Origin of the sequence: Lacticaseibacillus parahuelsenbergensis (genome assembly GCF_030770265.1) — a bacterium.
Classification (GTDB): Bacteria; Bacillota; Bacilli; order Lactobacillales; family Lactobacillaceae; genus Lacticaseibacillus; species Lacticaseibacillus casei.
In genome coordinates this window covers 864,015-921,685 of the sequence record NZ_CP132482.1, presented here as the reverse complement: position 1 = coordinate 921,685, position 57,671 = coordinate 864,015, and the positions used below count along the sequence as shown (strand labels likewise).

Sequence of the window (57,671 nt, the reverse complement as noted above, 5' to 3'; positions counted from 1 at the left end):
TCGTACCAAGCAACCGTCTTAACTAATTGATAGTCACCGGCAGTTGTAACTTCAGTCTGAGTAGGATCGAAGATTGAACCATAAGTCGTACCGATTACATCGGAAGATACGATTTCGTCTTCGTTCCAGCCGAAGCTAGGGTTGTTTTCGGTGTGCTTCTTGATAGCTTCGTTGACTTGGTCAGCTGTAACGTTCTTGGTCTTCAAGATGGAAACCAATTCGGTCAAGGAACCGTCAACAACAGAAACACGCTGTGCGTGACCCTGCAACTTGCCGTTCAATTCTGGGATAACCAAACCGATAGCCTTAGCAGCACCAGTGCTGTGAGGAATCGTGTTAGCAGCGGCAGAACGTGCAGCACGCAGGTTGCCACCACGAACCGGGCCGTCAAGCAACATCTGAGTTGAGGTGTAAGCATGAACGGTGGTCATGGTACCAACTTCAATGCCGAATTCCTTGTTCAGGAAGTAAGCCATTGGTGCCAAGCAGTTGGTCGTGCAAGAACCAGCAGAAACAATCTTGTCGTCTGCATTCAAAGTGTCATCATTAACGTTGTAAACGATGGTCTTCATCTTGCCAGCTGGGGCAGAAATCAGAACACGCTTTGCACCTGCATCCAAATGAGCTTGTGACTTTTCAGCAGAGGTATAGAAGCCTGTGCATTCAAGAACATAGTCAACGCCATCGTTCTTAACCCAAGGAATGTTCTGGGCTTGCGGTTCTGCGTAGACGCGGTATTCTTTACCGTCAACGACAATACCGTTATCGGTTGCACTAACTTCACCAGGGAAAGTACCGTGAGTTGAATCATACTTAAGCAAGTGAGCCAGCATGGTTGGGCTGGTCAGATCGTTGATCGCAACAACCTGGATGTCATTGCTCTTTGCACCCAATTCGTAAATACGACGGAATGCCAAACGACCGATACGGCCAAAACCATTAATACCAATCTTAACAGTCATGCTAAAATTTCCTCCTTTAGGAAATAAGGTTTTATTCTAACGGGTTGCCCCAGTTAAAATCGAGTTTGTTGCACCGATGTCAGTTAACAGCCACGTTCGACTCGGTGCGTGTTGCATGTACGCCGCAATTGCTTTGGCTTTACTTTTACCCGCCGCAACTGCGAAGACATACGGTATATGATCAAGATCCGCAAGCTGTAATCCGATTTGCGGTATCTTGTAAACGACCTTGCCCTTGGCATCGTAGAAAACACCGAATGCCTCGGCAACGGCATGCTTGGCTTTCAACATGCTGATCGTATCAGGCGACATACCACGGCGCTTAGCCATGACCAGCGCATCGCCCACACTATGAATTACTACCTGAGCTTTGTCGATAAGGTTTAACACATCTCTTACTGACGGCTCTTTGATTAAGGATTCATAGGATTCCGAGCTTAGATTCTCAGGAACATATAAAGCCCGGTACTTGCTATCGGTTGCTTCTGCCATTGCAGCCGCAATCGAGTTGGCCTGAATGGTCACGGCTTCACCGAGACCACCCCGTGCAGGGACAAACGACAGTTCACGGCCCGCAGATAGCTGAAAAGTTAACTGCGTGGCTAAATGTGCCATCGTTGTGCCACCCATAACGGCAACCGTTAAATGGCCGGGTGGTAACAGTAACTGTAAGGTTGAATTCAACGTTTTGCCAAGTTCATCAAGAACCCGACTACTCTGATCCGCATCCCCGGAAACAACCAGACAATGGTCAATGCCAAGATGCGTTGCCAGTCGCTTTTCATCATCTTTGATTCCCAGCAACTGATTCATCAAATGATCGAGGCCGTGAAAAGTTTCTAACCCTTTCGCTGTCAACACCATGCCAGATTTCGAACTTTCTAAAAGTCCTTGTCCGCGCAAAAAATCTGTTTCTGTACGTAACGCGCGTTCTGAAATCTTCATCTGTTCGGCTAACGTTCGTCGACCAACTGGTGCCATCCAGTTAATAAATTGAAGGACCTGATAGCGTTTAGTGACGACGCCCATCAGATCAGGCGCGATCGCTTTGAGCCACGCAAGTTCAGTATGCATAAGGCACGTCCTTCTTTAATGGGTCATTTCACGTCCCTCCGAGTCGTTTGCCGACCCAGCAAGCTGAAAAAAATTAGGAACCCAACGTTTGCTGTTTTCCCTTACCAACAAAACCAATTGTAGCAGGGGTTCCGCTTTATCGCAAGTCTGTTGCCTAAATCGTCTCAAAGTAATCACAAAACCGGCTAAGTTTGAACATCTGCTTCTATAAAGATTCAAATGTTCGGCATTTACCAGTTTCGACAACCTCGCTGCGGCTTTTTGATATCAGGGGTTTCGGCTTACTTCTAATGAAATTTTCATGTGCTGTATTTCGGTCTATTTCAACAGCCTACACACAGCCAGTCATGGGTTCTTTCATCACTGTTTGTTCTGTTTTGAGCATTTTTCAAGCGAAACTGCCATTTGGTGAGGGAGCGATTTCATTTGGCGTTTTCTTAGCTTAAAAAAGGCTATGCTGATCAGCGACATTGGCGTCCTACAAACACATTATGGCAAACAAAAAGCCCGCCATAGCGGACTTTTCTATTTTCGGTATTTTCCATATGACTGGAATTCTGCGCAGCCCGGGAGTCGAACCCGGATTTCGAGAACCGGAATCTCACGTGCGATCCATTACACTAACCGCGCAAGTACCTAATTATATTACTCAATCAGGGGCCAATTTGCAAGTCTTTTCTGTAGAGCGTGAGCAGGAGCGCTTAGAAATCGGAGTGTAAGTGGCCTCAAGCCTAAATGGCTGGTCTTTGGCCATTTAGGCTTGAGGTCCTTACACGTAGATTTCTGCGACTGTGAGCGCGTTTCGGAACCGGATTGCCCCCAAACCTTATTTTTTCACTGCCTATACTGATTCATTCTCGGCGGTTATCCTCAAATTCCTTCTACCCGTCCTTCCACTCCCACGAAAAAAGCACACCACTAACCAAAGCGGTGTGCCAATTCGTTTAAACCTTTATTTTTGATTATTCTTATTAACCAGAATATCATCAATCAAGCCGTAATCCTTGGCTTCCTGAGCGCTCATATAGTGATCACGTTCAGTATCCTTCTTGATTTGCTCAACTGTCTGACCTGTTGCATCGGCCAGGATCTGGTTCATCTTTTTACGTGTCTTCAAAATTTCTTCGGCCGCAATTTCGATTTCGGTTTGCTGACCTTGGGCACCACCTGAAGGCTGATGGATTAAAATGGTCGAATTCGGCAAAGCAAAGCGCTTGCCTTTCGTGCCACCGGCTAACAGGACAGATGCCATGGATGCAGCCATCCCAATGGCAATAGTCTGAACATCGGACTTGATGAAGTTCATGGTATCAAGCATCGCCAAGCCGCTGGTGATCACACCACCGGGACTGTTGATGTAAAGGTAAATATCCTTTTCAGAATCCTGTGCATCAAGAAAAAGTAACTGGGCGATGACAGAGTTTGCCATTTGATCGTTTACTTCACCGGACAACATGATGATCCGGTCTTTTAATAGACGTGAGTAAATGTCGTAAGCACGTTCGCCACGACTGGTTTGTTCAACGACGGTAGGTACTAGCATGTCCTAACCTCCTGAAAATCGTTTTTTAGCACTCTTTAAAGTACAGTGCTAAGTATACTGCTAAAGTCAAATAAGGTCAAAGATTTTAATCACAATCTTTGACCTTATAAAAATCGTTCAGACTTGTGGGTAGGCGTCGTCAGCGATAGCACTCAGATGCTCATCGACACGCGTTACCTCAGTCTTGATACGATCATATTCAGTTTGCGGCAAATTCATCAATTCCATGCAGGAGCCAACATGTTCAAAAATCTCGTCGCGAGCGTCCAAAGCCTTTTGCGTCAAGCTAACATCAACGCGACGTTCATCTTCGGTTGATCGTTTGCGGCTGATCCAGCCGTCTTTTTCCAGACGCTTCATTAACGGTGTCAAGGTACCGCTGTCCAACTCAAGTGTTTGGCCCACCTGCTTAACCGACATCGTGCCGTGTTCATACAGCGACAGCAACGTAATGTACTGCGGATAAGTCAACTTAAATGGCGCTAATGCCTGAGCATAGAAATGATTATATTGTTTCTGTGCCTTGTAAATTGCAAAACAAAGTTGTTCATTTAATGTGATCGGTTTGACCATAGTGCTTCCTCCTAAAACCTAAGCAACAATTGTATCCCGCTGAACGTGACAATTACCACTTCATCTGGTAATAACATCACTGCAAATCCGAATGTAAACTGACTCATGTTTCTTGTCGTGGCACTCGTCAACCAGCGCACTGCCGGACAGTTTTTAGCGTCCTAAAAGTGGCAGCCGGGTCGTTCAAACGCCTACATCAAATAACTTGATGTCGGTTACATTGTACACGATTATCTTGAGGAAACAAAGGCATTATCTTATAAATATGACTTTTTGCTTATCTTGCAATTATCATAGCTGCTAGGCATCTTCCGGTTGCTGGTAACCCTCAGCAATCTGATTGAGTTTGCGCAACCGATGATTGACGCCTGACTTCGAAATTGTCCCACCCGGAACCATGGCACCCAACTCCTGCAACGAGACATCCGGATGGGCTAAGCGCAAAACGGCAATTTCGCGCAGTTTGGTTGGCAGATTATCCAACCCCACATGATCTTTAAGATAGTTGATATTCTCAATTTGTTTCTGGGCCGCATCAATGGTTTTGTTCATATTCGCCGTTTCGCAATTAACGAGGCGGTTCACCGAGTTACGCATATCGCGCACAATCCGGACATCTTCGAACTTAAGCATCGCATTCGTTGCCCCGATCACCTGCAGGAAATCCGCGATTTTTTCGGCTTCTTTTAAATAAACAATATAGCCGCTTCGGCGTTCGACGGTACGCGCATTCAGGTTGAAATGATTCATCATTTTCAAAATGCCGGCATTGTGATCGGCATATAATGAATAAATTTCCAGGTGATAGCGCGATGTTTCCGGATTATTCACCGATCCGCCGGCTAAAAAAGCGCCGCGCAAGTACGAACGCATCCGTTGTGGTTCTTCCAAAACCGTTGCTGGGACCGTCGTCGAAATCGCCATCGTTGTCGGATCCAAAATTGACAAATCCGACAGAATATCATTGACACCTTCCGTCAGGCGGACAATGTACTGATAATTTTTCTTGAGTTTCATTTTGCGATGAACGACCAAGTTGGCTTCATGCCGGTAAACCTGGCGAATCAAACTATAAATTCGCCGGGCAATGGCCGGGTTTTCAGTCTGAATGTTTAACACAAACCGATGGGCCATTAACGTCAGGCTGCCGTTCATCCGGATCAATGCCGACAGCTCTGCCTTCGCATGTTCAGGATGAACCTCGAGTTGGGTCAGTTCTTTTTTCACCATACTGGCAAAGCTTGCCATGCCCTCACCTCCGGATTTTTGCGCTCACTTGAAAAGCCAAATTCAAAATTTCCTTGGCCACCTTGTCGCCATCATGGAAAACGCCGCGATCACGCAACTTCAAAAAATCTTCCGAAATCACACGACAGCCCATATCCCGCAAACCTTGATAATTATGCTTAACCGGCGTCAGAATTTCGTTGTACTTTTGGTGATCGAGATAATTCTCGGGGACCGGTTCGATATTGACGAGAACGGTATCGACAAAATCCTCGCCCATCTGTTCATTCAAAACCCGAACATGGTCGGCATCGGTGAAGTTTTGCGTTTCGCCTTTCTGCGTCATGATGTTGACGATATAGATGACTTCAGCCTGCGTTTTCTTCACAGCGTCACCCAGATTGCCAATCATCAGGTTCGGCAGGATGCTGGTAAACAGACTGCCGGGCCCCAGCACAACCACATCGGCATCCATAATGGCATCAATGACTTCATGGACAGCTTTAGGTTCACCATTAGCCGGATCGGTTTCGGAGACGGAAATATGCTTGATATTCTTACCGGCAGCGGTAATTTCGGATTCACCGGATAGGCTCGTCCCATCTGTGAACTCGGCATTAAGTGTGAGCGGCGTGTTGCTGGCAGGATAAACGTGACCATCCACCTGCATCATTTCGCTCAGTTGCTGAACCGCCGGGAAAATGCCGCCTTTCATCTCTGACAAAGCCGCAATGATTAAGTTGCCAATCGCATGGCCGGCGAAAAACGCATCGGTCGTGTTAAATCTGTACTGGAAAATATCCAGATACAGACTTGGCAACTCCGACAAGGCAACAAGCACATTGCGAATATCACCAGGCGGCACTACGTTAATATAATTGCGGATGGTACCTGACGACCCGCCATCATCGGCAACCGTCACAATTGCCGTTACGTCAGCATCTTGTTCATGCAGACTATGCAAGATAACCGGCAATCCGGTTCCGCCGCCAATCACGACGACTTTAGGACGCCGCCCGCGAATGACGCGGATAAATTTAGTTTCCCGACTCATGAACGATTCACCGTCTCCTTATGTTTCTTAATGTCCCGATGGGTAATATCAACCGCATACGCATCCGAAAATGCCTTACCGATGCGCTCCGCAAACGCAACGCTTCGGTGTTGACCGCCTGTGCAACCGATCGCGATCGTCACACTGGTCTTCCCTTCGGCTTTATACTTGGGCATGATCTCAGCCAGCAAATCGTAAAATTTGTTGTAGAAACTCTCGGCATCTTCATTGTCCATTACATAGTCATAAACTTCCTGATCCAAACCGGTTTTTGGCCGGTAAGCCTTGACGTAAAACGGATTAGGCAGGAACCGGACGTCCATGACAATGTCCGCATCAATCGGCAGCCCATATTTAAACCCAAATGACATGACTTCAATATGAAAGGCTGGCTGACCGCTATTTTCTTTGAAGTTTAAGAAGATCTTTTCGCGTAACTGTCGCGGGCTCAACGTGGTGGTATCGATCACGACTTGCGCCCGATTCCGTAACTCGGTTAGTAGCACACGTTCTTTTTTAATGCCGTCCATCAACCGGCCTTCCATTGCCAAGGGATGTGAGCGGCGGGTTTCCTTGTAACGCGAAACCAGTTCTTCATCCGTCGCGTCTAAGAACAAAATGCGCGAATGAACGTAAGCGTTGTTGTCCAGATTAGCCAACATGTCGATAATCTGGTCATAAAAGGCCCGACTACGCAGATCCACGACTAGCGCAACCTTTGAGATCTTCCCAGATTCCTTAACGAGTTCCCAAAACTTAGGAAGCAGCGCTGGCGGCATGTTATCAACGCAAAAATACCCCAAATCTTCAAACGCCTGCATTGCAACGGTTTTGCCGGCACCCGACATCCCAGTGATAATAACAAGATCCAAACTTTCAGTCATAAAAGGCTCCTTTGTGCTCATATTCAATCCAGTATAACATTCCGGGCGTGTCATTCCTACCATCACAGACTCCCGAAATCAAAAAAGCCGAAGAACCGGCTTAGAAACACCGGTTCTTCGGACTTTTGGTGGACAATTTAAATGTTGCGTCGAGCAAAAGCGATGACAATACACTCGATGCCGAACAGGACGAAGAACATCGCCAACAAGGTCACCAGCGTCACTGCTGCAATCACCGGCTGCATGAACAACATCAGTGAAACAATGACCGCCAGAATATCCAGAATCAGATAAACAACAAACCAACCCGTGCCGGCAACGCGCAGATGGCCGACATTGAACAATGAGCCGACAGAATCGACCAGGAACCAGATAGCAAACATCATGGTGATCGTCGCCACGCCTAAGCCAGAATTCAATAAGAAAATCAGGCCAATGACAAGGTCAAAAATCCCCATAATCAAGGAAATCCATGCCAATCTACCGGTAAACTGGCGCAATGTGGAAAAGCCCGCAAGAACCGCAATCCCTCGAATAATGGCAACGACGGCAAAGATAAAGGTAACCGTCCTTAATGTTGCTAACGGGTACCGTAAGACCACAAAAGCAGCAACCAGAAACAGAATACCGGTGATGAACTGCCCCCAGTCAAAGCCAAAACTCTTTCGATTCAACATATTATTCCCTACTTTCTTGATCATTTATATCATACCATTTCAAAAAGTAATTCAATAAATTGAATTGCCAGAATTTTTAAAGATTTTTAAAGATACGGGCAAATGCCACTAGCCACGCATGATACGTAGCCTTTAAAAAGTGATCAAAAATCGGTCAAACGCTGCTCATTTATGTACATAAATAGTCGCGGTTTTAAACGCGACTATCAAACGCATTATTTCTTGGTGCTGCTTTTGGCCTGACCATCCTTGCCGGCAGCCGCTTCCTTGGTCCGTTTGGTGTCACGGATCAGAACCGGTTTGAGATATTGGCCGGTATAACTGTCAGCCACCTCGGCGACTTGTTCGGGCGTGCCTGTGGCAATGACACGGCCACCGCCATCCCCGCCTTCAGGACCCAGATCAATGACCCAGTCGGCAGATTTAACCACATCCAGATTGTGCTCAATGACCAAAACCGTGTTGCCTTCATCGACTAAGCGTTCCAGCACTTCCAGCAAGCGCTTAATATCATCGGTATGCAAACCGGTCGTCGGTTCATCCAGAATATAAAAGTTCTTACCGGTCGAAAGCTTCTGCAACTCACTAGCCAGCTTCATCCGCTGCGCCTCACCACCGGAAAGGGTTGTAGCACTTTGACCAAGCTTCACATAGCCCAAGCCGACATCCACAATCGTCTGCAACTTGCGGCGAATCTTTGGAATATTTTTGAAAAAGTTGGTGGCTTCTTCAACGGTCATGTCGAGGACTTCCGCAATATTCTTGCCTTTGTACGTCACTTCAAGCGTTTCGGAATTATACCGTTTGCCATGACAAACTTCGCAAGGTACATAAACGTCCGGTAAAAAGTTCATTTCGATCTTGATGATCCCGTCGCCTTTACAGTTTTCACAGCGACCACCTTTGATGTTAAAGCTGAACCGCCCTTTTTTGTAGCCACGCAGTTTAGCTTCATTGGTTTCTGCAAATAATCCGCGAATATCATCAAAAACGCTGGTGTAGGTAGCTGGATTGCTCCGTGGCGTCCGGCCGATGGGGCTCTGATCGATATTGATTAGCTTCTCGATGTTTTTATAACCCAGAATCTTATCATATGGTCCGGGTTTTTCAGAGTTGTGATTCAGCTTTTGGGCCAAGGCTCGCCGCAAAATCGAATTAACGAGCGTTGACTTGCCCGATCCGGAAACCCCGGTAACCACAATAAACTTGCCTAATGGAAAATCAACATTGATGTGCTTGAGATTATGGTCGGCAGCCCCTTCCAAACGGATCACTTTGCCATTGCCTGTCCGACGCTTCAACGGTACCGGAATAAACTTACGGCCAGATAGGTATTGCCCCGTGATCGACTTGCGTACCCGCGCCACTTGCTTAGGCGTTCCGGCCGCCATGATCCGGCCGCCATGGTCACCGGCACCCGGACCGACATCGATCAGGTAATCGGCTGCCCGCATGGTGTCCTCATCATGTTCAACCACAATGAGCGTATTGCCTAAATCACGCATCTTTTTCAAAGACGCGATTAAGCGATCATTGTCACGTTGATGCAGGCCAATTGACGGCTCATCCAGAACATACATGACTCCGCTCAAGTTGGAGCCGATCTGGGTTGCCAACCGAATCCGTTGTGCCTCGCCACCAGACAGCGTTCCGGCACTACGACTCAAGGTCAGATAGCCAAGGCCGACATTGACAAGAAAAGTTAAGCGATCGACAACCTCTTTCACGATTGGCTGAGCGATGACACTTTCAGCTTCGCTCAGCTGAATCTGCTTGAAGAATGGTAAGGCGTCTTTGATGGCCAGATCGGAAACTTCGGCGATATCACGCCCGGAAATTTTCACGGCAAGTGCTTGCCGATTCAGCCGCTTGCCATGGCAAACCGGGCAAGGCAATGCAGTCATGTAACTCCTCATCTGTTGGCGCGTAAAATCGCTGTTGGTCTCGGCATAGCGCCGGGAAATGTTGGTCAGTACCCCTTCAAACGGGACATCGACATCCCGAACGCCGCCAAAATCATTTTCATAATGAAAATGGAACGGCTTACCGTTACTGCCATCAAGGACAACGGTTCGCTCCCGTTTGGTCAACTTCTCAAATGGCACATCCATGCGCACTTTGAAGGCCGTTGCGGCTTGTTCCAACAATTCCGGATAGTACTGGGAACTGATGGGATTCCACGGAGCAATCGCGCCTTGTGCCAAGGTCATGCTTGGATCCGGGACGACCAGATCCATATCGACCGTGAGCTTAACCCCTAAGCCATCACATTCCGGGCAGGCACCAAATGGGGCATTAAACGAAAAGAGCCGTGGCTCCATTTCACCAATGGTAAAGCCACAAATCGGGCAGGCAAAATGTTCGGAAAACCGTAACGTCTCGCCGCCGATCACATCGACATTAGCATAGCCTTCCGACAGGCGTAACGCTGCTTCGAACGAATCAAATAACCGACTGCGCGCTTCAGGCTTCACCACAATTCGGTCAATCACAATATCAATATCATGAGCCTTGTTTTTATCCAGCTCATAGTCGGCCGTCGCGTCCACTACTTCACCGTCAACACGCATGCGCACATAACCTTCACGCATAATCTTGGCGAAGACTTTCTTATGACTGCCTTTTTTCCGCCGCACAATCGGCGACAAAATTTGAATCCGACTCTTCTCCGGTAGTGCTAGGACGCGATCCACCATTTGCTCGACACTCTGACTCGTAATCGGCGTACCATCGTTCGGACAAATCGGATGACCGACCCGCGCCCACAACAACCGCAGATAATCGTTGATTTCCGTGACGGTGCCGACCGTTGAACGGGGATTCTTGGAGGTCGTCTTTTGATCAATCGAAATCGCCGGACTGAGCCCATCAATCGAGTCGACATCTGGTTTCTCCATCTGGCCTAAGAATTGACGCGCATAGGCAGACAGACTTTCAACGTACCGACGCTGGCCTTCTGCATATAACGTATCAAACGCCAGGCTAGACTTGCCAGAGCCTGACAGCCCCGTCATGACCACGAGTTTGTTACGGGGAATGGTCACGTCAATATTTTTTAAGTTATGGGCACGCGCCCCATGGATCACAATTTTATCATTTGCCATTCACAAAAAATCTCCTCATTTAAAACAAGCCGCCCGTGGCCAGAACGTCACCCCATCTGGCACGATAAAGCGGATCAGTTCCTGCGTCTCATACAACGCCAGGATCACGACAACAAAACAGCCACGATCGCCGGATCTAATCAAGGTAATCATGGCTGACTTTGTTTCATCATGCAAGTTCGTTACAAAAATCTCAAGACATATCCGCTTGCAATTCCAGAATGGTATCGCGTAACGATGCCGCCTGTTCGAAATCCAGTTTCTTGGCCGCCGCCTGCATCTGTGAACGCAGGTTGGCCACCAATTCTTTCTTATCGGCTTTGGTCATGTCTTCATAATCAACCTCGGCAAAGGTCTTCTTGGCCTCGGCTTTCTCATCGTCAGATTGCTCGTAAGTCGAAATAGCTGCCCGAATCGGTTTGATAATGGTCTTAGGCTGAATATGATGCTCTTCGTTAAACTTCTCCTGAATCGCCCGCCGCCGCTTGGTTTCATCAATTGCGGCCTTCATCGAATCAGTGACTTTGTCCGCATACATAATCACTTTACCGTGCTCATTACGCGATGCCCGGCCGATCGTCTGGATTAAGGATCGTTCTGCCCGCAAGAAGCCTTCCTTGTCAGCATCAAGAATCGCAATCAGCGAAACTTCCGGCACATCAATGCCTTCACGTAAAAGGTTAATGCCAATGAGCACATCAAATTTACCAAGCCGCAGATCGCGAATAATCTTTGTCCGCTCCAGCGTCTTGATATCACTGTGCAGGTAGCGGACTTTAATTCCCATATCTTTCAAATAATCGGTCAGATCTTCCGCCATTTTTTTAGTCAAAGTGGTAATGAAGACCCGTTCATGAGCATCAATGCGTTTGTTGATTTCACCAACCAGATCATCGATTTGTCCCATCACCGGACGCACTTCAATCTTCGGATCCAGCAAACCGGTTGGCCGAATAATCTGCTCAGCAATATCTTCTTTGGGTACGCGACTCAATTCGTAAGGCCCCGGGGTGGCACTGACATACAAAATGCGCTTGACATGCTTTTCAAACTCGTCGATCTTCAGCGGCCGATTGTCCAACGCGCTTGGCAAACGAAAGCCATAATCGATCAGCATCTGTTTCCGCGCCCGATCACCGTTGTACATCCCTTTAACCTGCGGCATCGTCACATGGCTTTCGTCAACCATGATCGTAAAGTCCTTCGGGAAAAAGTCTAACAGTGTGTACGGCGGCTCGCCCGGTTTGCGGCCATCCATGTGGCGAGAATAATTTTCGATGCCACTGGTGAAGCCCATTTCGCGCATCATTTCAATGTCATAGTTGGTCCGCTGTTCCAGGCGCTGCGCTTCAAGCAACTTGTTCTCGCCGCGCAGCACCTTCAGTCGATCTTCCAATTCCGCCGAAATACTCTTGATCGCACGTTGCATCTGTTCGTCACTGGTCATAAAGTGGGTGGCCGGGAAAATGGCAACATGATCCCGCGTGCCAATGACTTCACCGGTCAATGCGTCCACTTCAGTAATTCGGTCGATCTCGTCACCGAAAAATTCGACCCGAATGGCATGATCGTCACGGCTAGCCGGGAAAATTTCAACAACATCCCCGCGAACCCGAAAACGGCCACGCTGAAAATCAATGTCATTGCGATCAAACTGGATATCGACCAGTTGCCGCAGCAACGTATTCCGATCAATGGTCATGCCGGTTCGTAGTGAAAGCACATGATTTTTATATTCATGCGGATCACCTAATCCAAAGATAGATGATACCGACGCCACCACAATCACGTCGTTTCGTTCAAGTAACGCACTGGTTGCACTATGCCGCAACTTGTCGATTTCGTCATTAATGGCACTGTCTTTTTCAATATACGTGTCCGTGCTAGGCACATATGCTTCAGGCTGGTAATAATCATAGTAAGAGACAAAATATTCAACCGCATTATGCGGGAAGAATTCCTTAAACTCGCCATAGAGCTGTCCCGCTAAGGTTTTATTGTGCGATAAAATCAAAGTCGGCTTATTCAGGTTGGCGATGATATTGCTCATCGTAAACGTCTTGCCGGTTCCGGTTGCGCCTAACAGGATTTGTTCTTTCTTGCCTTCTTCAAATCCCTTTGTCAGCTTGGCAATCGCTTGAGGCTGATCCCCAGCCGGCTGATAAGGTGAAACCAGATCAAATTTACGATCAGCGATTCGTTCGATCATCGACATGCCTCCAATCAACATGTGACGCGCGGCTATTCCCACGCGCATTAACATCCATTCGTATGCGGTGTCCCGCCGTTGTACCAAAATTTTTCATCAAAAAAGTTGGAACCGATTTGAAACGCATTCCAACTTTCATCTCGCATATTATAACATAGCGAACATACTTTCGCTACTTACTTGGCTCGTGTTCGGCCATGGTTGCTTTGGTCAGCTTGGCCAATTGATCACGACTGGCAAACTTTTCTTCCAGCATATCCGGCAAAACCTGATCGAGGAAGTACCGGACACTTGGACGGTTCTTAAATTCCAAAATGGTACTTAGACTTTCCGTGTAAATATCAAGAAAGACCTGTTCCGGATTACCTTTTTCAATTTCGCCAAATCCTTCGTAGAGCAAGTCAATTTTATCGGCCACGCTTAAAATTTGGCCTTCAAGCGTGTCGTCTTTGCCTTCAGACAAACGACGGCGATAACGATCCTGAAAATCGCGCGGAATTTCATTTTTGATGAAGTTCTCCGTCATCGTGGCCTCAACGTCGGCAAGCATCTGCCGCAATGTCGGCGTGGCATATTTGACCGGCGTTTTGATATCGCCGATGAAACGTTCCGTGTAATCATGGTTCAGCGACTTTTCGTAGAGCATCTGCCAATTAACCTTGTTCCCCGCCAATTCCTCGACATCGCCCAGCATCTGCGCGATTTCCGCAACCTTGAAGCTGTGGGCCGCCACCGAGTGCTCCTGATACTTGAAAAAGCCCGGTGCCCGCCGCAGTGTCTCCAGATTACTCAGTCCTTGGATAAATTGGTGCATGCCCATGTCAAAATGACCTCCTGTTGTTTGTTGTGACGATCAAAAAAATTACTTAAATTGCTAAAAGACTACCACCATAGCCAGACCATTGCAAGGCGTTTCACATTTTGGGACCGGGTTTTCCGGAAGTGAATGCAAACAAGAAGTTGGGCCATAATTCCGTAAGAGTGTTAACAGTCTAATGAATTCAGACGAATACAGAAAAGCTTAGGCAATAAATACCAATCCGTGCCAAACTCCGCAATCTCCGGCCAGCTGGGGCTGGAACGGGGTGGGCACGACTTTGAGCCTCAGCAAGCCCGGCTGAGTCTCAAAGCTCGGCCTTGGCCTAAAACGGGAAAACCGCCCGTTTAATGCCAATTTCACCCCTGAGCCCCATCTGGCCTACGATTGCTCCGCCTTGGCACTGACATCTTAATAATCCTACCGAATTACCCTATGGAAAACAAAGGGAGAACACTCTTCTGTTGCCAGAGGTTCTCCTTTTGCTGTAACCGTAAATTACGCTCCATTTTCTTCAACAGAAAATATCTACGCCATGATGACTAGCTTAAGCTTCTTCACGAAAATCATTCAAAGCTTTTTCGAACGCCTCAAGTTTCTCCTGCGCTTTTGCGTCGGTTTCTGCCTTGGTGCCAACATAGAATTTGACTTTTGGCTCCGTGCCGGATGGGCGAATTGCAATCCAAGTGCCGTCTTCCAAAATATATTTCAGTACATTGCTGGATGGCATCGTCAGCTTTTCAACCGTGCCGTCTGCCGACTTCGCTTCCTGACTCAGGAAGTCTTCCACTTTGGCAATCTTGACACCGGCAAAATCATCCGGCTGCTCTTCGCGGAACTTCGTCATGAGATTGGCCATCTGCTTTGGACCGTCAACGCCTTCAAAATCAACGCCAACCGTCTTTTCAGCATAATAACCGTACTTCTTGTACAGTTCCTGAACGCCATCCCAAAGTGTCTTGCCTTGTGACTGATAGTAAGCGGCTACTTCAGCCAGCAAGACCGTGGACTGGATCGCGTCTTTATCCCGAACGAATGGTTTGATCAGGTAGCCGTAGCTTTCTTCAAAGCCAAAGAGAAATTCATGTTCACCAGTGGCCTGGAAGTGCTTGATTTGATCGCCGATAAACTTGAAGCCGGTTAGCACGTTAATCATGTCCACGCCGTAATCTTTCGCAATCGCCGTCGCTAATTCGGTTGAAACGATTGACTTCACAACTGCGCCGTTTTTCGGCAACGTGCCGGCTTGTTTGCGGGCTTCGAGAATATAGTGCAGCAATACCGAAGCAATCTGGTTACCAGTCAATAACTGATAGTGGTCGCCGACTTTAACCGCAGTGCCCAAACGATCGGCATCCGGATCAGTGGCAATCAACACATCCGCACCAATTTTCTTGCCCAATGCGATCGGCAAGTCAAAGACTTGGGCAAATTCAGGGTTCGGGAACGGGGTCGTCGCAAATTCCGGATCGGCAATACTTTGTTCCGGAACCAAGCGGAAGTTTTCAAACCCGGCATTGCGTAAAACCATTTGTGCCGGAATGCGGCCAGTACCATGTAACGGGCTATAAACCAATGACATATTCTTCCCGACGGTGTGGACCAAGTCAGGATTGATTGTCACTGTAGCCACTTCGGCGTAATAGGCTTCATCCACGTCCTCGCCGATCGGCTGCATCAATTTCTTGGCCCGCAATTCGTGAACATTTAACTCTTTAATCGCAAAAAGATCAGATGCCGACCGAGCGTACTTGGTAATTTTGTCGGATTCTTCCGGCGGCATTTGACCGCCATCTGGACCATAAATCTTGTAGCCATTGTATTGCTTCGGGTTATGACTAGCCGTAATCATAATCCCGGCGTAAGTCTTCAAATGACGCACCGCAAAACTCAACTCCGGTGTTGGCCGCAGCTGGTCAAACACATAACTCTTGATGCCGTGAGCGCCAAGCACACCGGCACTTTGATAAGCAAATTCCTGACTCATGTAGCGGGAATCATAGCTAATGGCCACGCCGCGTGCCTTCGTTTCATCCGTTAAGGTGTCCATAAACCGCGCCAGGCCCTCAGTTGCCTGTCGTACCGTATAAATGTTCATCCGGCCAATGCCGGCACCAAGAACGCCGCGCATGCCAGCAGTCCCAAATGCCATGGGGGCAGCAAACGCTTCTTCCTTAGTTGTTTCGTCGTCGGCCATTTTCTTAAGATCAGCTTTTAGCTCCGGATCAAGTGTTGGTTCATCGACCCATTGTTGATACGTATCACGGTAACTCACGTGATCAGCTCCTATCTGTCTAAATTGATAATTTCGGGTACAGCCCTTCCCTTTCCAATCATACTATAAGTAACCAACGCTTGGTTGAAAACGCGCTCAAATAAGAAAATTCTTTTGCGATCCATTGAAAAATTGGGGCAAAACGAAATCGGCTCCGGAAACGTAGTTCGTTTCCAGAGCCGATTTTTTAATATTCACCTGCTGACGCCGTTCGAAGCCTCCAATGATTAAGCTTTAACTTCAATGTTGGTATCGTTCAAACTTTGGATATAGTTGAAAACGCCTTGGCCAGCAGTACCGCCTTCGCCTACCGCTGTGGTGATCTGCCGCAGGTCTTTGGCACGAACATCACCGATGGCAAAGATGCCCGGTACCTTTGTCCGCATGTGATCATCAGTTGGAATCCAACCATGATCGTCCAGAATGCCGAGATCCTGGAATGGTTCGGTCATCGGCATGATGCCGACATAAATGAAGACACCGGCAACTGGCAGAACATGCTCTTCACCGGTTTCCTTGTCACGATACTTGACGCCGGTGACTTTCATGTCATCGCCTTGGATCTCCTGAACCTGGGCATTCCAGACAAAATGCATCTTGTCATTGGCAAATGCGCGTTTCTGGATAATCTGTTGCGCACGCAGTTGATCGCGGCGGTGAATAACCGTTACCTTTTTGGCCATTTGGGTCAGGTAAAGGCCTTCCTCGATCGCTGAATCGCCACCGCCAATAACGGCAAGTTCACGGTCCTTAAAGAAGGCACCGTCGCAGACTGCGCAGTACGAAACACCGCGGCCACTGTAGGCTTCTTCGCCGGGCACACCCAGCTTTTTGTGTTCTGCGCCTGTCGCAATCACAATCGCCTTGGCTTCAAATTCGTCTTCATCAGTCTTGACCAACTTGGTTGCGCCATGATTCTGAACGCTGATCACATTACCATAAGCGTATTCGGCACCAAACTGAGTGGCGCCATCGTACATTTTTTGGCCAAGATCAGGCCCAAGGATTGACTTGTAACCCGGATAGTTTTCCACTTCAGCGGTGTTATTCATTTGGCCGCCGTAGACACCGCGATCAAGCATTAACACTGACAAATTGGCACGCGAAGCATAAAGCGCCGCCGTCATGCCGCCGGGACCGGCACCGATCACGATTACATCATATTTTTTTGCCATGGGCAGTCTCTCCTTTTGCCGTATTGCTTACAAATAGTAAGCTACATAGTTTAATATACAGGGTTTTAGTGCTTTTGTAAACTGGCATTATCAAAATCAAATTCCGGCTTGCCGGATCGCTGCATGAGATCGGTAATCACCGCGCGAATCGGGGCATTTTCATACAGGACCTGGTAAATCGCATCGGTAATCGGCATGTCGACGCCCAGCTCACGCGCCATGTGATGGGCAACCTTGGTCGTTGAAACGCCTTCGACCACCATCCCCATATTCTTCAACACGTCTGGAAGCTTCTCACCTTGACCCAACGCGTTACCAGCGCGCCAATTGCGGCTATGAACGGAAGTGCAAGTCACAATTAAGTCGCCGACACCGGATAGGCCGATAAACGTAAGCGGCTCAGCGCCTAATTTTACGCCCACCCGGCTGATTTCTGCCAGCCCGCGGGTCATCAAGGCGGCTTTGGTGTTATCACCGTAGCCGAGGCCATGTAACGCTCCGGAACCGATGGCAATCACATTTTTTAACGCTGCGCCGATTTCGACGCCGATCACATCGGTATTCGTGTAAAGCCGAAAATAGTCGTTCATGAATAATTGTTGCACTTTTTTCGCCAGCGGTAAATCTTCAGATGCGGCGGTTAAGGTGGTAATGTCATGCGTAGCAACATCTTCGGCATGACTCGGCCCGGAAATCACAACAATACCCTGAATGAGATCCGGTGGCAAGACCTCAGCCAAAACCTGCGAAATTCGCAACTCACTGCCGCGTTCCAAGCCTTTTGCCGCATGGACAATAATCGGCTGTTCGCCGCGGCCACGGTGCGCCTGCAAAATCGGCTTGACTTGTTCGGCCACACTGCGAATGGCATTGGTCGGCACCACAAATAAAATCACGGTCGCCTGGTCCAACGCCTGGCCTAAATCTGCGGTCACGTGAAGCGCATCGTGTAATGTAAATTCAGCACCCAGGTAGTGCTCATTTTTGTGAGTCTGCTTCATGGTCGCAACTTGTTCCGGACTATGACTCCATAAATAAACGTCATGACCATTTTCTGTTAGCAAGTTTGCTAACACCGTTCCCCATGAACCAGCACCTAACACTGCTATTTTTGTCGGCACAAAATCACTCCTATTCAACTGCTTTCAGCGGATTGCCGTCTAAATACCACGCAACGTCTCCCCGGCGCCGCCGATACCAGATTAACGCACCAGCCGCGATGAACAAAATAATCGACAGAATCTGGGAAACCCGCAGACCTGGCACCACATACAGTGAATCGGTTCGCATGCCTTCAACAAAGAAGCGGCCGAAGCTGTACCACATCACATAACTCAAGACGATCTCGCCTTGCTTGAACCAATGCTGGTGATGCCGCACTGTCATGATTAAGGCAAATCCAACCAGATTCCACATACTTTCATACAAAAATGTCGGCTGGCGATATGCGCCACCAATATTCATTTGCTGAATGATAAACTCTGGCAGATGCAAGCCACGTAAGTAAGCCAGACTTGTGATCGCACCATGGGCTTCCTGATTCATGAAATTGCCCCAGCGGCCAATCGCTTGCGCCAGCATAACCGTGGGCGCCGCAATATCAAGTACTAGCCAGGCTGGCAGCCACTCAATTCGGCAATAAATGGCAAAAACAATCACGCTGGCAATCAAAGCCCCATAAATCGCAATGCCGCCATGCCAAATGGCAATAATCTCGCCGGGATGGGCAGCATAATATGGCCATTCAAATGCCACATAATAAAGGCGTGCCCCGATGAGTGCAAATGGCAACGCCCATAAAATCAAATTCAGAATGTGATCTTCTTTAATACCGCGTTTTGGTGCTTCCTTCATCGCCAGATAGACTGCCAGTAAAACAGCACTGGCAATAATAATCCCGTACCAATGAACTTCCAGACCACCCAACTGAAACGCGATTGGATTGAGTACTAATAACAAGTTATTTTTCCTCCGAACTGCTCTGGTCGTTTGCTTCGTTATGTTCGATCAGATGATTAAGATTTTTTTCGAATGTCTTGGTCGCATCATAGCCCATTGACTTGGCGCGGAAATTCATGGCTGCCACTTCAATGATGATCGCCAGGTTACGCCCAACTTTAACCGGTATCGTAATCTTAGGAACCGGTACGTCAAAAATAAGCTGTGTCTGTTCACCGGAACCCAGCCGGTCAAATGTCTTATCCGGCGTCCAGTTTTCCAAATGAACAATAAGCGAAATGGTGGTGTCTTCGCGAACAGCACCGGCACCAAAAAGATTCATGACATCAATAATACCCAAGCCACGAATTTCCAGCAGATGTGAGAGAATCGGCGGCGCAGCACCCACGATGGTTTGTTCATCCTGTTGATAAACATCCACCCGGTCATCTGCGATCAGCCGGTGCCCACGTTGAACCAGTTCTAAAGCCGTTTCTGATTTACCAACGCCAGAATCGCCGGTGATCAGCACGCCCAGACCATAAATATCAACCAAAACGCCATGCATACTGCGGCGTTCTGCCAGCTGTCCGTCTAAGTATTCGGTGATCAAGCTTGACAGCCGCGTTGTCGGTAACCGTGAACCCAATACCGGAATATGCGCCGCGGTGGCCGCCGTAATCATTTCCGCCGGTGGTTGCAATCCGCGCGACACCAGAAAAGCCGGGGTGTCCTCGGTTGCCATCCGTTTCAAAATCAGTAAACGCTCTTCCGAGGACATATTCCGCGCAAATGAAATTTCCGTCCGACCAAAAAGTTGAATCCGTTCATGCGGATAATAATTAAAGTAACCTGTCAACTCAAGCCCGGGACGCGAAATATCGCTCAAAACGACCTGCCGAGAATCAAGATACTCCTCACCACTATATACCTCAAGCTTAGTCGCCTTGACGAGTTGCCGTACCGTCACGCTGTCTGCCATGAAGTCCACCTTTCTTTCGCCATGTTTGCTTCATTTTACCATAACTCGGTGAACCACACGGGAGCGATAGAGAAAATAGCTTTCAAAGTCGCCGCATTTCGCCAGAATAAGGTCAAAAGGTTGCTTCCCATTAGTGCGCCGGATTACGCTAAGATAAAAAGAGTCGGTCCCCCTAGACAACTTTCGTCTTGAGAACCGACTCTTACCGCAGCTTTCAATCAAGCCGCACTATTTTTTACCCACAAAAATCATATTCATCACTGAAATGATGATGGCTAGTACCATGGTCGAGCCAAAACCGCTGAAAACAATTCCGGGAACAAACCACGTCATCATACTGAGCATCAAGCCGTTGAGGACGATTAAAAACAACCCTAACGTGAGAATTGTAATTGGAATCGACAGAATCACCAGGATTGGTCGTAGCAAGCCATTAAGAACTCCTAAAACAAGCGCACCGACAACGGCCACACCAAAGCCCGCAACATAGAGTTGACTAGGAAACAGTTGCGCATAGATTAAGAAAACGGCGGTTGTGATGATGGTACGTTTGATGAAATTCATGACTAGAAATCGCTCCAATCATCATCATGTGACTCGGTAACGTGGGTGGCGTTTTTACGCGGTCGCGACGTACCTTGATCGCGATATGGATGCCGTGGACCACGGCGGCCATCACGGTCATGGCGCGAGAATAGCCATACAGCCAAAACCACCAGAAGTGCCGGTACGATTAACATTTTCAACAAGATGATCCCGATCGCAAATACCGCCACCAAAACCAAGCCAACGATGAAAAATATTAATGGAATTAATAGAAAAGGCATAAGCGATCCCCCTTAGTCATTTGAATCTTTCAATTGAATATTGCCACTGGTCGTATTGAGTTTCAACTCGCTGCTACCAGTGCCCGGTCGCTCCAGTTCGAAGCGTTTAATCCCTTTTGCCGGTTCGGTCACATTGCTCAGGCGACTCTTAATACTGCCAAAATGGGTCCGGGCTTCGCCATTTAAGGCAATCGAAGCCGGCACAGCAACTTTCACATTGCCATTCATCGAAGTCCCTTCGAGTTTGGTAAAGTCGGTGTGATAGGTGGCACGAACCGTCCCATTCACGGTTTTCAGTGCGGCCGTTGCTGGGTCGGCATCAACCGAAACATCGCCGTTGACAGTGGTCAGCAATAAATCATGTGTGTGCCCGCCCTGAACCTTGATAGAACCATTAACGCCTTCACTTTCGATCATGACTCCATCAATATTGGTGAAGGTCATTTGACCGTTGGTGCTCTTAACATAGAAATCTTTGCCGGTCATGCCGGTCAGATCCGCACTACCATTGAGTAAGCGCACCGCCACATGATCGTAGCTGCGTTTTGGCAGTGAAATGACTAGGTCGGCCTGAACGCGCTTATTAGGCACCTGGAAACTGAAATGATCATCGGTGACATCAATCCGGCTGCGGTCTTTAAACGCGTCCAGCGGTGTCGGCGCATCCATCTTGCCGTACAGCTTGATAGCAGCTTCGACTTGAATACCCGGTTGATCCCAAGGTTTAAAATGCACGTCACCATTTGCAACCTTCACATCCAAAATGGTTGCCTTACTGTCAGGAAATTTGAACACATGCTCGAACTTCTCTGTGGCTAGGCCAGGAACGGTAACGGTGACATTCTTCCAATCAACATTGTCTAGTACATTGTTGACGGTATCTTTGACAAAGCCGCCGATTTGCGAGGTCGCATCCCCGATATTTCTGCCAAGTTCGGAAAAGACGTCACGGGCATCTTTTTGCCACTCGTCATTGAAAATCTTATCACCGATCTTTTGACGTTCCAGATCGTGTTTCTGATGACGAAGAGTGGCAAGGTTGGCTTTAAGTGACTCAACCTGGCCATTTAACTCGGCTAGTTGATCGGTGAGTTTCTGATTCTCCTGCTTTAATTCCCCGCGCTTTTGGTATTTCTCTGGGGACAAAGCTTCAAGATCTTCCATCGTGTCTAAGACGATAATCTGTTCGTTATTGGCTTCAATTTGCTTGTTGATGCTGGTTACTTGCGTTGTTGCCGCGTCCAATGCACCGGCTGCTTCGGCAATCTCGGTGTTGAGTTCGGTCAACGCAGCATCGGTGTCAGTATCGGTTTCTTCGTGATCATCGTGCTTGGCTTGATCATGCGTATCTGACTCCGAGTTGTTTTCGGGAGCAGTATGATCGGCCGGGCTGTCGGCTTGGGAGCCTTGCTGTTTGGCGAGGTTCTCCAAAAGTACCAGTGCCTCTTCGCTTGAAATAACGCCTTTTTTGACGAGGTCTAAAATTCTTTCGCGTTCATTCATGGGTTATCCCTCCAGGATTTGATTACATGATTAGTATGCACGGAATTTGACCACGGCGCATAGGTCCAAAGGTTGATTTTTAAACGGGACGGAAGGCGGACGGTTCATTTATAACGAGGTTAAATCATAATTTAGTAGGTGCGCTCATAGTTTGATTCTGAACGGTCGAAAAAGCTTAGGCAATAAGTTCCAAGCCGTGCCAAACTCCCTGAGTCTCAAAGCTCGGCCTTGGCCTAAAACGGGAAAACCGCCCGTTTAATGCCAATTTCACCCCTGAGCCCCATCTGGCCTACGATTGCTCCGCTTTGGCACTCATATCTTAAATAAACCCACCAGATTACTTCAGGGAAACAAAAAGGCAAACATACTCCCTCGTTATCGCAGAGCATGTTTGCTTTTTTGCTGTAGCTGTGAATTTATGGTCCTGCCTGTTGATTGAGCATAAATACTAACTGAGCACTTTTAACAATCCCCATTGTCAAAGTGTCCCTTCATCAGAACTTGTCTTCAATCGCATTGGAGTTAAGTTCAGTGATTTTCCCGGTCTTTAAGTAAACAATCCATTCGCAGATGTTGGTGACATAATCGCCGATCCGTTCCAGATAAGAGGAGACGAGCATGTAGTCCATCGAGCCAACCACGGTTTCCGGGTTGTCCTGCATCTGGCGAATACATTCTTTATAAATTCGGGATGAGAAGTCGTTAATTCCGTGGTCTTCAAGCGCAATTTTGCGCGCCCGCGCGGAGTCTTCCTTAACATAGGCGTCCAAAACCTGCTCTACCATTTCCTTGACCGCTTCGGCCATGCCGGCAATCTCGGTTTCGATTTGCGGCACTCGGGTTTTGCCTTTGACGCGAATCGTTGATTTGGCAATGGAAACCGCATGATCCCCCATTCGTTCGAGATCAGAACTGGCCTTCATCACCGTCACAATCACCCGCAGATCTGTTGTGACCGGCTGCTGCAAGGCAATCAGCTCAAAGCTGCGTTTTTCCAAATCGACTTCGCGTTCATTGATGTGTTTGTCTTCCTGGATCACTTCGCGGGCCAAACTCTTGTCATGATTAATGAAGGCTTTCACGGACTTATAGATGGCCTCATTGACCATCATCCCCATTTCCGAAAAACGTACATGAAGATCGTTCAATTCGTCAACAAAAAGTCGTCGCATACTACCCCTCCTACCCGAAGCGTCCAGTGATGTAGTCTTCGGTTTCCTTTTCTTTTGGATTTAAAAACATTTGTTTCGTGTCAGCGAATTCGATCAAATTACCGGTTAAGAAAAAGGCCGTTTTGTCCGAGATTCGGGATGCTTGATGCATACTGTGCGTTACCAAAATAATCGTGTACTGATCGCGTAAGCCCAGCAACATATTTTCGATCTGAGTGCTGGATATCGGATCCAAGGCACTGGTCGGTTCATCCAACAAAATAACATCCGGCTTAACCGCCAGCACCCGCGCGATGCACACCCGCTGTTGTTGGCCACCTGACAACGATAACGCACTGTCATGCAAATGGTCTTTGACTTCATCCCAAATGGCCGCTTGCTTTAAGCTTGTTTCAACGGCCTCATCCAGCTTACTTTTATCTTTAACACCGGCCAAACGTAATCCATAAATCACATTTTCATAAATCGAAAAAGGAAAAGGATTCGGTTGTTGAAACACCATGCCAACTTGCTTGCGTAACTGAACCACATCTTCGCTTGGCGCATAGATGTTTTGGCCACGCAAGCTGATCGTGCCGGTAATCGTGACGCCTGGGATCAGATCGTTCATCCGATTAAGCGTGCGTAAATAGGTCGACTTACCACAACCTGAAGGCCCGATTAAAGCCGTGATTTCGTGCTGGTTAAAATCCAGACTGATCCCTTTTAGTGCTTCAAACTTGCCGTAAAAAAGATGAACATCTGAACTGGTAATGATTTTTTGTGCTTCAGCCATGGGGACCTCCTAGCCGAAATGTCCGGAAACATAATCGTTGGTTGCTTTAATCTTGGGACGCGTGAAGATCTTACGGGTTTCATCATATTCAAGTGCGGCGCCGCTATAAAAGAACGCGGTATAGTCGCTAATCCGAGCTGCCTGCTGCATGTTATGTGTAACGATGATAATCGTATACTTATCCTTCAACGCTAGCAAGGTATCTTCGACCGCTGAAGTCGAAATCGGATCCAACGCACTGGCCGGCTCATCAAGCAACAGAATATCCGGCTTCATTGCAATGGCCCGGGCGATACACAACCGTTGTGCCTGACCACCTGACAGCGACATGCCGCTTTGATTCAGATCATCTTTAACCTGATCCCATAAGGCGGCTTGCTTCAAACTGGTTTCAACAATCTCATCCAGCTTCTTTTTGTCCTTAAGACCAAAGCGGCGCAATGCAAAGGCAATATTGTCATAAATAGACTTCGCAAACGGATTAGGCCGTTGGAAAACCATTCCGATGTGTTTGCGCATTTCATAGACATCAACGGCATCGCTGTTAATATCGATGTTGCGATACATGATCTTGCCAGTGACACGGGCACTTTCAATATTATCGTTCATTCGATTCAGTGAACGCAAGTAGGTCGACTTCCCGGAGCCACTCAAGCCGATCAATGCGGTGATTTTATACCGTTCAAAAGGCAGCGATACGCCGTGAATGGCCTCACTGTCGCCATAAAAAACATGCAGGTCCTTCGTTTCAATGGCAATCTCCTGCTTGTCCCGATCAAACGGGCGGATATACGTATCATCTAAAGAATACTTTTCAAGTTCTTGCATCTTGAACCTCCATGCCTTTTCATGATAGGCGCCATGACTATCTTCATCACGTCATCCGCGCAAATCATCATCGTGAACCACGCATTAAGCGGCGGTCATCTTTTTGAATAAACGATTACCAAAATACCGCGCACCCACATTGAAGATTAGAACGGCGATAACCAGCACCGCACTGGCACCGGCGGAAACCGCAACCGCATCCGGCTGAATCCCTTCAGAGTTGATTTTCCAGATATGCACCGCCAGCGTCTCGGCTGGGCGGAACGGGTTCAACGGGCTAGCAATGTTCGCTAGATTCCAATTGGTAAAATCAAGCGCCGGCGCACTTTGTCCAGCCGTATAAATCAATGCCGCAGCTTCACCGAACACACGGCCGGCGCCAAGAATCATCCCGGTAATGATCCCCGGCAACGCTTCAGGCATCACGACATGTAAAACCGTTTCCCAGCGTGAAAGTCCAAGGGCCAAGCCTGCTTCGCGCTGCTCATTGCCAACGCCGCGCAATGAATCTTCAACATTTCGCGTTAACAGTGGCAAGTTGAAAACCGTCAATGCCAGCGCACCCGACAAAATCGAAAATCCAAACTTAAACTGCAAAACAAAAATCAGGAAACCAAACAAACCGACAACAACTGATGGCAACGAACTCAGGATTTCAATGGAAGTCCGGATCACATCCGTCAACCAGTTTTTCTTTGCGTATTCACTCAAGTAAATGCCGGCCCCCAAGGAAATCGGCGTTGAAATCAACATGGCCAGCAGTAACAAATAAAACGAGTTGAACAGTTGAATGCCAATCCCACCGCCAGCCTCAAAGCTTTGCGCCGGACTTGTCAGAAAGTGCCAGGAAATATGGGGAACCCCTTGAAACAGAATATAACCAAGCAGGCTTGCCAAAATAATAATGATGATGCCTGAGATAATGTAAAGCACTGTGGTAGCTACTTTATCCGCAATTTTCGGATTCATTTGTTCAGCTCCCCTTTCTTCCCGATCCACCGAATCAACAGGTTAAAGGCCAATGACATCAGCAGCAATAGCAACGCCAAGGACCACAACGCGTTATTGTCAAGCGATCCCATGACGGTATTACCGATGCCGCTGGTTAAAACCGATGTCAGTGTCGAGGCCGGAGACACCAGATTCTTTGGCAACAAGGCCGCATTCCCGATGACCATCTGCACCGCCAAGGCTTCACCAAACGCCCGCGCCATGCCGAAAACGATCCCGGTCAAAATGCCGGGAATGGCTGCTCGCAAGACAACTCGGTAAGTCGTTTGCCAGCGAGTCGCACCCAAGGCCAACGATGCCTCACGATAATGGCGCGGCACCGCTTTTAAGGCATCAACCGTCAAGGACGTCACGGTTGGTAAGATCATGACGAACAAAACAAACGTCCCAGCCAGAATCCCAAAGCCGGTACCGCCAAAAATGTGACGAATGAACGGCACGATGACGGACAAACCGATGAAGCCATAAACCACTGACGGAATCCCAACCAGCAGCTCAATGACCGGTTGCAGAATCTTTTGCCCCCATTTACGGGAAATTTCAGTCATAAAAATGCCGGCACCAACCGCAAAAGGCGTCGCGATAATCGCCGAAAGGAACGTGACGCCAAACGAGCCGACAATCATCGGCAAAGCCCCGACTTCGGGATTCCCATGAGCATCCTTAATCGAAGGGTTCCAAACACTCTTAGTCAAGAATGACCAAGGATTGATTTTGTTTTGGAAAAAGGTTGCCAGTCCTTTTGATGCAACAAAGAAAAAGATGGCCACCACTACAATCACAATCAAGGTGATACAAAATAGGCTAATCATTTTGCCGCGCCGCTCTAACTTGGCTGAACGCGATTTTTTTAACATCGCTTCTCGAATTGGATCCATCATAATCCTCCTAAAATCTCATCACCGTGACCGTGCATGTCAATAAATGGCCCCTTTTGACAACGATCCGTGTACTTCGGTTGCCAAACGTCACATTCACATCGCACTCGGCTGCAAAGTGCCCGTCAAAAAGCTGCCATTGTGCAGTTATTGCTTGCTAACATGGCCACTGGCATCACGGACGACCTTCATCTGGGTCATCGGGATATAGCCCATTTTCTGCACCAGCTTTTTTTGAATCGGTGATGACATAATATAAGCCAAGAATTGCTTGGTTAGCCCGCGCGGTTGGCCCTTCGTGTACATGTGTTCATACGACCAGATCCGCCACCGGTTGGTTGTCACATTGGTATCAGTCGGCGCAACGCCATCTACCGACAGGCTCTGAACCGTTTTATCGATATAGGAAAAGGCAACGTACGAAATAGCCCCAGGCGTACTGCCGACAATCTGCCGAACCATCCCGGTCGAATCCTGTTCTTGCGCGGCAACCGGCTGCTTGCCTTGAAGCACCCACTTTTCAAATGTTGCGCGGGTACCAGAACCTTGCGCCCGGTTAACCAGCACAATTGGCACATTCTTGCCGCCCAACTGCTTCCAATTGGTGATCTGGCCTAGGAAGATTTGTTGCAACTGGGCCATCGTGACATTCTTGACTCCGACGTCCGGGTTAACAATCGGCGCAATGCCAACAACGGCAACTTTATGGTCCACAAGCTTTTTAGCGTTAATCCCCGGTTTTTCTTCAGCGAAAAGATCCGAATTGCCAATATCAACAGCCCCTTGCTGGATCTGGCTCAATCCGGTGCCGCTCCCGCCGCCTTGGACGTTGATAAAGACGCCGAGATGTTCCGTCTGATATTGTTCACCTGCTGCTTCAACCAATGGCTGCAACGCACTTGATCCAACTGCGGTGATGGATTCACCTGACTGTTTGCTATTACTGCTGCTGCCGCATGCACTTGCCATAAACGCCAGAAGCATGATCGTAAACAGGGTCACAATTTTTTTCACACGAAATCCTCCATTTCAAGCTCCAACCATCTTATCAGCTGTGTGTAAATGTTCATGCTGTTGAATGTAAAGGTTGTGTAAACATCGATGTTAAGCCGGACGATTATTTTGGCCGACCGGCAATGTTACGGTAAAGGTTGAACCAACCCCAACCTGACTATTAACCGCGACCCGGCCATCCATACTTTTCACCAGCTCGGCTACAATGGCCAAGCCCAAGCCGGTGCCACCGTTGTGCCGGCTGCGCGCTTTATCGACCCGGTAGAAGCGTTCGAAAATACGGGCCTGTTCTTCTTCCGGAATCCCGATTCCCGTATCCGCCACCGCTAACGATAAATGATCGCCCACGACTTGCGCGGTAATCGTCACGTGACCGGCCAGACGATTGTAAAAGACGGCATTATTCAAAAGATTCCGCACGATCTGGGTCAGCTTACGTTCGTCGGTAACAATCTGCAAGTCGGGTGCAATCGCGACTTCAACCCGAATCTGTTTATCTTTAATCACTTTATCCAGATTGCGCAAGGCATCATCGACCAGTTTCTTGAGGGCAACTGTCGCCTGCACCGCCTGATTGGTTTCCGGCCGGCTCAGTGTCAGAATATCATTGATTAGCTGGGTGAGTCGCTTACTTTCATCGAAAATGATGCCTAAAAATTTATCCAGAGTCGCCGGATCATTTTTAGCCCCGTTCAACAAGGTTTCCGCAAACCCGGCAATCGCGGTGACCGGCGTCTTTAATTCGTGGCTGACATTGCCGACAAAATCCAGCTGCATTTTTTCAACTTGGCGGAGGTAGGTGACATCATACAAAATGACCAGCACCTGTAAGCGGCTAATGCCTTGATTCAACGGAATAACGGAAGCATCCACCGATTTCTGCGTCGCTAAGACGGTCAGTTCCTGATGGTGAGTCTTTTCATGGCGGAATGTATGCTCGATCATCCGAGCCAGCGCGTAAGTTTTGACATCGTCGAGATAACTGTGACGCGGTTGGGGAATCTGGTGCCCTAAAAGCTGCGACATGGCATGATTGTGCAAGATCACATCTTTGTTAGTGTCAATTAACATGACGCCTAAGGGCAGGTTGTCGATTAAGCGATCAAAGCTTGACTGACGCACAGCAACTTTTTCCCGCAAATGTGCCTGCTCGGCTGCGAGTGCATTAATTCGCTGCGCCACAGGTACAAATGGCGACTTTGGCGGTAAAATCACCGGATCGGGTTCCTTTTTTTCGCGGATGCGATCCAGATTGTGGCTCATGACGCGGATGGCTTCTTGATACTGATGTTCAGAGCGGAAAAGCCAGAGTAAGATCAACGCAATTAAGGCTGCGAAGATCAGTGTCAGAATCCAAAACTGCTCTGGTGCCGTGGTCCATACACTTGACTTATAGCGGCTAACAGCAACCCATTGCCCGTGATCCCGAAACAGATAAGCCTGCTCCGTCCGTCCATAAACGTTGACTGATGTGACGAAAGCCTTGGCGCGGCGGCCACGCAACGCATCAGCCATTACCTTCTGTCTGGTGGTCTGAGGATGATCCGGAATGATCGTGATAAAAGCAGCTTCTGATTCAGCTAGCGCCTGGCGATCAACGCCATCATGATCAGACGTCACGTAAGTTCTGGCCACCCGGCGAAGATCACGCGCCTGTTGGTGAACGATTTGTTGATTCACTGTTGTCACAAGCACAAAAAAGCCTGCCAATGATAGCAGACTAATAACAAGTGCACGGCGAAAAACCCGTTTATTCATGTGGTGCCTCCATTTGATAACCAAATCCCCGAACTGTCTTTAAATAATCCGGATGTTTGGGATCTGTTTCAATCTTATCCCGTAAATGACTGACCTGAATATCGACCATGCGGGTTTCGGCTGGATAATCAAACCCCCAGACGCCATTTAACAAAGCGTCACGAGACAGGGTCTTACCTACTCGCTGGGCAAAATAAACCAACAACTCAAATTCCTTAGGGGTCAGCTGCAGCCGGTGACCGTCTTTGCTGGCTTTATAATTTTCCGGATCGATGGTGATTTGGCCAACGGTAATCTGATTGTCGTTACCGGAGCGCGCCGTGGTTTGCGGTTGACTCTGACTACGCCGCTCGATGGCCTTGATCCGTGCGATAATCTCGCGCGGCGAAAACGGTTTGGTGACATAATCGTCGGCACCCAGTTCAAGTCCGACAATTTTGTCGGTTTCATTATCCTTCGCTGTCAGGATCATGATGGGAGTCTGAATCTTATCTTCACGAATCTTGCGGGTGACATCCAGTCCGCTCAGGCTTGGTAACATGAGGTCGAGAATAATAAAATCAAACGGTTCGCTACGTACCTTGTCTAAGGCTTCTTGCCCATCGGTTGCTGTCTCCACCTGATAGTGTTCGGTTTCTAAATTATATTGCAGCAACGTCAAGATGGCTGGCTCGTCATCAACAATCAAGATCTTCTTCATGCTGTCTCCTCCGGGAATAAAATCATACCAAGTTCATGCGGCGCACCTGAAAAAATAGCGGTTTCGGCAAGACGTAACTCGCCATCTGCCTGTTGAAGCCGCAAGCGACAATAAGTGGGTTCCTTTTGAATGGCATTGTACAATTCGCTGGCGCTATTCACCGCTATGTGGTTACAGGAAAGCACCCGATCTCCTGGTTGTAAATTCATTTGTGCTGCTGGGGTATCAGGGACAACCCCGATTAAAACAACCCCACGATCAGTGCGCGTCACTGTCAGGTACACCTTATGGCCTTGCCAGAGTAACCCGATTCCAAGAATAACACTGATACATGCAGGCACGATGGCGCTCACAAGTGCTGGAAGGAACAGTAATCGTGCAGCGACGCCGTATACAACTAATGCGCCTCCAGCTCCGGCAAACCACGGCCAGCTGCGTTGCCAATGCATCTTCGCCCGATCATGCTGTGCCGTAAATGAGGCACCTAAGATCAAAGGCAGGCCGACGATTGCAAATGCTTGAATGATCACAGTCAACACCGGTGAACCGGCAACCTGAGCGGGATCCACCGGTACCAGCAACGGTACCCAGTAAAATTGCCGCAAACGAAACGTCGCACTTTTTCGCTGCCGCCGATCTACCAAAATAACCGGCGATTCAAGTTGGTCGCCACGATTCAGCCGCGCCAACACAGCCTGGGCAAGCCAAAGCAGGCCGATCAAAAGCGCCAAATTAGCTGCTAGCTGCCCATCTGTATCAGAATAATCTGGTTGAATAAATGTGGCCAAACTTGCAAGACCTAGCCACCATGGACTAAACGACCATGCAGACAATATCAAACCAATCACGGTCAAGCCGCTTAATGCCAATAACGCAGCTAAACTGACCTGAAGTCGTGCCAAAACCGAGATGGTGGATACCACAATACCGATCAGGATACCTACCCCCAAAAACCGGGCAATCTCAATATGTTTGGGGTGAATCGCCCGCAAGTACTGGTGGCGTTCACGGCTCGTGCGCCGAACCGTAAACAAAATCGTCAACCCTAAGGCTAGCCAAAACGCCAAACCAACCGGGCTGATAAGTAAGGCAATGATCACTGCCATTCGTAACCCTCCACTATTCACTGTAAACAGTATAGCAGAAATCAACTGCTGCTCCTATAAGGTTTGGGCAATCGGGGATGTGGCTCAGTGATGCGGAGGCGGTATTGAAGTCTACAAAAAAGTTTAGGTAATAAGTTCCAAGCCGTGCCAAACTCCGCAATCTCCGGCCAGCTAGGGTGGCGACGCGAAGCTAGAGCAGTGGGCACGACTTCGAGCCCGCAAAGTACGCGGTCTCGAAGCTCGGCCTCATTGTAGGCGGTAAACCGCCAACAATGACTTCACTGCTGAGCCCCATCTGACCTACGATTGCTCCGCTTTGGCACTGTTACCCTAATGCCCTTAACGAATTATACTTGGGAAACAAAAAAACGAACATATCCCCTTTACTGAAGAATACGTCCGTTTATATACTGTGGTCGTGAATGATGACCAGTCTATTTTGTGAATTTGATTAGATTAACTTTCATAGACTAATTAATGCTCTAGAACTTAAGGAACCGCCGCATTGAGATGACCGATCCTAGGGCGCCGATGACGATCCCGATGCCGGCTAACATCAAGTCTAGCCAGAATAGGAATGGCATATTGGCGTAAAGTGAATAGCCACTGGCGCCGTTAGCCATGCTGAAACTGTGGTAGACAACGGCATAGCCGACATCGACAACGACGATCGGCAGGATTGCCCCGAACAAGCCGGTCCATGCCCCTTCAAGTAAGAACGGCCACCGAATATAGGAATTGGTTGCGCCGACTAACCGCATAATTCTGATTTCGTCGGAACGCGATAAAATCGTAATTCGGATGGTGTTGTTGATCAGGAATACGGCGACAAATAGCAGCAGGATTGTAAAGCCAAGTCCCCACTTTTGGGCAAGATCGACAGAATTAAAGAGTTTCTTCGCTGTCCGGCCACCGTAACTGGCATCAACGACATGATCCAGCTTCTGCGCCTCTTTAGACACGGTTATCGTTGCCTTGGGGCTGGTCGTCTTAACCATATAGACATCACTTAACGGATTCTGATCGCCGGAGAACATCCGCCACTGAGATCCGTAACCGCCAATAATCGTATCCAATTCCTGCTGACGGGAACGGTAAGTCACTTTATTGACGTGATCAAGTTTCTTCAGCTTGTTTTTTAACTCATCCCGCTGCTTGACTGTTGTTTTTTTATCAATGTAAACCCGCACCTGAACATCATTTTCAACCTGTTGCGAAATATGGTGCAAGTTGAAGATTAATGCCATAAAAATACCGACAAGTAACAAGGTTACCGTCACGGCACTGACGGCGGCAACTGACATCCAGCCGTTACGCCGTAAGCTGCGCAGAGAATCTTTGACATGGCGGAAAAAGACTTTACTCTTCATTGCCGTATGTGCCTCCTTCTTCGTCACGAACTAAACGACCACCGGCAATTTCAAGCAGCCGGTGTTGCCGTTCATTGACAATATCCTTGTTATGCGTCGCCATAATAACGGTCGTCCCGTTGGCGTTGATCCGTTCGAGGATATCGACAATTTCATCGGAGGTTTGTGGGTCCAGGTTACCGGTTGGCTCATCGGCAATCAGTACCTTTGGCTTGTTCACAATCGCACGGGCAACTGACACTCGCTGTTGTTCACCACCAGATAATTCATCAGGAAAACGGCGCAACTTCTGCTCCAAGCCAACGAGCCCCAGTACTTCGAGCACCCGGTCTTTGATTTCATCATCCGGCGCTTCGATAACCTGCATCGCATAGGCAACATTTTCATACACGGTCAATCGCGGCAAGAGTTTAAAGTCTTGAAAGACAATGCCGATATGGCGACGCAAGAATGGTACCTCTGAAGGCTTCATGGTCGAAAAGTCAAAGTTATCAATTTTAATGGTGCCGCTGGTCGGCATCAATTCATGGTATAGCATTTTAACAAGCGTCGATTTTCCGGCACCACTAGGCCCGATGACGTAAACAAACTCACCATCTTGGATCTTAAGGTTCACATCCTTGATGGCGGTGACGCCGTTAGCGTATTGCTTCGTCACGTTTTCCATTTGAATCATGCATTTTGCTCCTTTTTCTAAGCTAGAGACAGTATAACAGGCGATTAAGTCAGCAAGGTTTCAGGCAGATTACAGTTTTAATCCGGATTTTTCTGTGAAAGTTCCCACTGTAAATAAGCATTGATAAAAGGATTGAGGTCGCCATCCATGACGGCGTTACCGTTGCCGGTTTCGTAATTGGTTCGATGATCTTTGACCATCGTATAGGGATGGAAAACGTAAGACCGAATCTGGGAGCCAAACGCGACATCTTTTTGTTCGCCTTGAATCGCCTTGGCTTTGGCGCGTTTGGCCTCTTCTTCACGCTGGTACAACTTGGCTTTTAACATCGCCATCGCGGTCGCTTTGTTTTGGAATTGTGACCGCTGTGCCTGACTTGAGGTGACAATACCAGTTGGAATATGAATCAGTCGAACCGCACTGGAGGTTTTGTTAATATGCTGACCACCGGCACCGCTAGACCGGAACACTTCCATTTTGACGTCTTCCGGGCGAATGTCGACCTGAATTGAATTATCGAGCTCTGGCATCACATCCACGGAAGCAAAACTGGTATGGCGGCGGCCGGCGGAATCAAACGGCGATATCCGTACCAGCCGATGCACGCCTTTTTCGCTTTTAAGCAACCCATAGGCATTTTCACCGTTAATGAGCAACGTCACGCTTTTGATCCCGGCTTCGTCACATGGTTGATAATCGGCCACTTCCACCTTGAAGCCATTTTGGTCGGCCCAGCGCTGATACATGCGCATCAACATGGAACCCCAGTCTTGTGATTCCGTGCCACCAGCGCCAGGATGAATTTCCAAAATGGCATTATTGTGATCGTACGGACCGTTCAAAAGGAGCTGCATTTCGTATTGATCGAGCTTGTCTTGAAGATCCTTAATCTTGGTTTCTTCTTCATGCTGCAGATCCGGATCAGGTTCGTCCTGCAACAGCTCGAGACCAGCTTCAAGATCCTCTAACTCGTTTTCAAGTGCATAAAAACGATCATGCTTTTCCTTCAACACATTGTTGGCATCAATCACTTTTTGCGCGGCCTCAGAGTCATCCCAAAAGCCCGGCTCAGCCATTTTGCCTTCGTTTTCAGTGATCCGTTCGTTCAAGGCATCGAGGTCAAAGTGACCCCCTAAATTGATTTATTTTGGTCCGCATGGCGGCCAAGGTGTTGCGCATAACATTAAGTTCCATCGTCTAAATCCTTTCCCAAATAAGTGAGCGTGAGGTGGCGCGGTTAGAAGCCGGAGTGTAAGTGGCCTTGAGCGTAATGGCCCGGTCTTTGGCCATTACGCTCAAGGTCCTTACACGCAGGCTTCTGCGCTACCGAACGCGTTATGGTGAGCCAGCACGGTTAAAAACCAACTGCTTGACTATCGTTTTTCTACCGCTATCCCCAAAACACCCCAGTACCGCAAGTCAAAATTGCAGTGCCGGGGCGTCTGTTCATTGTTAACGGCGAATATTTTGCCGGATTTCGGCTTTCATGAACAGCCGGGTAACGTCATCGTCAATTGAGGCAATCATTTCTTCAAACATCCGATAGCCTTCTTCTTGATATTCAACTAACGGATTCATTTGACCGTAACCACGCAAGCCAATGGACTGACGTAGCTGATCCATGGCATCAATGTGATCGGTCCAAGCCGAGTCAACAACCCGCAAGATAACAACCTTCTCAAATTCAAGCATCTGGGCGTCATCGCCGAGTTGCTTATTCTTTTGTTTGAAGTTTGTTTCCGCAAGATCTGCCAGCAAACCAATCAGCTCATCCTGTGACTTGCCATCCAGTTCGCTGCGCTTGAATTTCTCCGGATCAACCATGTTCGCGGTGATCCACGCATACAGCGCATCCAGATTCCAGTCTTTCTGCTCGCCTTGCGTGTGGGTCTGAACAATCCGGGTAATCGTACGATTGATCATCGCCATCAAGACTGGCTTCAGCGTCTCGTTTTCATCAATGATCTGCTGCCGCTGCTTGTAGATGACTTCGCGCTGTTCACGCATCACGTCATCGTATTGCAAGGTATTCTTGCGGGTATCATAGTTGTTCCCTTCAACCCGCTTCTGGGCAGATTCGACTTGCCGGGAAATCATGCGGCTTTGGATGACCTGATCATCATCAGCCACTTTGAATCGATCCAGCATGGCTTTGATGCGTTCAGAACCAAAACGCTTCATCAAATCATCTTCAAGACTCAAATAAAACTGCGTTGAACCCGGATCACCTTGTCGACCGGAACGGCCACGCAACTGGTTGTCAATCCGGCGGCTTTCGTGGCGCTCAGTCCCGATGACAGCAAGCCCGCCTAATTTGGTCACGCCGGGTCCTAATTTAATATCGGTACCACGTCCGGCCATGTTGGTCGCGATCGTAACCGCGCCCCGCTGGCCGGCATTCATGATAATCTCTGCTTCTTTAAAATGGTTTTTCGCATTCAAAACAGTGTGCGGAATTTTGGCTTCATCAAGCTGCTTGCTCAACCGTTCGCTCGATTCAATCGCAACGGTCCCGACCAGAATTGGCTGGCCCTTCTTGTGGCGTTCTTTAATGTCTTCAACAACGGCATTGAACTTGGCATCCAATGTCGGGTAAAGAACATCAGGCGAATCAACCCGAATGACCGGCTTATTGGTCGGCACCGAAATAACTTCCATGTTGTAAATTTCACGGAATTCTTCTTGTTCGGTCTTCGCCGTCCCGGTCATCCCAGCCAGTTTGTTATACATCCGGAAGAAGTTTTGATAAGTGATGTTGGCCATCGTCTTATTTTCATCCTGAATCTGAACGCCTTCTTTAGCTTCAATCGCCTGATGCAAGCCATCAGAATAACGCCGGCCTTCCATCGCCCGACCGGTAAACTGGTCGACAATCAGAACTTCGCCGTTGGAAACCATATAATCGATATCCTTGAGCATAATATAATTAGCGCGCAAGGCTTGATCGATATGATGGGTCAACGCAGTATTTTCCGTGTCATACAAGTTGTCCAAGCCAAAATTCTTTTCGGCTTTGCGGATGCCGCTTTCTGTCAGGGAAATAGTCTTGGTCGGCCAGTCGATCTTGTAATCGGTATCGGCTTTCAGCGTCTTCACAAACCGATCAGCCCGAATATAGAGCCCGGTTGTCTTTTCAGCACCACCGGAAATAATCAACGGTGTCCGCGCTTCATCGATCAAGATGGAATCCACCTCATCGACAATGGCAAAATTCAACGGACGCTGAACCATTTGTTCCTTGTAAACAACCATGTTATCCCGCAGGTAATCAAACCCGAGTTCACTATTGGTCGAATAGGTAATGTCGCAATTGTAAGCTTCGCGCTTTTCATCGCTGTTCTTGGAGTTGAGATTCAGCCCAACACTCAAGCCAAGCCAGTTGTACAACTCGCCCATTTCCGTGGCATCACGGGTGGATAGGTACTCGTTAACCGTAACAACGTGCACGCCTTTACCAGTTAAGGCATTCAAATAAACGGGCATGGTAGCGGTCAAAGTTTTACCTTCACCGGTTTTCATCTCCGCAATATTACCTTCGTGTAACACGATGCCACCGATAATCTGAACCCGAAACGGGAACAGTCCCAAAACCCGCTTGGCACCTTCACGAGCAGTTGCAAAAGCTTCTGGTAAAATATCGTCCAGAGTTTCGCCTGCTGCAAGCCGATCTTTAAATTTCTGGGTATTTGCTTTTAATTGTTCATCAGATAATGCTGCATATTCATCTTCATAGCGCTGAACCTGATCAGCGATTTTGCCGAGGCGACCGATCTCTCGCTTATCGCTTTCGACCCATTTTCTAAGAATATTGGCCATAAATGGATTCCTCTCTGTCGAAACCTCGTGAATCTAACACACTTTAATCATTCTAACATTGATACATTGTAACATCTTAACATTTTCACGGGGAGATTGAAAATACCATGATGACATTTCCGGTTATTTAACTCAGTTGTGATGCCCACAAAATGAATGCCACCAAACTTAAGGCCTGCCAACGACAGCAAATGGTTGCCGCGCTTACCAAACAAAAACAAGACTGCCGGCAAATCAGCAGCCTTGTTTTTGTTTAAAGGGTATTTATTTATTCGTTGGTTTCGATCAGGCCGTAACGTCCATCACGACGCTTGTAAACAATGCTCGTACCATTTGTATCGGCATCTTCGAAAATGAAGAAGTTGTGGCCCAGCATATCCATTTGCAAAATGGCTTCCTGCGAATCCATTGGCTTTAATGAAACTCGCTTTGTCCGTACCACCGTCAGATTATCATCATCTTCGGCTGGCTTTGGCTCAGCTGGTGCACTGGTGTCAACATCAATTTGGCCGAAGCCTTTTTCACGGGATTTACGATTGATCTTCGTCTTGAACTTGCGAACCTGCCGCTCCAGCTTATCAGTTACAAGATCAATGCTGGCGTATAAATCAGGACTGGTTTCTTCCGCACGCAGGGTCAAAAACGAGAGCGGGATCGTCACTTCGACTTTTGCGGTCTTATCCGGATAAACCTTCAAATTGACGTGCGCCGTCGCAGTGACTGAACCTCCGAAGAACTTGTTCAGTTTGCTAATTCGCTTCTCCACGTAATTTCTGATGGCTTCGGTGACTTCGATGTTTTCGCCACGAACATTGTATGTGAGCATAAAACTTCTCCCCTTTCCTGCGTGTAACCAAATGCTTACACGCTGATTGGCTGGGATAAAACCCTTCCAATCTTCAATTTCATTATACCCGAATGTTGCAGTCAGACACAACAAAAGCCGCAATTCAGCGAATTAATGTAAACGCGTCAATTGTTCCTTTAAAACCGGCTGCCACCAATGCATCACGCGCATGGTATAAAGTCCGTCCGGTGGTATATAGATCATCGAGAAGCGTGATTTTCCGGACCTTGTTTAATGCCTGTTTTGACGCCAAAACGTGAAAACTTTGCGGCGTCTTCAGTCGTTCCTGTCGGGTTTTTTGGGCTTGTGGCCGCTCGGTGGCCGTTTTACGCAACCACGACCGCAACCGTAAGCAGCCAAATAGGCCGAGAATCGGATCAAAACCACGCAGCTCAAAGTGCTTCGGCTCACTTGGAATCGGCACGAGTGTAGTCGCATGCCGTAAACGAGCGGCAATCAGGTCCTGAAACGCCACATGCAGCCGGTAGTCGCCAAGCCCCTTATACTGGTAAATCCACGCTTTCATGCTGGCATCATATGCAAATAACGCCCGATTATGTAAAAGCGTTCCTTGGCGTTCCCACTTGCGGCAATCCGAACACAGTTGCTCGGTAGGCTGCATTCGCCCGCATCCGGCACAGGTCGCCCCGGTAATCAGGCAAAAGCGACTTAAACAACTGTGGCATAGTCTCGGCGCCAGCAGCGGTCCATGCGCAAATAAAGTCGTCAATTGCAAACTGCGGTCGGTGGGTCGATCACACCCGATGCAACGCATACCATCACCTTCCGTTCATCATCACAATCTGGCGTTTAGCGGCCAATAACGCCAGCGTATAGCGATCCGTAAAGAATACGACCGGATCATCTGGGCTGTCCGCCGCCCGTCCGGCACGGCCCGCAATCTGAATCAACGCCGCGGCCGAAAATTCCCGATCTGCGGCTGCAATCACCCCCACTGCACACTGGGTGACCGTCACCCCTCGTTCTAAAATGGTGGTCGTGACCAAAACATCGAGTTGCCGTTGCCGAAATGCCATGACTTTTTCCGCCCGCTGTGGATCGGTACTGGCTACCCCAGCAGTTTTTAAACCCAGTTGGCGAAGCACGTCCGCGACTTGTTCTGCCCAGCTGATTTTTGGTACGAATAACAGACAAATCCGGTCCGTTGCAAGCACTTGGCGAATCCATGTGATCATGGCAGTCGGAAGTTGGCGTGGCACTTTTTGCAGATTCATCAATCGAATAGTCGGAACAGGTAAGGGATGCCCATGAAATCGGCGAAACAGCCTGCTAACACCCAGACCGTTGTGCAACGCTTTTTTCAACACCCGATCCGGCGTTGCGGTTAAATATGCCACTGATCCGCGGCGTGCCTGCTGAACGGCCTGATGCAGCATTGGCGTGCCATTCATGGGAAACGCATCAACCTCATCAACAACAATCAAATCAAACGCCTGATAAAATCGCAGCAGCTGATGCACTGTCGCCAATAGCAAGTCACTATCCGTCTGATCAAAATGGCCGCCATAACGCACGGTAATCGGTGTCGTTGCAAATGCTGCCCGAAATCGTGGCGCCAGTTCTCGGATAACATCAATTCGCGGCGAAACGATCGCAACGCGTTGTTGTTGCTGGATCAGACGGGCCACAGTTGGAAATAGCATCTCGGTTTTCCCTGCACCGGTGACTGCCCAGATGAGATGATCGCGGCCAGCCGTCGCACTCGCCATTAACGCATCTGAGGCTGCCTGCTGGTCAGGCGTGAGCGTACCATGCCAAGTCAACCGACCGTCTCCAACTGGCTGATGTGGTTGGTCAAATCGATAAAGGCTATCCCGGTCAGTCAATCGGCCCAGCGTCACGCATTCCGGACAATAGAAGCGGCCATCCGGCAATGCCACGGGCAACTGGCTGCGACACCGCTGACAGCACCAATGACCCTTATCTTTAACCAATGCCGGTACCACGGTGGCCTGTGCTATATTAGAGACAGCCAACCGCGCCAGCTCAGCTTGAGTGAGTTGTGCCCCAGCAAGATCCATTTTTATCACCTCAAAAGGAGATTACGCATGACCAAGCCATATCTCACTATTAAAGAAACGGGAAATTACACCCGGATCATCAAAAAATCGCGCTTCATCACCCACTTAGCCCGCATCCAAAGCGAGGATGAAGCCAAAACCATCATTGACCAAATCAGCCACGAAAATGCCAAAGCCAATCACAATGTTTATGCTTATGTACTCGGCGATGAAAGTCAGATTCAGCGGGCAAGCGACAACGGCGAGCCTTCCGGAACCGCCGGCAGCCCTACGCTAGAGGGTTTGCTGAACCACGACATCCGCGACGTGGTAGCCGTCACGACCCGCTATTTTGGCGGCATCAAACTTGGTGCCGGCGGACTGATTCGCGCCTATGCCGGCAACGTCAACAACGCCATTGAAACCATTGGCATTGTGGCGCGCATCAAGCAAAAAACGGTTACATTCCAGATCCCTTACGCAGATCTTGAACCGTTACAACACTTTTTGACCACCCATCACCTCACCATTGCCAAAATTGATTACGGCGTGAAGGTCACCATGACGCTGTACTTGGATGAAGACCAACTAGAGGCTTCATTAGCGTTGATTAATGATTTTCTGAATGGTCAATTTTCACCGACAATCGGCCAGAGTGAGTATCGCGAAGCACCATATCCATTTGCCCAAAATCGGGAATGACGGTCGCGGACAGATTGTGACTCAAAAAATCGTCAGCAAACCAGCCGTTAATCGGGGACAAAAAGATCCGCAAGACAAGCTCATCTTGCGGATCTTTTTGACGCGACACCCAGCATCCAATCACTAGCGTTGGCTCACCGCGTGTTTATTTAGCATATTCAACGGTTCGGGTTTCACGAATCACGGTAACTTTGATGTGACCCGGATACTCTAATTCTTTTTCGATTTCATTGCGAATGTCCCGTGCCAAAATCACACTCTGGTCATCAGAGAGCTTTTCCGGTTGAACAATCACGCGTACTTCGCGACCAGCCTGAATCGCAAAACTGTGATCAACGCCAGCATGACTGTTGGCAATGGCTTCCAGTTTTTCTAAGCGATGCAGGTAATTTTCAAGCGATTCCGACCGTGCGCCTGGGCGAGCGGCGGAAATAGCATCAGCGGCGGCGACCAGCACCGAAATGACACTGGTCGGCTCAACGTCACCATGATGGGATGCAATGGCGTTAATGACCGTCTTTGGTTCCTTGTACTTTGTTGCCAGCTCAACCCCGATTTCAACGTGAGATCCGTCTACCTCGTGATCGAGTGCCTTACCAATATCATGTAATAACCCCGCACGTTTTGCTAAGGTAACATCTTCTCCTAATTCAGCAGCCATGACACCGGCCAGCTTTGCAACCTGAATCGAATGATCCAGGACATTCTGGCCATAACTTGTCCGAAAATGCAACCGACCCAAAATCTTAATCAGATCAGGATGCATGTTATGAATGCCCACGTCAAAAATGGCTTGTTCACCAATTTCTCGGATACGGTCATCCATTTCTTTGCGTGCTTTATCAACCATTTCTTCAATGCGTGCCGGATGAATCCGACCATCTTGAATGAGCTTCTCCAAAGCGATCCGGGCGATCTCTCGCCGGATCGGATCAAAACCGCTCAAAACGACGGCTTGTGGGGTATCGTCAATAATCAAGTCGATACCCGTCAAAGTCTCAAGCGTCCGAATATTGCGACCTTCACGACCAATAATTCGGCCTTTCATGTCGTCATTAGGCAAGTTCACTACGGTAACCGTTGTTTCTGCAACGATATCCGAAGCACTGCGCTGGATAGCATCCGCGATCAGTACCTTGGCTTTCTTATCCGCAGCTTCCTTAGCTTCATCTTCACTTTCTTTGATCATAACAGCGCGTTCATGCGTCAATTCCGATTGCGTTTCATCAAGGATCTGAGTCCGAGCCTGTTCATGCGTTAACTCGGCAATTCGTTCAAGCTCCGTCTGTTGTTTGCTGATTTCTGAAGAGATATCTTGTTCACGTTCATCTAACTGTTGCTGCCGCTTGTTCAAATTTGCTTCTCGGTCAGCAAGACTCTGCTCTTTACGATCGAGCGTATCATCACGCCGATCCAGAGTATCTTCCCGCTGATTCAGTCGATGTTCCGACTTCTGGACTTCCGCCCGCCGATCTTTCAATTCATCTTCAAGTTGGGTTCGATAGCGATGATTCTCATCTTTTGCTTCTAGCAGTTTCTCTTTTTTTAAAGTCGCTGCTTCTTTTTTAGCGGCCTCAATGATACCTTCTGCTGTCTGCGTCGCTCGATCCAAACTGTTCTGGTGGAGCTTCTTTTGAAGTGCAAATCCGATCAATAAACCGACCGCTAAAGCGATGACTGCTGCGAGGGTTATTGAGACCAGTGTTACTGAACTCATCATTTCACCTCCGCATCATCTAAGCGATTCAATCATCTTGTTGATCAAAATCTTTGATGCTTTTTTAAATTATTACACCTCTATCAGTTTACGTGCTGGCAATGAAGGTGTCAACAGGGCAAGAGCGTGAGCTGGCGCGTTTAGGAGCTGGAGTGTAAGCGGCCTTGGGCGTGATGGCCGGTCTTTGGCCATTGCGACCAAGGTCCTTACACGCAGGCTTCTGCGCCAGCGAACGCGTTTCCATGCAGCATCGGCCAGTAGTTATCTTCTATAACAAGTCACGGATCGGGCTTTGGCCATTTAGGGCTGAAGTCCTTACACGCAGGTTTCTGGGCCTGTGAACGCGTTTCCGAGCAGTATCGGCCAATCATCGTCCTCTATAACAAATCATGAATCGGGCTTTGGCCATTTAGGCTTGAGGTCCTTACACGTAGATTTCTGCGCCAGCGAGCGCGTTTCGAAACCGGATTGCCCCACACTCCTTATTCCCCCAACTCCAACCTCAAATCAAACAGACACTAACCCAAAAATCGCCGGTTAGTGTCTGTACAACATGAATTTCACTATTCAATTTCCGAATCATTTAACAAGTCGATACTGTCATGAAGCTCGCGCCGATTCATCCGGATCTTCCATTTCAATCACCTGATTTAACGGCATCCCGTATGCCTCACGCACTTGCCCCTCAATCTTTTTACGCATTTCCTCATGAGTTTCAAGATAAGTCTTGGCATGCTCGCGTCCTTGGCCGATTCGCTCACCTTGGTAGGCATACCACGACCCGGACTTTTCAACGATGTCTTTTTCAACCGCCATATCGACGAGTTCACCGCTTTGCGAAATGCCACGGCCATACATAATGTCCACAATCGCCACTTTAAAAGGCGGCGCCACTTTATTTTTAACGACCTTGATTTTAGTGCGATTACCGATAATCTCAGTACCGTTTTTAATCTGTTCGGAACGGCGGATTTCCAGCCGCACTGTTGCATAAAACTTTAATGCCCGACCACCCGGGGTTATTTCTGGGTTGCCAAAAACGATGCCGACTTTCTCACGAATTTGGTTAATAAAGACGGCAATAGTTTTCGTCTTACTGATGTTGCCAGACAGCTTCCGCAGCGCTTGTGACATCAGTCGCGCCTGTAGGCCAACGTGCGCATCGCCCATATCGCCGTCAATCTCGGCTTGCGGAACCAGCGCGGCCACCGAATCAATCACCAGAATATCAATTGCTCCAGAGGCCACCAGCTCGTCAGCAATTTCCAGCCCTTGTTCTCCAGTATCCGGTTGAGAGAGCAACAGTTCATCAATATTGACGCCCAGCGCGGTCGCATACTTAGGATCCATGGCATTTTCCGCATCAATATACGCGGCGGTTCCGCCATGCTGCTGCACCATTGCCACCGCATGCAAGGCAACGGTGGTTTTCCCGGAGCTTTCAGGACCGTACATCTCAACAATCCGCCCGCGTGGCAACCCACCAACGCCAAGCACTTCGTCAATCGCAAGTGAGCCACTGGAAATGGCCGAAACCCGCGTATCAGCCTTGTCCCCCATTTTCATGATGGCACCTTTGCCAAAATTCTTTTCAATCTTTTTTAGTGCTGTTGCTAACGCTTCTTGTCGTTCTGTGTCTGCCACTTCCTGCCGCCCCCTGTCATTGCTACCTATCCAACTTTTCAATCGTTCCGAAAATTAATCCCGCAAGCTCTTCAATGCGATCATCATGCCGGTCATAACCGCGCGTTTGCGAACATCATTGCGGCCACCGGGAAAATGATAAATCTGTGCAACCGGCGCTTGGCCCATCCGCGCCAAGCCGATCCAAACTGTCCCGGCTGGCTGCCCTTCCAGTGTGTCGGGCCCGGCCACGCCGGTAAAACTGACTGCAATATCGGCCGCAGCCCGCTGACGGGCGTGCTCGGCCATTGCTTTGGCAGTAAATTCACTCACTACCCCATGAGCCGCTAACTCACGCGCATCAATATTCAAAAATGCTGCTTTAGTGGCTAAGGCGTACGTCACAAAACCGCCTTTGAAATAATCCGAAACGCCGGGAACATCCCCCAAAGCCGCCTGGAACGCACCGGCCGTCAAACTCTCCGCTGCTGTTATTTGCTTATCGGTCGCCGCTAATGCCTTGACCAACTCTTTAGCGAGGCTATTATCATCACCATAACCATAAAAGTAACGTCCCTCACGATCCATAATGGCACCGATCACCGGTTCCAGTTTGGCTTCAGCATCTGCTTGGGTCTCACCGCTAGCCGTCACCCGAATGGTCACTTCATGATCCTTGATATACGTTGCCAGTGTCGGATTCGTCTGCTTGGCAATTAAATCACCCAAATCCGTCACCAATTGTGATTCACCAACACCAAAGAAGCGCATGACGCGGCTGACAAAAGCTTCATGATGGCCGCTATACTTGGCCAAATGAGGCAATAGCTCATGATCAACCATTGGGATAAATTCCTTAGGCGGCCCAGGCAGTAGTACATAGGCATGTTGGTGTTGTTCGACCCAGGCACCGACTGCCAGCCCGACGCGATTAACCAATGTATCAGCACCTTGCGGATACATCGCCTGTAACTTATTATTTGGCGTCATCGGCCGCTGCTGTTGTTTAACCCGCGCCGCCAGTTTTGCCATGGCGTCCGCATCTTCAACCAATGGCAAATTCAGATGAGCCGCCAACGTTTGTTTCGTCAGGTCATCTGGTGTGGGTCCTAAACCACCGATCAAAATCACAATGTCACTGCGTTTTTCGGCTAAGCTGATCGCATCAGCCAGGCGTTGCGCATTGTCACCGACAACCTGTTGATGATAGCTGGCAATGCCTAAAGCGGCCAACTGTTTAGCCATATAGGCGCCATTAGTATTAGTAATCTGTCCCATCAGAATTTCAGTTCCGACAGCAATAATTTCTGCTTGCATATCTTTCCCACCTAACAATAGAGTTCGACTTTAATTCTTTTTTCCCTTTTTCAAATCAAAATTTTCTGGATAAAGGCCATTGCAACGTGACGCATCTCACATTAAAAACGCTGCTATTTGCTTACAATCCATTTTACTACCTGCGATTGCACAAAACAGCCTTTGCCAACAAGACTGTGTGGTCTCCTACTACCGGCTTACATAGCCCACACTGGCGCAAAAGTCTGCGTACTAAAAAACCCAGATCACCTGACCTGGGTTTTTACCAAACTTATTCATGACTCGATCCAAACGAATCGGCGAAGACAGCGCGATTTTTGTAGAAGTATTCCACGCCTGAATAGATGGTGAAGAATACGGCGACGTAGAAGAGAATCAACGCGAATGGCACATTGATGTTGTTAAACCACGCGTTGTTTAACATCAGAAAAATGATCGCAAACATCTGGGTGTTGGTTTTAATCTTGCCGGGCCACGCTGCCGCGAGAACTTCGCCTTTATTGGAAAGCAGGAGCCGTAAACCGGTCACGGCCAGTTCCCGCCAAAGAATGATCGCCGTTCCCCATGCCGGAATCTGGCCGGCAGCGGTTAAAAAGATAAAGGCCGTCATGACTAACAACTTGTCCGCCAATGGATCGGCAAACTTGCCAAAGTTAGTTATCAAGTGTTGACTGCGGGCAATATGACCGTCTGCAAAATCAGTGAGTGACGCAATGATGAAAATAATCAGTGCGATGAACCAACTGACCGCCACCTTGGTTCCTGCAATGGTCAGATAACCCGCTGGCCAATTAAACGCAAGCAACAACGTGAAAACCGGAATTAGAAAGATCCGGATCAACGTCAACTTGTTTGGAAGATTCATTCTTGGGACCCCTCGCTTTCACTGGTACTGTTTGTGAAGGTGATTGTCCGCACGATGCTGGTTCCGTTTGAAATATCAACGTCTTTACCATTCAGTTTGATGGTTGTTGCCGTTGCATTACCAGAACGGACTTGGAAGGTTGATGCGTTATCCGGTAGTGAGACTTCCTGCGTATTGCCGGATGTTAAGGATCCTTGCCAAGTGGTCGTACCATTGACAATCACTGAAACCCATGCCGTTGCTCCCTTAGCACCTAAAGTAAGCTTGTTGCCGGTAGTCGGCAGATTTTTGAGTGTAACCGCCTGTGTTGCGCCATTAGCAGCCGCGACAGAAATATCGAGTTTACCGCTCTTTTCTTTCTTCTGCTTGGACGCTTTTTCAGATGGCTTGGAGCTGCTTGAAGCGGATGCCTTGCTGGACTTTGAGGACGCTTTTGACGACTTCGATGATTTTGATGACTTTGCGCTACTGCGTTTAGACGAAACCGCAACGCTTTCAGAATCTGCCGGTATCGTCTGCTTCGGTCCTGATTGCGACATCAACATCACAGCATAAATGACAATAACCGCTACCACCACAATCCCTGCCACTGCAATTTGCGGTAAATAACGCCGCAACCGGTTGACTGGACTGGCTTCTTCAGCACGGGTTGCGCGCGTCTTATTTTCAACCGACTGAGCAGCATATTCTTTTGGCTGTGGTTCCGGAATATCCTGCTGGAACTGCGTTAGGAGCTCATCGCCGTCAAGACCGACCGTATCGGCATATTGTTTGATGAAAGCACGCACATAAAAATCACCTGGCAGCGCATCGAAATGTCCTTCTTCGATGGCAATCAGATAGCGTTTTTGGATTTTGGTGATCTGTTGCAGATCATCAATGGTATAACCCTTTTCAATCCGGGCGTCCCGTAATTTTTGCCCAATTTCATCCATATGTTTTCTTCACCCGCTATTTTTTATTAACCATTTTTAGTATAGCATGAAAAACCATCTGTAAGCCTTAAGAAATCCTTTGTTTGCTAGATGCGCCAGCCACCTGTGACGTAAAGGGTCTGGCCTGTCAGGTAAGCGGCATCTTCGGCAGTTAACATAGTGACATAGTAACTAATATCCTGCGGGGTCGCAAACCTAGCCGCCGGAATTTCGGCCCGGACCTTGGCTAACGATGACTGATCAAACATCTGCGTATTCATTTTAGTCGACACCGCACCGGGAGCCACAACGTTAATCGTAATACCAAGGCTGGCCACCTCTTGCGCATAAGCCTTGACAAACGCACTTTGCGCTCCTTTTACCGTGCTATAAGCCACTTCCATCGCCGAACCGGTTCCACCGTAAACCGAACCAATGAAAATCACCCGGCCATGTCCGGATTGTGCCAGCTTATGTTCCACCTTGGTTAACAGCACCATCGGCGTCAACAAATGCACCCGCATCAACGCCGTCATTTCAGGCACGGTCGTTTCTTTGAAAAGATGATAATAAGTCATCCCGGCAGCAAAAACAACCGCATCAAGGCTGAATAGTTGCGCGGTTAATTTGTCTAAATGCTGGTCATCGGTCAAATCATACTGGAGCGGAATAAAGTCCTGCTGCGGATAGGCTGCCTGAAAGGTTTTGACCTGATCCGTTACGATTTTCTCGTGACGATAATAGTGAAGATATAACGACCAGCCATCTGCCGCCATTTTTGCAGCGACCGCCTGGCCAATATCACCGGAAGCGCCAATAATCAATGCAGATCTCATGATTGACCCTCCGGAAGCATGGTCAAAACCGTCAAGGCATCGGATTGGAAAATTTTGGGAATCAGTTTCTTGACGTCATCAAAGCTAATACTGTTCAAGATCTGCGGAAAATCAAACAGCCGTGCCTGGCCAAAACTCAAGGCGCTCAATTGATTAGCGACCCCATTCAGGCCATTCAGACCCGCATAATACTTGCCTAACGAAGCCCGCTTAATCAATTCCACCCGTTTGCTCGTCAAATCAGACTGCGCCGTGGCATGCAGCAAAACCTGTTTAATGGCGGCACTCAACGCTTGAGGATCATCGGTATCACCGCCGACAAGCCCGTAACTGAAACTGCGCTGATTGGTAAAGTCAAAATCAAATGAATCATCAATCAGCCCCTGATCATACCATTCCTGGTATAGCTGGGATGAGTCGCCAAATAAAACTTCCAGTAACAGCCTGATGGTCAGCTGATACCGCCACCCTTCCGTTGTCTGTGGGATCGCTACCTGGCCTTTGAAGCCCACTAGCGTTTTCGGCCGACTAACCGGCATTTTCAACTCGCGATAAGGGATAATGTCAGCTGTTTGTAAATCCGCCTCGACGCCGCGCACAATAGGCTGTGGTGCCGGGAAATGCTTCTTTGCCTGATTATCGGCAACAAAATCAATGATTTCGGTGGCATCAATATTGCCGACAATCACCAACGTCATATTGCTAGGTTGATAAAAAATCCGATGAATCGTATAAAGCATTTCCGGTGTGATCTGCGCGATGCTGTCTGCAGTTCCTGCCACATCAACGTGTGCCGGATGATTTGGAAAAAGATTTTCCAACAGCCCAGCATAAACACGCCAGCCGGGATCGTCTTGGTACATCTGAATTTCCGAGCCGATAATTCCCTGTTCTTTGGCAACCGAACTTTCGGAGAAGAACGGTTCCTGAACAAAATCCAGCAAAATCTGCAGATTCTTGGTTAACTGCGTCGTCGCCGAGAACAGGAAACTGGTTTTGGTTGCGCTGGTAAACGCATTGGCTGAGGCCCCGGTCTCACCGAAAAGGTCAAATGCATCATGGTCTTCTTTTTCAAAGAGCTTGTGCTCCAGAAAATGCGCAATACCGGCCGGATAAGTGACCATCTTCTTGCCATCTGGGGCAAACCGCGTATCGATCGCGCCATAGTCTGTGGTCATAATCGCATAACTTTTATGATACGCCGGCCGCGGTACGACCTGCAACCGCAAACCGTTGGGCAGCGTTGTCGTGACCAAGGTTTCGTCAACATCGCTAAAATATTGCGTCTTCATTCGCTGTCCTCCCCAGTCAGAAAATATGTGGCTTGAAGTTGCATGCCGGCTGCTGCTTCCTGAACCGCTTGGCGATCCACCGCTTGAATACGGCGCGCAAAGCTTTCAAAATCTTGAGGCGCATCTGGCACCAATAGCTGATACAGTGCCTGATTGGTCAAAAACCGTGGGCTGTCGTACGCTGCCCGTTGGTGATCCAAGATCCCGTCTTTAACCGACTGCAAAAGCTTATCAGAAAAGTCGCCATTAACGACCGCTGTCAGTTGCTGCTGAATCAAGTCGGCAACCTGATCATGGGCTTTACCTTCAATCCCGGTTTGAACCAACATCAGGCCACGAAACGCGTCTAACATCGAGCTTGCGTAATAAGCCAAGCTGGCTTTTTCACGCACATTAGTGAATAAAAGCGACAGGCTGGATCCGCCAAATAATTCCTCGGCCACTAGCGCAGCAGTATACTTGGGGCCCATCAAATCCGTTGTGATATGGTAAGCCAAGTCAAATTTGGCCTGTTGTGCCACCACAGTTTTCGTCTGGGTCAGCACTTCAGGGTGCGGAGGCAAATCAAAGGCAATTGCCGGCATCGTCCGGGCACGCGCTGCCAGCGGCCAATCAGCAAACAGCTCCTCTACCTGTTGTTCCTGCACATCTCCCAGAACCGTGATAATCACTTGATCCTGACTCATCAGTTGATGATAATAGTCCGTCAAATCTGCCGCCGTCAGCGGAGCTAAATCCTCCCGCGTACCAAAACTCGGAATGGCTTGATCGGGATCAACGCCAAAATACAAGCGTTGGACGCCCAACACGGCCTGTGTCTGACGATCATCATCCAAACTAGCCAGATAGTGATCCAGATTCTCTTTTTCCCGATCAAAGGTCACCTGATCAAATTGATCATTGTGAAAATTCGGTGCAAAAAGAACCGACCGCAAAAAGGCGACCGCTTGCGGTAACAACGGTTGATCCGTAAACCGATCATCGACCGTGCTCATTGTGACGCCGATCCGGTGCAATCGGCCTTCCCGCGCCACGCCGATACTAAAGTTGGCGCCATACAGTGCCTCTAAATGGGCCGCCATCGCTGTTTGTGTTGGATATTGCTTGCTGTTTGTTTCCAATAAACTGGTCAATAAAGTGCGCTTGGTGATCGTCGCGCGCCGCAATGGCGTCAAAAACTGAACATTAATGCGTGTTGTTTTGAATTGGGTCGTTGGCAAAACAATGAGCCAAACTCCCGGCTTGATTTCTTTTTGCATAGTCTCCCTCATGACTGATTAGCATTGGTTGCCGATTCTGGTGTGGCAAAAACTTTTCGGGGTTTACTGCCTTCACTTGGGCCAACGATTTGATTAGCCTCAAGATCATCAATAAGTCGCGCGGCGCGATTATAGCCAATGCGAAAACGCCGTTGCAACATGGATGTCGACGCACTCTGCTGAGCAATGACAAACGCCTTGGCATCATCGTATAACTCGTCTTCGGAATCACCTTGTTGCTCGGTTTCGACACTTTCCGTGGGTGTCATACTTTCAACGTATGCCGGTGAAACCTGATCCGTAATCGCCTTAACGACCCGCTCGACATCAATCGATGGAATAAAGGCACCTTGAATTCGCAATGGCTTTGAGGCACCAATTGGCGAAAATAGCATATCTCCGCGTCCAAGCAACTTCTCTGCACCGTTACTATCCAAAATTGTGCGCGAATCAATCCCGCTAGATGTGGCAAACGCAATCCGGGATGGGATGTTAGCCTTCATCAGTCCGGTAATCACATCCACGGAAGGACGCTGGGTCGCAATGATGACATGAATCCCAGCCGCACGCGCCATCTGCGCAAGCCGGACAATCGCGGTTTCAATCTCATGACCGGCGACCATCATTAAATCGCTCAATTCATCGATAATGACAACGATGTAGGGCATTTTTGTCTGCCCGCTGGCCGGATCGGCGGCAACTTTTTGATTAAATTCCTTCATATTACGGACACCGGCTGCGGCAAATCGTTGATACCGCTCGTCCATGGCCGTTAAAATTTTATTCAACGCACTTGGCGCTTTTTTAGCTTCAGTGACCACAGGCGTCAGCAGATGTGGCACACCATTATAAACCGACAGCTCAACGCGCTTAGGATCGATCAACATTAAGCGGACATCGGTCGGTTTCGCGCGCATCAGAATGCTGGTTAAAATGACGTTGATCATTACCGACTTACCCGAACCGGTTGCCCCGGCAATCAATAAATGCGGCATTTTAGTCAAATCAAACGTCACGACTTTACCGTTGACATCGCGGCCAAGCGGCAAAACCAGCGGATGGTTCGGTGCTTTGGGTGTTTCGGCCATGACTTCTTTAAAGCCAACGGTCGCAATGTGCTGATTCGGCACTTCAATCCCAATCAGTGATTTTCCCGGAATCGGTGCTTCAATCCGAATGTCTTTAGCAGCAAGCGCCAAGGCCAGATCATCGGATAAATTCACAATCTTGGAAACCTTCACGCCAACAGCCGGTTGAATCTCGTATTGGGTAATTGATGGACCTAACGTGGCACTTTTGACAGCCACCTTGACACCGAAGCTTTCAAATGTGTCTTTTAATTTGGTTCGATTGGTCTTGATCGCTTGGTATTCAGCACTTTGATCAACTGGCGGCGTCGCGGTTAGCATGTTTAAACTCGGCAGTTGATAATCCGCGGCCGGCATTTCTGGATCGTGAACAGTAGCGGGCTTTGGGCTTGTCGCCGAAACATGCGCAGCCGTTGAACTTGGCGGGGTAACCCTTGTCGGTGTCTCGCTCTGTGGTGCTGGCGGTACCGGCGCAGGCCCGTTAATCGTAAAGTCATCTGTCCGTTCCGAGGCCGGATCTGCCTGGGTGTCAGCTGATACTGCCGCTGGCTTAGGTTTTGCCGTCGATGTTGTCGGTCGTGCTGCCGCTTTCTTGGCGTGTTCCTTCCTTAAATCAACGAAGCTGCTATGGATTTGAAGTACCCCTCGCTTGCAAGCCTGTCCCAATGCTTGCAACCAGTTAAAAACCTGGTTGGCACCTACCCCCAGAAATACAAGCACGCCAGCAACAACACCAAACCATGCCAGAATCGTTGCACCAAGGCTGCTCAACAATGGCGCCAGCAATGAGAAAAGGCTTGCTCCGAGTAAACCGCCACCAACTTGCGAAGCGGTCGTCATCAGGCCGAAATCATTTTGCAGCAGTCGCCAAGTGGTCAAAAGATAATGGCTGTGAACATTTAAGGTCGCCATCGTGGTCGACGTCAACAAAACCAGCGCGGCAATGAGGACAATCGCCAATCCTACCCACACATGGCGGGCCAGTTTAGGTAAGCGGTCAGCTAAAAGAAACCAAATGCCGGTCACAATCGTTGCGGCACTCACCACCAGGAAACTGTCGCCGACAACTAACCGAAAAACATTCGCCAGCACTGTCCCAACCATTCCCAGACGGAAAAACGCTAGGCTTGAGAACACCACAAATAGCGCCCCAACCCAACTCAGGGTGTGCTGCTGTTGTTTAGTCGGTCGCTTTTTGCGCGGACTTCTGCGCCCGCCGCGTTTTTGTGCCATGTTGATACTCCTTCCATTCCTGCCTATTATACACGAGCTGAAGCCGCAATTAAAAAAGGCAGCCACGCAGCCGCCTTTTTTGCTTTTTTAAGTATCAACCGCCATTAATGCTGGCCGGGTTGTTCATCGCTGGCCCCGAACTGCAGATTAACTCCTTGATCCAAAGCGACCGCTGTCACTTGATAAGTTAACGTTTCAATTGTTTCGACTAACGGTCGGCTAAGCTTGCCCAGTTCCTCTTGCGGCAACTCATTGGCTTCACCAAAGTAGTCCATCACCTGAACGATCTGGGTAATCTTCCCTGAGATTTCAAAACCACTATTGTCGGGAACAACGTCAAACGGGATCATCATCTCAAAAAGATTGCCTTTTTTCAGTTCTTCCTGTCTTTTGGGATCAGACCATTGAATCTGCCGCATCGCAACCTGTAAATCATTCTTAGCCGGGGTGTCTGGTTTAACGAGATCATAATGAAATGATTCGACGGTAATTGGGTAACGTTTTGCTTCCATCTTCGCGCCTCCTAAAGGTAAGTTACTTCAGTTTATCATGTTGGTAAGTATGAACGGTTTCCAATCCGGCAAACTGTTGCTGCCGCAGCGCCTCATATACCACCAGCGCCGCGCAGTTTGACAGGTTAAGTGCCCGGACATTTTCCGTCATTGGAATACGCAAGCACTGGTCGGCATGTTGCCGCATAAAACCCTCTGGCAATCCGGTGGTTTCTTTGCCGAACAAAAAGTAATGATCCACATCCGTATCGGTATAATCGCGATCTGAGTATGTCTGATCGGCAAACTTAGTGATGAGATACAGGTGCTGAGGATCCGCGACTGTGTCCATAAAATCATCTAGGCTGTCGTGATAAATAATCCGCACCTTCGCCCAATAGTCCAAGCCAGCTCGCCGTAAGTGCTTATCATCGGTTTCAAACCCCAACGGCTTAATCAGATGTAGGTAGCTATTGGTTGCGGCACAGGTCCGCGCAATATTGCCGGTATTTGCCGGAATCAGCGGTTCAAATAAAACTATGTGATTCGCCATGTTATCGTCCCTTCAACACAAGTGCTTTCAGTGTAGCACACTTGTAGCGCACAGTCCGCCCGTATCACCGCAATTTTATAGCCAGCTCCGACGATTTGTGACCCCGCCTTCTCCGTCGTTTCATGACCCAAAGTGGCAAAACAACGAGAAGCTCTGAGCAAGGCCGTTTTTGGGCAACAAAAAAACGCATTGCTTCGGAGCGCACTCAGCGAAGCGATACGTTAGTGAAGTAATTTATCGCAAACTTTTATCAATTACCCAAAAGCTAGCCCTGATAAAAGCCCGAAATAAATAGCTTAAAAGAATATTAACACCGGCTACCCCCGTTTTCAACCCCTTTACTTGACAAGATGTGCAACGATGTCGACCGCAAGCGATATTGTCTTAAGTAAGCAGTTAGCCAAAGTGTCACAAAAACTGTAACCTCTTAGAAGATACATCTAGGAGGAATCACATGAAGAAGGTTGTCTTAACAATGAAAGAAGAAGAACGTTACCGAGTCATCAAAGCAGTGGTCAATGGTAAGACCTCCGTGCAACGCGCAGCCGTTAAGCTCAAGCGCTCCGAACGAACCATCTACCGACTGATCAAGCTTTACAAGCAACAAGGCAAAGATGGCTTTATTCACGGCAATGCCGGTCGTGAGCCCGCCAACAAACGCAACGCACAACTCGAACGCCAGATCATTCATCTGTACACGAACAAGTACGCCGGCTTTAACATCGCCCATTTCCACGAGTTCTTAACCACTGCCGAACAAATCGCCATCTCCGAATCCTCACTCCGGCTCTTATTCAGACACCACCACATTCTCTCACCCAAAGCTCACAAGGCCACAAAACGTCGGATCAAGCGTGAATTAAAAGAAAAAGAAAAGAAGTCCAAGCTCCTATCCAAACGTGATGAAGCCACCTTGTCAGCCATCGAGGTCGTTGAAAACATCAAAGCCCATCCAGAACGTCCTCGGAAACATTATTCTGGTGAACAGGTACAAATGGATGCTTCCTGGGAGTATTGGTTTGGTACTCAAAAAACCACCTTACACGCAGCCATTGATGATCAGTCCGGGAACGTTGTCGGCGGCTACTTTGCCAAACAAGAAACACTCAGCGGCTATTATCATGTGTTTGCCCAAGTCCTTCGCGATTATGGCGCTCCAGCAGAATTCCTAACGGATCGGCGCACCGTGTTTAACAGCAACAAAAAAGAGGGCTCACCTTCGACCGAGAACCCTCTTACACGTTTCGGTTATGCCTGCCAGACACTTGGAACGGAACTTTCGGTCACCAGTATTCCGCAAGCCAAAGGCCGTATAGAACGTCTTCTGGAGACTTTTCAAGATCGGCTCACAAGTGAACTGCGGTTGCATAACATCACCACAATCGCAGATGCCAATCGGTTTTTGGTCGGCTTTATCAAGCGTTACAATGACCGCTTCGCATCTACCATCAAAAGTAGCATGTCGGTGTTTGATAAGCAACTAACACCCAAGGAAATTGACAATATTTTGATCATTGCCAATGAACGCAGCATCGGCCACGGACATTGTGTTCGCTTTGATAACAAACGCTATCTGCCACACCGGAATGGCGAATTGGTTTACTTACCCCCGCATACGAAGGTTTTAGTCATCAAAAGCTTCACGGGCAGACTTTATATGACCACTGATGATGACCAGGTGTACGACCTTTTCTGCGTGCCAAAAGAACAGTTCATGTCAGCCAAATTCGATCTTACGCCAGCTGCGGCACCAACTCCTAAACGAACCAAGAAAATCCCGGCAATTACGCATCCGTGGCGCCGCGCCAACTATCGCGATTACCTTGATTCTCTTGGCATTAACAGGACAAGGGTTAAACAGTTGGTCGCCGAACGATATCCATACAAGAATTCACAAGCGATTCAAGTCTAATTAGGATCATCTCGCGTCCAGTTTTCGGACGCATGTTTTATGGAATTTACTGTCAAAGTCGAAAATCGCTTGACACCCCTTTACTTGACAAGATGTGCAACGATTAACAGATCGACTTCAATGTGAATGCTCGAAAGCGGATTCGCAAGCATCGCGCGGCGACGTTCAGCCGGTGCCTGCCAAGACAATGGCGTCATCGTTAACAAATCAGCAAACTGATCGGCTGCTAACGGAAAGTCATACGTAATCGGATGAATTTCTGCTTGAGGAAAAGTCGCCAAAAAGCGATCCAGCACCGGGCGATTGTCGTAAGTTGCCTTGGCGGTTCCGGCGTACAAACCGGTCCGCAGTTCTTTTAGGTACCCCGCGCGCGGAATAATTTTCAACAACTGACCGTTCGACCGCAACACCCGGCGAAATTCTTGATAGTTGCCAGGCGAAAAAATATCGGTCACCGTGTCAAAAGCAGCATCGACAAACGGCAAATGGGCCAAATCAGCCACCGCAAATAAAGCCGGCGTTGCCAAACTGCCAGCTAAATTAATCGCTGGCGCCGAGATATCAAAGCCCACGGCCACCTGCCGCTTTTGCTCTGCCAAGTAAGCTGTCGGAGTGCCTTCCCCACAGCCAACATCCAGTAAGCGTTGATGCGGTTGCAAATGTGCTACCATAGCATCCAAAAATGGCCTGAACAAGCCGGCCGCAAGCATCCGCCGTCTAGCTGCCAACATCATCGCTGTATATTCGGTTGCGACTTGCTGGCTTAAAAAGTTCACGGTCCCTTTTCGACTAAAATCACGGACATGCCCCTGGGAACATACCAGCGAGTCCTTCTCAATCCGCATCGCGTTGCCGCAAACCGGACAGGCAAAAAGTGGCTCCTGCTGCGCGGCTAATTGAATTTTTGCTTCACGTTTTCGCATTATTTTCCCTTCTGTACATTACTGGCGCTTGTTGTAAACTAAAAGAAAAAAGCCAAGGAGCGTGCCATGCTTTCAATTTATCGCTTTGATGAGAAATCCGGTCAGCTGAATCCGCAATCGCGTATTCGCCCCGGCGTCTGGATTAATGCT

At 48.6% G+C, this 57,671-nt stretch carries 51 protein-coding genes and 1 tRNA gene (2 of these 52 cut by a window edge); 3 read left to right on the top strand and 49 right to left on the bottom strand.

The window, feature by feature from the left end; translation table 11 throughout:
* From gap to LACPH_RS04270, 37 genes are all read right to left on the bottom strand, one after another.
* Positions 1-962, bottom strand: the 5' portion of a protein-coding gene (gap, locus tag LACPH_RS04450) for a type I glyceraldehyde-3-phosphate dehydrogenase (protein ID WP_025013036.1). Its footprint begins 61 nt before the window's first position; 962 of the gene's 1,023 nt are visible here — the first part of the coding sequence; its start codon is at positions 960-962; the stop codon falls past the left edge of the window.
* A gap of 36 nt (positions 963-998) precedes the next feature.
* Positions 999-2,036 (bottom strand): sugar-binding transcriptional regulator, encoded by a 1,038-nt coding sequence (locus LACPH_RS04445; protein WP_213291555.1) that lies wholly within the window; start codon positions 2,034-2,036, stop codon positions 999-1,001.
* Positions 2,037-2,594: 558 nt separating this feature from the next.
* Positions 2,595-2,666: transfer RNA gene (locus LACPH_RS04440), tRNA-Arg, on the bottom strand.
* A gap of 322 nt (positions 2,667-2,988) precedes the next feature.
* Complete coding sequence (gene clpP, locus LACPH_RS04435) at positions 2,989-3,579, bottom strand: ATP-dependent Clp endopeptidase proteolytic subunit ClpP (protein ID WP_005684526.1); 591 nt, start codon at positions 3,577-3,579, stop codon at positions 2,989-2,991.
* 117 nt (positions 3,580-3,696) lie between these two features.
* Positions 3,697-4,152 (bottom strand): MarR family winged helix-turn-helix transcriptional regulator, encoded by a 456-nt coding sequence (locus tag LACPH_RS04430; RefSeq protein ID WP_010489365.1) that lies wholly within the window; start codon positions 4,150-4,152, stop codon positions 3,697-3,699.
* 300 nt (positions 4,153-4,452) lie between these two features.
* Positions 4,453-5,400: a DNA-binding protein WhiA gene (gene whiA, locus LACPH_RS04425; RefSeq protein ID WP_047105807.1), complete on the bottom strand. Its 948-nt coding sequence runs from the start codon at positions 5,398-5,400 to the stop codon at positions 4,453-4,455.
* 4 nt (positions 5,401-5,404) lie between these two features.
* Positions 5,405-6,433, bottom strand: a complete 1,029-nt coding sequence (gene mgfK / locus LACPH_RS04420) for a gluconeogenesis morphogenetic factor MgfK (RefSeq protein WP_087911843.1) — start codon at positions 6,431-6,433, stop codon at positions 5,405-5,407.
* A complete protein-coding gene (rapZ, locus tag LACPH_RS04415) occupies positions 6,430-7,317 on the bottom strand; it encodes an RNase adapter RapZ (RefSeq protein WP_010489370.1) in 888 nt (295 codons plus the stop codon). The genes mgfK and rapZ overlap by 4 nt, the downstream gene beginning before the upstream one ends.
* A 137-nt stretch (positions 7,318-7,454) precedes the next feature.
* Positions 7,455-7,994, bottom strand: coding sequence for an HdeD family acid-resistance protein (locus LACPH_RS04410; RefSeq protein WP_010489372.1), 540 nt, complete (start codon positions 7,992-7,994; stop codon positions 7,455-7,457).
* Between the two features lie 215 nt (positions 7,995-8,209).
* Positions 8,210-11,098 (bottom strand): excinuclease ABC subunit UvrA, encoded by a 2,889-nt coding sequence (gene uvrA, locus LACPH_RS04405; protein ID WP_274784608.1) that lies wholly within the window; start codon positions 11,096-11,098, stop codon positions 8,210-8,212.
* Between the two features lie 15 nt (positions 11,099-11,113).
* A complete protein-coding gene (locus tag LACPH_RS04400; protein ID WP_306387286.1) occupies positions 11,114-11,275 on the bottom strand; it encodes a hypothetical protein in 162 nt (53 codons plus the stop codon).
* Between the two features lie 16 nt (positions 11,276-11,291).
* A complete protein-coding gene (gene uvrB, locus LACPH_RS04395; RefSeq protein ID WP_049171476.1) occupies positions 11,292-13,307 on the bottom strand; it encodes an excinuclease ABC subunit UvrB in 2,016 nt (671 codons plus the stop codon).
* Positions 13,308-13,479: 172 nt separating this feature from the next.
* Positions 13,480-14,127 (bottom strand): YfbR-like 5'-deoxynucleotidase, encoded by a 648-nt coding sequence (locus tag LACPH_RS04390; protein WP_010489378.1) that lies wholly within the window; start codon positions 14,125-14,127, stop codon positions 13,480-13,482.
* 544 nt (positions 14,128-14,671) lie between these two features.
* On the bottom strand, positions 14,672-16,399 hold the full coding sequence (locus LACPH_RS04385; RefSeq protein WP_274784607.1) for a phospho-sugar mutase: 1,728 nt from the start codon (positions 16,397-16,399) through the stop codon (positions 14,672-14,674).
* Positions 16,400-16,626: 227 nt separating this feature from the next.
* Positions 16,627-17,574, bottom strand: a complete 948-nt coding sequence (gene trxB / locus LACPH_RS04380; RefSeq protein WP_010489391.1) for a thioredoxin-disulfide reductase — start codon at positions 17,572-17,574, stop codon at positions 16,627-16,629.
* Positions 17,575-17,639: 65 nt separating this feature from the next.
* Positions 17,640-18,695, bottom strand: coding sequence for an NAD(P)H-dependent glycerol-3-phosphate dehydrogenase (locus LACPH_RS04375; RefSeq protein WP_274784606.1), 1,056 nt, complete (start codon positions 18,693-18,695; stop codon positions 17,640-17,642).
* 10 nt (positions 18,696-18,705) lie between these two features.
* Positions 18,706-19,533: a prolipoprotein diacylglyceryl transferase gene (lgt, locus tag LACPH_RS04370; protein WP_010489395.1), complete on the bottom strand. Its 828-nt coding sequence runs from the start codon at positions 19,531-19,533 to the stop codon at positions 18,706-18,708.
* Between the two features lies 1 nt (position 19,534).
* Complete coding sequence (hprK, locus tag LACPH_RS04365) at positions 19,535-20,494, bottom strand: HPr(Ser) kinase/phosphatase (RefSeq protein ID WP_047105800.1); 960 nt, start codon at positions 20,492-20,494, stop codon at positions 19,535-19,537.
* 228 nt (positions 20,495-20,722) lie between these two features.
* The gene (locus tag LACPH_RS04360; protein ID WP_010489400.1) at positions 20,723-21,058 is read right to left on the bottom strand and encodes a phage holin family protein; all 336 of its coding nucleotides are present in this window, start codon (positions 21,056-21,058) and stop codon (positions 20,723-20,725) included.
* 2 nt (positions 21,059-21,060) lie between these two features.
* Positions 21,061-21,321, bottom strand: coding sequence for a hypothetical protein (locus tag LACPH_RS04355; RefSeq protein ID WP_274784605.1), 261 nt, complete (start codon positions 21,319-21,321; stop codon positions 21,061-21,063).
* 12 nt (positions 21,322-21,333) lie between these two features.
* Positions 21,334-22,824, bottom strand: a complete 1,491-nt coding sequence (gene liaX, locus LACPH_RS04350; RefSeq protein WP_306387279.1) for a daptomycin-sensing surface protein LiaX — start codon at positions 22,822-22,824, stop codon at positions 21,334-21,336.
* 494 nt (positions 22,825-23,318) lie between these two features.
* Entirely contained in the window at positions 23,319-23,996 is a 678-nt protein-coding gene (gene phoU, locus LACPH_RS04345) for a phosphate signaling complex protein PhoU (protein WP_010489405.1), read from the bottom strand.
* Between the two features lie 10 nt (positions 23,997-24,006).
* Positions 24,007-24,771: a phosphate ABC transporter ATP-binding protein PstB gene (gene pstB, locus LACPH_RS04340; RefSeq protein ID WP_010489407.1), complete on the bottom strand. Its 765-nt coding sequence runs from the start codon at positions 24,769-24,771 to the stop codon at positions 24,007-24,009.
* A 9-nt stretch (positions 24,772-24,780) separates the two neighbouring features.
* The gene (pstB, locus tag LACPH_RS04335) at positions 24,781-25,599 is read right to left on the bottom strand and encodes a phosphate ABC transporter ATP-binding protein PstB (protein ID WP_274784603.1); all 819 of its coding nucleotides are present in this window, start codon (positions 25,597-25,599) and stop codon (positions 24,781-24,783) included.
* 84 nt (positions 25,600-25,683) lie between these two features.
* Positions 25,684-26,568 carry a phosphate ABC transporter permease PstA gene (gene pstA / locus LACPH_RS04330; RefSeq protein WP_274784602.1) on the bottom strand — a complete coding sequence of 295 codons (885 nt, stop codon included), beginning with the start codon at positions 26,566-26,568 and terminating at the stop codon, positions 25,684-25,686.
* Positions 26,565-27,488: a phosphate ABC transporter permease subunit PstC gene (pstC, locus tag LACPH_RS04325; RefSeq protein WP_274784601.1), complete on the bottom strand. Its 924-nt coding sequence runs from the start codon at positions 27,486-27,488 to the stop codon at positions 26,565-26,567. Before pstC ends, pstA begins: the two co-directional genes overlap by 4 nt.
* Positions 27,489-27,635: 147 nt before the next feature.
* Complete coding sequence (locus tag LACPH_RS04320) at positions 27,636-28,502, bottom strand: phosphate ABC transporter substrate-binding protein PstS family protein (protein WP_087911836.1); 867 nt, start codon at positions 28,500-28,502, stop codon at positions 27,636-27,638.
* Between the two features lie 90 nt (positions 28,503-28,592).
* On the bottom strand, positions 28,593-30,260 hold the full coding sequence (gene pnpS, locus LACPH_RS04315) for a two-component system histidine kinase PnpS (RefSeq protein WP_274784600.1): 1,668 nt from the start codon (positions 30,258-30,260) through the stop codon (positions 28,593-28,595).
* Complete coding sequence (locus LACPH_RS04310; RefSeq protein WP_274784599.1) at positions 30,253-30,960, bottom strand: response regulator transcription factor; 708 nt, start codon at positions 30,958-30,960, stop codon at positions 30,253-30,255. Before LACPH_RS04310 ends, pnpS begins: the two co-directional genes overlap by 8 nt.
* Positions 30,957-32,066 carry a PDZ domain-containing protein gene (locus LACPH_RS04305; RefSeq protein WP_274784598.1) on the bottom strand — a complete coding sequence of 370 codons (1,110 nt, stop codon included), beginning with the start codon at positions 32,064-32,066 and terminating at the stop codon, positions 30,957-30,959. Before LACPH_RS04305 ends, LACPH_RS04310 begins: the two co-directional genes overlap by 4 nt.
* A gap of 482 nt (positions 32,067-32,548) precedes the next feature.
* The gene (gene ftsX, locus LACPH_RS04300; RefSeq protein WP_039638830.1) at positions 32,549-33,436 is read right to left on the bottom strand and encodes a permease-like cell division protein FtsX; all 888 of its coding nucleotides are present in this window, start codon (positions 33,434-33,436) and stop codon (positions 32,549-32,551) included.
* The gene (gene ftsE / locus LACPH_RS04295) at positions 33,426-34,112 is read right to left on the bottom strand and encodes a cell division ATP-binding protein FtsE (protein WP_025012520.1); all 687 of its coding nucleotides are present in this window, start codon (positions 34,110-34,112) and stop codon (positions 33,426-33,428) included. Before ftsE ends, ftsX begins: the two co-directional genes overlap by 11 nt.
* Before the next feature lie 77 nt (positions 34,113-34,189).
* Positions 34,190-35,306 (bottom strand): peptide chain release factor 2 gene (prfB, locus tag LACPH_RS04290; protein ID WP_306387273.1). Its coding sequence is split into 2 segments (ribosomal slippage): positions 34,190-35,233 and positions 35,235-35,306, totalling 1,116 coding nucleotides; the frame shifts between segments, so codons are not numbered across the junction.
* 258 nt (positions 35,307-35,564) lie between these two features.
* Entirely contained in the window at positions 35,565-37,928 is a 2,364-nt protein-coding gene (secA, locus tag LACPH_RS04285; RefSeq protein ID WP_039638826.1) for a preprotein translocase subunit SecA, read from the bottom strand.
* A gap of 268 nt (positions 37,929-38,196) precedes the next feature.
* Positions 38,197-38,754 (bottom strand): ribosome hibernation-promoting factor, HPF/YfiA family, encoded by a 558-nt coding sequence (gene hpf, locus LACPH_RS04280; protein WP_010489439.1) that lies wholly within the window; start codon positions 38,752-38,754, stop codon positions 38,197-38,199.
* Between the two features lie 124 nt (positions 38,755-38,878).
* Positions 38,879-39,397: a ComF family protein gene (locus LACPH_RS04275; RefSeq protein ID WP_274784596.1), complete on the bottom strand. Its 519-nt coding sequence runs from the start codon at positions 39,395-39,397 to the stop codon at positions 38,879-38,881.
* 157 nt (positions 39,398-39,554) lie between these two features.
* A complete protein-coding gene (locus LACPH_RS04270) occupies positions 39,555-40,817 on the bottom strand; it encodes a DEAD/DEAH box helicase (protein ID WP_274784595.1) in 1,263 nt (420 codons plus the stop codon).
* A 27-nt stretch (positions 40,818-40,844) separates the two neighbouring features.
* Between LACPH_RS04270 and LACPH_RS04265 the strand changes: the two genes are divergently transcribed.
* Positions 40,845-41,498 (top strand): YigZ family protein, encoded by a 654-nt coding sequence (locus LACPH_RS04265; protein WP_274784594.1) that lies wholly within the window; start codon positions 40,845-40,847, stop codon positions 41,496-41,498.
* Between the two features lie 145 nt (positions 41,499-41,643).
* On the opposite strand, the gene rny is transcribed toward LACPH_RS04265, so the two are convergent.
* The 11 genes from rny to trmL form a co-directional block, all read right to left on the bottom strand.
* Entirely contained in the window at positions 41,644-43,215 is a 1,572-nt protein-coding gene (gene rny / locus LACPH_RS04260) for a ribonuclease Y (protein WP_010489446.1), read from the bottom strand.
* Between the two features lie 600 nt (positions 43,216-43,815).
* Positions 43,816-44,859 (bottom strand): recombinase RecA, encoded by a 1,044-nt coding sequence (recA, locus tag LACPH_RS04255; RefSeq protein WP_087911832.1) that lies wholly within the window; start codon positions 44,857-44,859, stop codon positions 43,816-43,818.
* Positions 44,860-44,913: 54 nt separating this feature from the next.
* Complete coding sequence (locus LACPH_RS04250; RefSeq protein ID WP_274784593.1) at positions 44,914-46,155, bottom strand: competence/damage-inducible protein A; 1,242 nt, start codon at positions 46,153-46,155, stop codon at positions 44,914-44,916.
* A gap of 271 nt (positions 46,156-46,426) precedes the next feature.
* Entirely contained in the window at positions 46,427-47,020 is a 594-nt protein-coding gene (gene pgsA, locus LACPH_RS04245) for a CDP-diacylglycerol--glycerol-3-phosphate 3-phosphatidyltransferase (RefSeq protein ID WP_025012513.1), read from the bottom strand.
* A complete protein-coding gene (locus LACPH_RS04240; protein WP_049169078.1) occupies positions 47,017-47,955 on the bottom strand; it encodes a helix-turn-helix domain-containing protein in 939 nt (312 codons plus the stop codon). Before LACPH_RS04240 ends, pgsA begins: the two co-directional genes overlap by 4 nt.
* An 86-nt stretch (positions 47,956-48,041) precedes the next feature.
* Positions 48,042-48,770: an elongation factor P 5-aminopentanone reductase gene (ymfI, locus tag LACPH_RS04235; protein WP_274784592.1), complete on the bottom strand. Its 729-nt coding sequence runs from the start codon at positions 48,768-48,770 to the stop codon at positions 48,042-48,044.
* Positions 48,767-50,062: an EF-P 5-aminopentanol modification-associated protein YfmH gene (yfmH, locus tag LACPH_RS04230; RefSeq protein WP_274784591.1), complete on the bottom strand. Its 1,296-nt coding sequence runs from the start codon at positions 50,060-50,062 to the stop codon at positions 48,767-48,769. The genes ymfI and yfmH overlap by 4 nt, the downstream gene beginning before the upstream one ends.
* Complete coding sequence (gene yfmF / locus LACPH_RS04225; RefSeq protein ID WP_306387270.1) at positions 50,059-51,321, bottom strand: EF-P 5-aminopentanol modification-associated protein YfmF; 1,263 nt, start codon at positions 51,319-51,321, stop codon at positions 50,059-50,061. Before yfmF ends, yfmH begins: the two co-directional genes overlap by 4 nt.
* An 8-nt stretch (positions 51,322-51,329) precedes the next feature.
* Positions 51,330-53,642, bottom strand: coding sequence for an FtsK/SpoIIIE family DNA translocase (locus LACPH_RS04220; RefSeq protein ID WP_274784589.1), 2,313 nt, complete (start codon positions 53,640-53,642; stop codon positions 51,330-51,332).
* Positions 53,643-53,746: 104 nt separating this feature from the next.
* Positions 53,747-54,154: a DUF1149 family protein gene (locus tag LACPH_RS04215; protein WP_087911825.1), complete on the bottom strand. Its 408-nt coding sequence runs from the start codon at positions 54,152-54,154 to the stop codon at positions 53,747-53,749.
* A gap of 22 nt (positions 54,155-54,176) precedes the next feature.
* Entirely contained in the window at positions 54,177-54,686 is a 510-nt protein-coding gene (gene trmL, locus LACPH_RS04210; RefSeq protein ID WP_049169083.1) for a tRNA (uridine(34)/cytosine(34)/5-carboxymethylaminomethyluridine(34)-2'-O)-methyltransferase TrmL, read from the bottom strand.
* Positions 54,687-55,140: 454 nt separating this feature from the next.
* Here trmL and LACPH_RS04205 point away from each other — a divergent pair, with 454 nt between their 5' ends.
* Positions 55,141-56,598, top strand: a complete 1,458-nt coding sequence (locus LACPH_RS04205) for an ISNCY family transposase (RefSeq protein ID WP_306387269.1) — start codon at positions 55,141-55,143, stop codon at positions 56,596-56,598.
* Positions 56,599-56,678: 80 nt separating this feature from the next.
* Here LACPH_RS04205 and LACPH_RS04200 read toward each other — a convergent pair whose 3' ends face one another.
* Positions 56,679-57,521 (bottom strand): methyltransferase domain-containing protein, encoded by an 843-nt coding sequence (locus LACPH_RS04200; RefSeq protein WP_274784584.1) that lies wholly within the window; start codon positions 57,519-57,521, stop codon positions 56,679-56,681.
* A 66-nt stretch (positions 57,522-57,587) separates the two neighbouring features.
* On the opposite strand from LACPH_RS04200, the gene LACPH_RS04195 reads away from it, so the two are divergent.
* A protein-coding gene (locus LACPH_RS04195) for a magnesium transporter CorA family protein (RefSeq protein ID WP_010489474.1) crosses the window boundary here: on the top strand, positions 57,588-57,671 show its 5' end (the start). Its footprint extends 864 nt past the window's final position; only the first 84 of its 948 coding nucleotides appear in the window; the start codon lies at positions 57,588-57,590; its stop codon lies off the right edge, out of view.

What these genes read in the sequence shown, in the direction of transcription:
- LACPH_RS04390 (WP_010489378.1), bottom strand. Translation starts at nt 14,127, where the DNA reads ATGGGCATGCACCAATTTATCCAAGGACTGAGTAATCTGGAGACACTG.
- liaX (WP_306387279.1), bottom strand. Translation starts at nt 22,824, where the DNA reads ATGAATGAACGCGAAAGAATTTTAGACCTCGTCAAAAAAGGCGTTATT.
- ftsE (WP_025012520.1), bottom strand. Translation starts at nt 34,112, where the DNA reads ATGATTCAAATGGAAAACGTGACGAAGCAATACGCTAACGGCGTCACC.
- pstB (WP_274784603.1), bottom strand. Translation starts at nt 25,599, where the DNA reads ATGCAAGAACTTGAAAAGTATTCTTTAGATGATACGTATATCCGCCCG.
- LACPH_RS04310 (WP_274784599.1), bottom strand. Translation starts at nt 30,960, where the DNA reads ATGAAGAAGATCTTGATTGTTGATGACGAGCCAGCCATCTTGACGTTG.
- secA (WP_039638826.1), bottom strand. Translation starts at nt 37,928, where the DNA reads ATGGCCAATATTCTTAGAAAATGGGTCGAAAGCGATAAGCGAGAGATC.
- LACPH_RS04220 (WP_274784589.1), bottom strand. Translation starts at nt 53,642, where the DNA reads ATGGCACAAAAACGCGGCGGGCGCAGAAGTCCGCGCAAAAAGCGACCG.
- pstC (WP_274784601.1), bottom strand. Translation starts at nt 27,488, where the DNA reads ATGGATCCAATTCGAGAAGCGATGTTAAAAAAATCGCGTTCAGCCAAG.
- LACPH_RS04445 (WP_213291555.1), bottom strand. Translation starts at nt 2,036, where the DNA reads ATGCATACTGAACTTGCGTGGCTCAAAGCGATCGCGCCTGATCTGATG.
- LACPH_RS04250 (WP_274784593.1), bottom strand. Translation starts at nt 46,155, where the DNA reads ATGCAAGCAGAAATTATTGCTGTCGGAACTGAAATTCTGATGGGACAG.
- trmL (WP_049169083.1), bottom strand. Translation starts at nt 54,686, where the DNA reads ATGGCGAATCACATAGTTTTATTTGAACCGCTGATTCCGGCAAATACC.
- pstA (WP_274784602.1), bottom strand. Translation starts at nt 26,568, where the DNA reads ATGAATCCGAAAATTGCGGATAAAGTAGCTACCACAGTGCTTTACATT.
- LACPH_RS04205 (WP_306387269.1), top strand. Translation starts at nt 55,141, where the DNA reads ATGAAGAAGGTTGTCTTAACAATGAAAGAAGAAGAACGTTACCGAGTC.
- LACPH_RS04240 (WP_049169078.1), bottom strand. Translation starts at nt 47,955, where the DNA reads ATGGATGAAATTGGGCAAAAATTACGGGACGCCCGGATTGAAAAGGGT.
- uvrA (WP_274784608.1), bottom strand. Translation starts at nt 11,098, where the DNA reads ATGGCAAATGATAAAATTGTGATCCATGGGGCGCGTGCCCATAACTTA.
- phoU (WP_010489405.1), bottom strand. Translation starts at nt 23,996, where the DNA reads ATGCGACGACTTTTTGTTGACGAATTGAACGATCTTCATGTACGTTTT.
- hpf (WP_010489439.1), bottom strand. Translation starts at nt 38,754, where the DNA reads ATGCTCACATACAATGTTCGTGGCGAAAACATCGAAGTCACCGAAGCC.
- pgsA (WP_025012513.1), bottom strand. Translation starts at nt 47,020, where the DNA reads ATGAATCTTCCAAACAAGTTGACGTTGATCCGGATCTTTCTAATTCCG.
- LACPH_RS04305 (WP_274784598.1), bottom strand. Translation starts at nt 32,066, where the DNA reads ATGGCAGTGATCATTGCCTTACTTATCAGCCCGGTTGGTTTGGCGTTT.
- ftsX (WP_039638830.1), bottom strand. Translation starts at nt 33,436, where the DNA reads ATGAAGAGTAAAGTCTTTTTCCGCCATGTCAAAGATTCTCTGCGCAGC.
- LACPH_RS04355 (WP_274784605.1), bottom strand. Translation starts at nt 21,321, where the DNA reads ATGCCTTTTCTATTAATTCCATTAATATTTTTCATCGTTGGCTTGGTT.
- LACPH_RS04270 (WP_274784595.1), bottom strand. Translation starts at nt 40,817, where the DNA reads ATGGATCTTGCTGGGGCACAACTCACTCAAGCTGAGCTGGCGCGGTTG.
- LACPH_RS04410 (WP_010489372.1), bottom strand. Translation starts at nt 7,994, where the DNA reads ATGTTGAATCGAAAGAGTTTTGGCTTTGACTGGGGGCAGTTCATCACC.
- rapZ (WP_010489370.1), bottom strand. Translation starts at nt 7,317, where the DNA reads ATGACTGAAAGTTTGGATCTTGTTATTATCACTGGGATGTCGGGTGCC.
- LACPH_RS04275 (WP_274784596.1), bottom strand. Translation starts at nt 39,397, where the DNA reads ATGCAGCCTACCGAGCAACTGTGTTCGGATTGCCGCAAGTGGGAACGC.
- clpP (WP_005684526.1), bottom strand. Translation starts at nt 3,579, where the DNA reads ATGCTAGTACCTACCGTCGTTGAACAAACCAGTCGTGGCGAACGTGCT.
- LACPH_RS04360 (WP_010489400.1), bottom strand. Translation starts at nt 21,058, where the DNA reads ATGAATTTCATCAAACGTACCATCATCACAACCGCCGTTTTCTTAATC.
- LACPH_RS04430 (WP_010489365.1), bottom strand. Translation starts at nt 4,152, where the DNA reads ATGGTCAAACCGATCACATTAAATGAACAACTTTGTTTTGCAATTTAC.
- ymfI (WP_274784592.1), bottom strand. Translation starts at nt 48,770, where the DNA reads ATGAGATCTGCATTGATTATTGGCGCTTCCGGTGATATTGGCCAGGCG.
- LACPH_RS04200 (WP_274784584.1), bottom strand. Translation starts at nt 57,521, where the DNA reads ATGCGAAAACGTGAAGCAAAAATTCAATTAGCCGCGCAGCAGGAGCCA.
- LACPH_RS04215 (WP_087911825.1), bottom strand. Translation starts at nt 54,154, where the DNA reads ATGGAAGCAAAACGTTACCCAATTACCGTCGAATCATTTCATTATGAT.
- rny (WP_010489446.1), bottom strand. Translation starts at nt 43,215, where the DNA reads ATGAGTTCAGTAACACTGGTCTCAATAACCCTCGCAGCAGTCATCGCT.
- trxB (WP_010489391.1), bottom strand. Translation starts at nt 17,574, where the DNA reads ATGGCAAAAAAATATGATGTAATCGTGATCGGTGCCGGTCCCGGCGGC.
- pnpS (WP_274784600.1), bottom strand. Translation starts at nt 30,260, where the DNA reads ATGAATAAACGGGTTTTTCGCCGTGCACTTGTTATTAGTCTGCTATCA.
- yfmF (WP_306387270.1), bottom strand. Translation starts at nt 51,321, where the DNA reads ATGCAAAAAGAAATCAAGCCGGGAGTTTGGCTCATTGTTTTGCCAACG.
- uvrB (WP_049171476.1), bottom strand. Translation starts at nt 13,307, where the DNA reads ATGATCGAACGAATCGCTGATCGTAAATTTGATCTGGTTTCACCTTAT.
- hprK (WP_047105800.1), bottom strand. Translation starts at nt 20,494, where the DNA reads ATGGCAGACAGCGTGACGGTACGGCAACTCGTCAAGGCGACTAAGCTT.
- pstB (WP_010489407.1), bottom strand. Translation starts at nt 24,771, where the DNA reads ATGGCTGAAGCACAAAAAATCATTACCAGTTCAGATGTTCATCTTTTT.
- LACPH_RS04265 (WP_274784594.1), top strand. Translation starts at nt 40,845, where the DNA reads ATGACCAAGCCATATCTCACTATTAAAGAAACGGGAAATTACACCCGG.
- yfmH (WP_274784591.1), bottom strand. Translation starts at nt 50,062, where the DNA reads ATGAAGACGCAATATTTTAGCGATGTTGACGAAACCTTGGTCACGACA.
- mgfK (WP_087911843.1), bottom strand. Translation starts at nt 6,433, where the DNA reads ATGAGTCGGGAAACTAAATTTATCCGCGTCATTCGCGGGCGGCGTCCT.
- whiA (WP_047105807.1), bottom strand. Translation starts at nt 5,400, where the DNA reads ATGGCAAGCTTTGCCAGTATGGTGAAAAAAGAACTGACCCAACTCGAG.